Raw genomic sequence first — 54726 nt, 5'->3', positions numbered from 1 at the left:
GCTGAAGGCGCTGCTGCGCGAGCGCGGGGTCGGCGTCCTGACGGTGAAGAAGCGCGGGTCGGCGGTCGAGCCGGAGGAGCTGCGCAAGAAGGTGAAGCCGCAGGGGCCGAACTCGGCGACCGTCTTCCTGACCCGGGTGGCGGGGGCCCCGTCGATGCTGATCGGCTTCCCGGTGTCGCCCCCGGCCTGAGCCGGGTCAGGCTCAGGCCTGCCCGTCCGCCCGGGCCGGGGAGCCGAAGGCGCGCACGGCCCAGCGGTAGTGCGCCCCCGCCTTGCCGAGGCCCAGGAGCCCGGTGATCCACAGGATCATGCCGAGGCCCATGAAGTAGGCGACTTCGCCGTACGTGTCCTGGCCCGGCCGGGCGGAGCCCGCGACGCCGAAGGTCAGCCACAGGCCGGTCATGCCCAGCAGGAACGAGGCCAGCAGCCAGGTCAGGCTCCGTCCTGGCGCGCGCACCCGGCGGTCGGCGACCGGGTCCCGGTCGGCCTCGGCCCAGGCGCAGAGCAGCCTGCGGACCTGGCGGTCGCGGCGGGCGCCCCAGGCGAACCAGAAGGCCGCGGGGATCAGTACGCCTGCGCCGAGGGCGATGAAGACGACGCCGAGGAGGAAGGAGACGGGGTCGCCCGCCTCGAAGGCCATCAGGGCCATGCCGACGAAGGACCAGCCGAGCGCGAAGACCGCGGAGACGGACCAGAGCAGCAGCAACCGGCCGATGCTCAAGCTGCGTTGACCGAGGTCTTGCAGGAAGCGGGCGCGGTCGGCGCGCATGGCGCTCTCGTCGAGCCAGGCGCGCAGGTGCGCGGGGGGCGGCGGGGGCGGCAGGTCACGACGAGGCATGTCCATGACGATAGCCTCACCGGGTCAAGGCGCACTCGAGTCCCCCACGAGGAGGGTGTGCGAGGGCCGGGGCGGTCAGCCCCCGTCCACCCCCACCGACTCGAACCGCCAGCGGTGCACCGCCCGCGTGATCAAGTCGGGTGCGGGCTCCGGGAGTTCGGGCAGCTCCGCCGCCACGCCCTCGGCCGCCTCCCACCAGGTGATCACGAGCACCCGGTCCTGCGGGGCCCGGAACACCTCGCGGCGCACCGGCTCCCGGGCGAGGACCTGGGCGCGGGCCCACTCCAGCAGTTCGTTGCCCCGGCCGTCCGCGGCCCGGGCTTCCCACATCAGCGCGACGGTGCTCACGAGTACAGGTTGTCCTTGCTCAGCTCGTGCACGTGGTCATGGTCGTGACTGTGGCCGTGGCCGTGGCCGTGCGCATGGCCGTGGCCCTCGCCGTGGGAGTGACCGTTGCCCGGTACGTGCGGGTCGGTGACCGGCAGCGAGGAGTCCGCGGACAGGTCCCAGTCGGAGGCCGGCCGGTTCCGCTTGACCATCTCGGCGCCCAGCGCCGCCACCATGGCGCCGTTGTCCGTGCACAGCTTCGGCCGCGGCACCCGCAGGACGATCCCCGCGGCGTCGCAGCGCTCCTGTGCGAGGGAGCGCAGCCGGGAGTTGGCCGCCACGCCGCCGCCGATCATGAGGTGGTCGACGCCCTCGTCCTTGCACGCCCGGATCGCCTTGCGGGTCAGCACGTCGACCACGGCCTCCTGGAAGGACGCGGCCACGTCGCGCACCGGCACCTCCTCGCCCGCCTTCCGCTTGGCCTCGATCCAGCGGGCCACTGCGGTCTTCAGGCCGGAGAAGGAGAAGTCGTACGCCGCGTCGCGCGGTCCCGTCAGCCCGCGCGGGAAGTTGATCGCCTTCGGGTCGCCCTCGCGCGCGAGCCGGTCGATGACCGGGCCGCCGGGGAAGCCCAGCTGGAGCACCCGGGCGATCTTGTCGAAGGCCTCGCCGGCCGCGTCGTCGATGGTCGCGCCGAGCGGCCGTACGTCGGAGGTGATGTCGGGGGCCAGCAGCAGCGAGGAGTGCCCGCCGGACACCAGCAGGGCCATGGTCGGCTCCGGCAGCGGCCCGTGTTCCAGCTGGTCCACGCAGATGTGCGAGGCGAGGTGGTTCACCCCGTAGAGCGGCTTGCCGAGGGCGTACGCGTACGCCTTGGCGGCGGAGACGCCGACCAGCAGGGCGCCGGCGAGTCCGGGCCCGGCCGTGACCGCGATCCCGTCGAGGTCGCGGGCGCTGACCCCGGCCTCCTTCAGGGCGCGCTCGATGGTCGGGACCATCGCCTCCAGGTGGGCGCGGGAGGCGACCTCGGGCACGACGCCGCCGAAGCGGGCGTGCTCGTCGACGCTGGAGGCGATCGCGTCCGCGAGCAGGGTGGTGCCCCGGACGACGCCGACGCCGGTCTCGTCGCAGGACGTCTCGATGCCGAGGACGAGCGGTTCGTCAGCCATTGCTCTCACTGCTCTCAGTTCTTGCTTGTGCGGGGTCGGTCAGTCGCATGACGAGCGCGTCGACGTTGCCGGGCTGGTAGTAGCCCCGCCGGAAGCCGATGGGCTCGAAGCCGAAACGCTCGTAGAGCTTCTGGGCCCGGGTGTTGTCCACCCGTACCTCCAGCAGCACCTCGGCGCATTCGAAGGCGGTGGCGGCGCGCAGCAGGTCGGTCAGCAGGCGGGCGCCGAGCCCGGTCCCCCACTGGTCGCGGGCGGCCGCGATGGTCTGTACGTCGGCGAGGTCACCGGCGGCGGCGAGTCCGGCGTAGCCCACCAGCCGGCCTGCGCCGTCCTCGGCGACCACGTAGCGGCGGGTGGCGTGCGGGCCGCGGGAGCGGGCCAGCTCGGACCAGAACATCCCCGCCGACCAGGCGTCCTCGGGGAAGAGTTCGTGCTCCAGTTCCAGCACCGGCTCGATGTCCCACCAGCGCATCTCGCGCAGCACCGTGCTCACCTGGGTCACTGGGGTCCCTGGAGTCACTTGGGGGTGACCACCTTGTAGTTCTTGGGCACCTGGGCGTCGGGCCTGCGCAGGTACAGCGGGGTGGGGGGCAGGAAGGGGAGCCCGGCGGCGAGCCGCTGCGCGGCCAGGCCCGCGAGGGCGGCGGCCGACTGGTGCTCGGGGTCCCGCGCGTCCGTGAAGACCTCCGGGTACAGGCGGGCGCCCTGGCCCACCGCGGGCACGCCCGCGACCCGGTCGGCGATGTCGGCCGGGCGGTCCACGGCGGGTTCGCCGACGCGGGTGAGCGGGTCCTCGTACCGGGCCCAGTAGACCTCCTTGCGCCGTGCGTCGGTGGCCACGGTGAAGGGGCCCTCGATCCCGGCGGCCCCCGCGGCGTACGCGAGGCCGTCCAGGGTGCACAGGCCGTGCACGGGTACGCCGAGCACGGCGGCGAAGGTGGAGGCGGTGACGAGGCCGACGCGCAGCCCGGTGTAGGGGCCGGGGCCGACTCCTACGACGATGCCGGTGAGGGCGTCGAGCTTCAGCCCGGCCTCGGCGAGCACCTTGTCGACGGAGGGCAGCAGCAGCTCCCCGTGGCGGCGGGCGTCGACCTGGTTCGACTCGGCGAGGACGGACTCGCCGTCGTGCAGGGCGACGGTGACGGCGGGCGTGGCGGTATCTACAGCGAGCAGGAGCACGCGAACAGCCTACGACTCCCGGCAGCGGGGGCCTTGCGGCCGGGCACCGGGCACCCCGGCTGCTACCTTTCGATCGAGGTCGACAAGGCAGCAGCCGGTTCAGCGCGGAGGGTGGAGCAAGGTGGCACGCAGCAGCTCGGGAATCGTGGCCGGGCTCACCGCCGCGGCAATCGCCGCCGTGGCCTTCCTCGGCTACCAGGCCTCGGCGACCGCCCCCACGCCTCCCCCGAAGGCGGCCGCGCAGGATCCGGCGCCCGCGCAGGACCAGGCGCCCGTGAAGCAGGACCCGGCGAAGCCCGCGGCCCTGCCGGCCGAGTCGGGCACCGGGGTGCGCGTCGTGTACTCCGTGAGCCAGAAGCGGGTGTGGCTGGTGGGAGAGGCGGGGCAGGAGCCCAAGTCCTTCACGGTGGTGCCGAGCACGGTGCACCCGAAGGCGGGCAGCTACCTGGTCACCTCGCGCTCGGGTGCGGTCACCGGATCGGACGGGGTGCCGATCGAGCACGTCGTACGGTTCGCCAGCCCGGACGGCGTCGCGGTGGGCTTCAGTGCCCGCGTGGACGGGGCGATGCCGGAGCCGGACCCGTCCAAGAAGACGGGCGGCATCCGGATGTCGCGCGCGGACGGTGACGCGATGTGGGCCTTCGCCACGATCAACGCGAAGGTCGTCGTCGTTCCCTGACGGGCCCGCACTTCACCCGTACGCGGTACCCGGCAAGCAGGCCGGCTCGTACCGCCTCAGGCCGCTTCGGACTCCGGAGCGGCCTGTTCCATGTCCTCGGCGGCCTCGTCGTCGCCGGGCGCGCGATGGTTCGCGGGCGGCGTGGACACCGCGGTGGCGGCGAGGCCGGCGGCGAGCAGCGCCCGCATCGACACGGCGGACGGCCGGGGGTCGCGGTGTGCTCCTGCTGGTGCCGACATGGTGCCTCCTGGGCCCGGGGACGCCGAACTTAGGCATACCTAAGAAACGCTCGGTACCATGTCACCACGGGGGCCGCCACCAGCGCAATATTTTCCCGACCGCTTGTCGGTACGTTTACTCCGAGAGGGCACCGGACAGGGCTTCGAGCCCCGCTCCGCGGGACCAGCGCGCCCCGACGCCGCGCAGCGAGACCGTGCGCACGTCGTCCAGCACCTCCTCGTGGCCGACCGCCCGGGCGATCACCACGTGCAGCCGGTCGTCGGAGAGCTCCTCCACCTTGCCGTCGCCCCATTCCACGACGACCACGGACTCGGGCAGCGAGACGTCGAGGTCCAGGTCCTCCATCTCGTCCAGCCCGCCGCCCAGCCGGTACGCGTCCACGTGCACCAGGGCCGGTCCGGCGCCCAGCGGCGGGTGCACCCGGGCGATCACGAAGGTCGGCGAGGTCACCGCCCCGCGCACGTCCAGGCCTTCGCCGAGGCCGCGGGTCAGGGTGGTCTTGCCCGCGCCCAGCTCCCCGGTCAGCAGCACGAGGTCGCCGGGGCGCAGCAGCCCCGCGATCCTTCGGCCCAACTCCTGCATCGCGTCCGGGGAGTCGATGGTGATCACGGTCTCGGCGGGGGAAGCGGCCTCAGCCGCCGGTGCCGGGCTGCGCTGTGCTTCCAGCGGTACTTCTTCCATGCTCGCCAACGTTAGTCGCTGCCGGTACCGCCCCGGTGCGCGCCAGCAGGTCCGTCAGCAGCCCGGTCACGGTCTCCGGCTGCTCCAGCATCATCAGGTGCCCGGCGGTCTCCAGGACGGCGAGCTCGGCGCCCGGCAGCACCTCCTTGACGGCCTCGCTGTGCGCGAGCGGGGTGATCATGTCCCGGGCCCCGGCGATGACGGTGACGGGGATGTCCGCGAACCGCTGGAGCGCCTCCGTCTTGTCGTGGGTCTGGAAGGCCGGGTAGAACTCGGCGACCACGTCGATCGGGGTGGCCTCGATGAGCCGCTCCGCGAACCGGGCGATGGCCGGGTCCACGTCCCGGGTCCCGAACGAATACATCTTGATCATGCCGGCGAAGAGGTCGGCGGTGGCCCGACGGCCCTTCTCCACCAGCTCCACCTGCGAGCCGAGCGCCTTGAGCACGCCGGGAAGGATCCTGCGCACGGCCCCCACGCCCATGGCCGGCAGCCCGTACGTCACCTCTCCGAGGCCGCCGCTGGACGTGCCGACCAGGGCCACGCCGACGACGCGCTCGCGCACCAGCTCGGGGAACTGCTCGGCACATCCCATGATGGTCATACCGCCCATCGAGTGACCCACGAGGATCAGCGGGCCCTCGGGTGCGGCGGCGTCGATGACGGCCTTCAGGTCGCGGCCGAGCAGCTCGATGGTGACCGGTTCGCCGTCGGCCTGGGCGATGCCGCGCGCGCTGCGGCCGTGGCTGCGCTGGTCCCAGTACACGGCGCGGACCACTCCGCGCAGGGCCGCGCGCTGGAAGTGCCAGGAGTCCTGGCCGAGGCAGTAGCCGTGGCAGAAGACGACGGTGGCCGGGGGCGTGGTCCTGCGCCTGAGGCGCCGCTTGGCCGTGGCGTCGCCCGGCAGCTCGTCGACCTCGTAGTAGAGCTCGGTGGCGTCCTCGGCGCGGCAGATCCCCTCGGCGCCGCGCAGGGACCCGTAGTCCCCGGCGGCGTCGAGTGCCAGACGTGCCTTTCTCCGCATGCCGCGCCCCACGGTGATCCGTTCTACCGCGACACCGGCCGCAGCGCCTGCTGCGAGCACGCCGATGGCGGCGCCCGCCCAGCCGGCCTTGCGCCAGTTCTCGCTCACGCCGCCCTCACTCCGCCTCAGCGGCCCAGGTACACCCGGGGCACGCGCCCTCCGATACGGGTGACGATCTCATACCCGATGGTGCCCGATGCCCCGGCCCAGTCCTCGGCGGTGGGCTCGCCGCGCTCGGCGTCCCCGAAGATCACGACTTCGTCCCCGGCCTCGGCCAGGTCCTCCCCCAGGTCGACCACGAACTGGTCCATGGCGACCCGTCCGGCGACCTGGCGGATCTTCCCGGCGACGAGCACGGGGCCGCTGCCGGAGGCGTGCCGGGGGATGCCGTCGGCGTACCCGGCGGGGACCAGCGCGAGGTGCGTGGCGGTCTCGGTGACGTGGTGGTGCCCGTAGCTCACGCCGTGCCCGGCGGGGACGGCCTTGACCAGGGCGAGCGAGGCCTTGAGGGTCATCGCGGGGCGCAGGCCCAGCTGGGCCGGGGTCCCGAGCTCGGGCGCGGGCGACACCCCGTAGACCGCCAGGCCGCAGCGGACCAGGTCGAAGTGGGACTCGGGCAGGGTGAGCGTGGCGGGCGAATTGGCGATGTGGCGGACCTCGGGCTCCACGCCCTCCTTCTCCGCGTACGCGAGCATGTCGCGGAACGCGGCGAGCTGGAGCTGGATCGAGGGGTGGCCGGGCTCGTCCGCGCAGGCGAAGTGCGACCAGACACCGGTGACCTGGACGGTGCCCTCGGCCTGCGCGGCGACGGCTGCCCCGACCAGCGCCTCCCAGTCGGCGGGCTGGCAGCCGTTGCGGCCGAGGCCGGTGTCGGCCTTGAGCTGGATGCGGGCGGTACGGCCTGCGGCGCGGGCGGCGGCGCGTACCTCGTCGAGGGCCCACAGGCCGCTGACGGCTACGTCCAGATCGGCTTCGACGGCTTCCCGCCAGGGCCCTCCGGGGGTCCACAGCCAGCACATGATCCGGCCCTCGATGCCGGCGGCGCGCAGCGCGAGCGCCTCGTCGGGCGTGGCGGTCCCGAGCCATTCGGCTCCGGCCTCCTGCGCGGCTTTGGCGCAGGCCAGGGCCCCGTGCCCGTAGGCATTCGCCTTGACCACGGCCATCAGGGCGGACCGGGGCGCCCGCTCGCGCAGTGCGCGCACGTTCTCCCGTACGGCGTCAAGATCGATCTCGGCGTACACGCGCGTCGGTGTCTCGTTCATCGCCCACAGTCTCTCAGAACCGGGTCCCTGCGAGGCTCGGCAGTGTGTGCGTGTGCGGCGCCGCTGCCGGGGGCCAGCCCCCGGACCCCCGCTCCTCAAACGCCGGAGGGGCTGATTTCTGCCCGGGCAGGGCGTTGGAGGTGCTGCCTATCCGAGCCGTGGTCGAGGGGAGTGGGGACACTGCGGGGTGTCCCCGCAGGACGAGCGCGCAACCAGGGCCGCCACCTTTCGACGGGGCTCAGTGCGCGAGCCGAGGAGATACCCCGGAGGGGCACCGCTCCCCGACCCCTACCGAACAGGCCCCGCTTCAACGAGGCCAAAATCCAGCCCCTCCGGCGCGAGGAGCGGGGTCCGGGGCGGAGCCCCAGGCGAGGCGGAGGGTGGGCTACCGGCTGTGGACTTCGTGCCAGGCCTTCGGGAGGGCTTCGGCCACCTCGTGGGCCAGGATCGGGGTGCCGGGGGCGGAGCCCGCGGCGTGGCGGGCTGCCAGACCGTGGAGGTACGCCGCCACCGCGCCCGCGTCCGGGCCGGACAGCCCCGCCGCCAGCAGGGAGCCCGCCAGCCCCGACAGCACGTCCCCGCTCCCGGCGGTGGCCAGCCAGGCGGTGCCCGTCGGGTTGACCCGTACCGGCCCCCCGCCGGAGGCGATCAGCGTCGTCGAGCCCTTCAGCAGCACCGTGGCCCCGTACCGGCGTGCCAGCGCGGCCGCCGCGGACAGCCGGCCCGCCTCCACCGATTCCCGCGGCACCTCCAGCAGCGCCGCCGCCTCCCCCGCGTGCGGGGTCAGCAGCGTCGGGGCGGACCGGGTCCGCAGCAGCTCGGGGTCCAGGCCGCGCAGCCCGTCCGCGTCGACCAGCACCGGCACGTCCTGGGCCAGCAGGTCCGCGACCTCCCCGGCGCGGCCCTCCCCCAGTCCCGGCCCGGCCACCCACGCCTGGACCCGGCCCGGCCCGATCAGCGTCTCGGGGTACCGGGCGAGCACGGCTTCGGCCGCGGGGCCCACGTACCGCACGGCGCCCGCACCGCCGCGCAGGGCTCCGGCCACGGCGAGTACCGCCGCGCCCGGGTACTGGCGGGACCCGGCGAGGATCCCGACCACGCCCCGCCGGTACTTGTCGCTGGTCGCGGTGGGCGCCGGCAGCAGCGCCGCCACGTCGGCGTGCTGGAGGGCCTGCGTCTGCGCGGGCGGCAGCTCCAGCCCGATGTCCACCAGGTGCACCGCGCCCGCCAGCGAGGCCCCGGGGTCGACGAGCAGCCCGGGCTTGTACGCGCCGAAGGTCACCGTCACGTCGGCCCTCACGGCGGGCCCCGCGACTTCGCCCGTGTCGGCGTCGACGCCGCTCGGCAGGTCCACGGCGACCACGGGCACGCCCGGCGGGATCTGCCCGGCGAGGGCGGCGGCCGCGGGGCGCAGGCCGCCGCGGCCGCCGATGCCCAGGAGCCCGTCCACGACCAGGTCCGCGCGGCGCGGGACCTCCTGCGCGAGCCGTCCGCCGGCGGCCAGCAGCGCGGCCAGGCCGCCCGGGTGCAGGCGCTGCGGGTCCATCGGCACCGCCGTGACCCCGGCTCCGCGCCGGGCCAGGCGCGCGCCCGCGTACAGCGCGTCGCCGCCGTTGTCGCCGGGCCCGGCGAGCAGGACGACGCGCGCGCCGTAGACGCGGCCCCGGCGCCGGGTGAGCAGCCGGGTGCACACGGCGGCCAGTCCGGCGGCGGCCCGCTGCATCAGGGCGCCTTCGGGCAGCCGGGCCATCAGCTCCCGCTCGGCGGCCCGTACGGTCTCCACGCTGTAAGCAGTCCGCGTCGTCCGGTGCCGTGCCTCGGCGTGCTGCCGGGGCTGCCGTGTACTGGACGTACTCGGTTGCCCCGGCAGTGCGGCGAGGCGCGGTGCCGGGGGGCGCGGACCCGGCAAGATCCGAAAGAGACGCCCTAGCCCTCCGCGATCACCACGGCGGAGGCGATGCCCGCGTCGTGGCTCAGCGAGATGTGCCAGGACTTCACGCCGAGCGCCAGCGCCCTGGCCTCGACCGTGCCGGTCACCCGCAGCCGCGGCTGTCCGGTGGGTTCGACGTAGACCTCGGCATCGGTCCACAGCATTCCGCCGGGTGCGCCGAGCGCCTTGGCGAGGGCCTCCTTGGCGGCGAACCGGGCGGCGAGCGAGGCGGTCCCGCGCCGCTCGCCGCTGGGCAGCGTCAACTCGGAGTCGACGAAGAGCCTTTGTGCCAGGTGCGGTGTGCGCTCCAGCGCCGCCGCGAACCGATCGATCTCGGCTACGTCGATCCCCACGCCGATAATCACAATGAACCAGCCCTACTCACTCCACCGTCACGGACTTCGCGAGATTACGCGGCTGGTCCACCTCGTTGCCCCGCGCCGTCGCCAGTTCGCACGCGAACACCTGCAGCGGCACCGTCGCCACCAGCGGCTGGAGCAGCGTCGGCGTCGCCGGGATGCGGATGAGGTGGTCGGCGTACGGGACGACGGCCTCGTCGCCCTCCTCCGCGATCACGATGGTGCGGGCCCCGCGGGCCCGGATCTCCTGGATGTTCGAGACGATCTTGTCGTGGAGCACCGACCGCCCGCGCGGTGAGGGGACGACCACCACCACCGGCAGGTCCTTCTCGATGAGCGCGATCGGGCCGTGCTTGAGCTCGCCGGCCGCGAAGCCCTCGGCGTGCATGTACGCGAGCTCCTTGAGCTTGAGCGCGCCCTCCAGTGCCACCGGGTAGCCGACGTGGCGCCCCAGGAACAGCACGGTGTTCTTGTCGGCCAGGGAGCGGGCGAGTTCCCGTACCGGCTCCATGGTCTCCAGGACGGTGTCCACGGCCGCGGCGATGTCCGAGAGCTCGCGGATCACGGCCTGGATCTCGTCGCCCCACTTGGTGCCCCGGACCTGCCCGAGGTAGAGGGCGACGAGGTAGCAGGCGACCAGCTGCGTCAGGAAGGCCTTGGTGGAGGCGACGGCCACCTCGGGGCCGGCGTGGGTGTAGAGCACGGCGTCGGACTCGCGGGGGATCGTCGATCCGTTGGTGTTGCAGATGGCCAGCACCTTGGCGCCCTGCTCGCGTGCGTGCCGCAGCGCCATCAGGGTGTCCATGGTCTCGCCGGACTGGGAGATCGCGACGACGAGCGTGCGCTGGTCCAGGATGGGGTCGCGGTAGCGGAACTCGCTCGCCAGCTCCGTCTCGCACGGGATGCGGGTCCAGTGCTCGATGGCCAGCTTCGCGATCATGCCGGCGTGGTAGGCCGTACCGCAGGCCACGATGACGACCTTGTCGACCTCGCGGAGCACGGAGTCGGGGATGCGCACCTCGTCCAGGGTCAGCGAGCCGTTGGCGTCGATCCTGCCGAGGAGGGTGTCGGCGACGGCCTTGGGCTGCTCGGCGATCTCCTTGAGCATGAAGTAGTCGTAGCCGCCCTTCTCGGCGGCCGAGGCGTCCCAGTCCACGTGGTACGCCCGCACGTCCGCGGGGGCGCCGTCGAAGGTGGTGACCGTGACGCCTTCGCGGCGCAGTTCCACGACCTGGTCCTGGCCCAGCTCGATCGCGGACCGGGTGTGGGCGATGAAGGCGGCCACGTCCGAGGCGAGGAAGTTCTCGCCCTCGCCGACGCCCACCACCAGGGGGGAGTTGCGGCGGGCGCCGATGACGACGTCGGGCTGGTCGGCGTGCACGGCGACGAGGGTGAAGGCGCCCTGGAGGCGCCTGCACACCTGGCGCATGGCTTCGGCGAGGTCCCCGGTCGAGGCGAACTGCTCGGCCAGCAGGTGCGCCACGACCTCGGTGTCGGTCTCGGACTCCAGCAGGTGGCCGCGTTCGGCGAGTTCGGTCCGGAGCGCGGCGAAGTTCTCGATGATGCCGTTGTGGACGACGGCCACCCGGCCGGAATTGTCCAGGTGGGGGTGGGCGTTGACGTCGGTGGGGCCACCGTGGGTAGCCCACCGCGTGTGTCCCAGGCCCGTGGAGCCGGCCGGCAGCGGCCGCCCGACGAGTTCCTTCTCCAGGTTGACGAGCTTGCCGGCCTTCTTGACGGAGGCGAGCTCCCCGTCGGCGAGCACGGCGACTCCCGCCGAGTCGTAGCCGCGGTACTCCAGCCGCTTGAGTCCGGCGATGACCACATCGAGCGCCGACTGCGCTCCCACGTAACCCACAATTCCGCACATAGGCGGCAGGGTACGCCGTAGTCGGCCGTCTGCCTGGTACCTGAACAAGACGAAACCCCGCCCCGGCGAATGCGCCGGAGCGGGGTTGACGTTCGGTCCGGGAGAGGTCAGCCGAGCTTCTTGGCCTGCGCCTCGATCACGGTCTTGGGGGACTCCGGCGCGCCCTTGTGGACGATGGACGAGAAGGTCGCCACCGTGTTCGCCTTGCGCACCAGGTCCAGCACGATGTTCGCCTTGTCCCCGTCCTCCAGGTCCATGACGAGGACCAGGCTGACGGCCTCGTCACCGCCGGTGAGGGCCCCGCCGGGCTTGACGCTGTCGAACTTGGTGACGTCCTTGCCCTCGGTCACGGAGAAGCCGGCCGCGCACGCCGTGCCCGCCGTCTTCACGGACGCCAGCAGCTCCTCGGCGCCCTTGCCGTCGTACGAGGTGAGGCCGACCGCCGTCTTGGTGGCGGTGAGGGCGCCCATGATCGCCGCCGCCTTCTCGTCGTCGGTCGCGTTCGCGCCGAGTTCCTTCGGCTTCGCGGAGAAGGTCGTGACCGCGGTTCCGGTCGGCGAGCCGACCTTGCGCTGGGTGTAGGCGTCGACCAGCACCTGGCACTCGGCCTTGTCGACGGTGCCCGCGGCGCCCTGGTTCTTGGACGCCTCCTTCGCCGCGTCCTTCGCCTCGATGTGGTCGGGCACGTCGGCCTGCGTGACCAGCAGCGGGGCCAGGTCGGCGTCCGTCTTGCCCTTCGCGGCGGGCGCGGCGGAGGTCGCCGGGGCGGAGGCGGACGGCTTGGCGTCCGCGTTCTTGTCGTCGGCCTTCTTGTCGGCGCCGCAAGCGGTGCCGAGCAGGGCCAGGGACACCGCGGAAGCGGTCAGGACGGAACGGCGGACAAGAGCGGAACGCACGATGGATCTCCCCCATGAAGCACAAAAACGCAGGCAGAGCAGCCCGAAGAAGATGCTTCGGTGCTGCGGTGATCCACAATGTACGGCTCCGCCCGATCGCTTGATCGAGTTTTTTCGCGCCCGCCGCCGATCGTGACCGTGGCGATATCCGCGCTCCCCCCAATCGAGACCGGCGCCCCCACAACCCCGCCCCGGCAGGCCCCACGGGCCCGCTCCCCCGCCCGCCGGGCGCCGCACACGTGACCGACCACACCACCCACAACCGGCCCCGAGACCCGACAATGGCGGTGTGATCACTTCGCCGCCACGAAGCAGCACGCCGGAGGGCGCAATGGAGCGCACCGCCGCGGACGGGCCCTCCGGGCGCCCGGCCCACCGCCGGGCTCCCGACGCCTCCCCCTACGTCGACCTCACCCGCGCCGAGTGGAGCGCCCTGCGCGAGCGCACGCCGCTGCCGCTGACCGCGGACGAGGTCGAGCGGCTGCGCGGTCTCGGTGACGTCATCGACCTCGACGAGGTCCGCGACGTCTACCTCCCGCTCTCCCGCCTGCTGAACCTGTACGTCGGCGCCACCAGCAACCTCCGCGGGACCCTGAACACCTTCCTCGGTGACGCGGGCAACGGCCACGGCGCGCAGCAGGGCACCCCCTTCGTCATAGGGGTCGCCGGTTCGGTCGCCGTCGGCAAGTCCACGGTGGCCCGTCTGCTCCAGGCGCTGCTCGCGCGCTGGCCCGAGCACCCGCGGGTGGAGCTGGTCACCACCGACGGGTTCCTCTACCCGATGAAGGAGCTCCAGCGGCGCGGGCTCACCTCGCGCAAGGGCTTCCCGGAGTCGTACGACCGCCGGGCGCTCACCCGTTTCGTCGCCGACATCAAGGCGGGCAAGGACGAGGTGCGGGCCCCGGTCTACTCGCACCTGATCTACGACATCGTCCCCGGCGAGGAGCTCGTCGTCCGCCGCCCGGACATCCTCATCGTCGAGGGCCTGAACGTGCTCCAGCCGGCCCTTCCCGGCAAGGACGGCCGGACCAGGGTCGGTCTCGCGGACTACTTCGACTTCAGCGTGTACGTGGACGCGCGCCCCGAGGACATCGAGCGCTGGTACCTCAACCGGTTCCGGAAGCTGCGCGAGACCGCGTTCCAGAACCCGTTCTCCTACTTCCGCAAGTACACCCAGGTCTCCGAGGAGGAGGCGCTGGAGTACGCGCAGACGATGTGGCGGACGATCAACAAGCCCAACCTGCTGGAGAACGTGGCGCCCACCCGGGGCCGGGCCACGCTCGTCGTCCGCAAGGGCCCTGACCACAAGGTGCAGAAGCTGAGCCTGCGCAAGCTCTGAGCGCCGCCCGCTAGGGTGCGGGCATGCTGCATCTGCGGATGATCGTCCCGCCGGACCGGACGGAGGCGGTGCTGGAGATCGTCGGCCGGACGGTCGGGACCACCCATCTGGTCGTACTGGAGGGCGCGGGCCGGGTCCCCCCGGGCGACCTCGTCATGTGCGACGTGGCCCGCGAGGCCGGGGACGAGCTGATCCAGGAGCTCCAGGCGCTGGGCCTCGACGAGGACGGCTCGATCGCCGTCGAGAACATCGACCTGTCGCTGTCGAAGCGGGCCGACGAGGCCGAGGAGGAGGCCCCTGGCGAGGCCGCCGACGCCGTGCTGTGGCAGCAGCTGACCGAGGCCACCCACGAGGAGTCCACGCTCACCATCACCTACTGCTCGTTCATGGTCCTCGCGACCATGATCGCGGCCTGTGGCGTGGTGCTCGACAACGCGATCCTGATCGTGGGCGCGATGGCCGTGGGCCCGGAGTTCGGTCCGCTCGCCGGGGTCTGCATCGGGATCGTGCAGCGCGAGCGGCGGCTCGCCCTGCGGTCGCTGGGCGCGCTGCTCATCGGTTTCGCCGCGGCGATGGCCGCCACCACCGTCTTCAGCCTCGGCATGGACGCGATCGGGCAGTTCGAGCCCGGCGTGCTGGACCGGCCGCGGCCGAACACCGGCTTCATCTGGCAGCCGGACTCGTTCTCCTTCGTGGTCTCGCTGCTGGCCGGCACGGCGGGGGTGCTCTCCCTGACCTCCGCGAAGTCCGGGGCGCTGGTCGGCGTGGCGATCTCGGTGACCACCGTCCCGGCCGCCGCGAACGCGGCCGTGGCCCTCAGCTACGGGGAGTTCGCGCAGATGTGGGGCTCCGTGGAGCAGCTCCTGCTGAACCTGGGCGGGATCATGCTGGCGGGCACCGTGACCATGTACGCGCAGAAAGCACTGTGGCGGACCCAGCGTGGCCGCTGGATCCGCCGGGCCGGGGGCGGTGCCCCCGGCCACTGAACAGTGCCGGTGCCGCCTAGCCGAGCGCCGACTTCACGACGTCGGCGAGGCGCCCGGCGACCGCGCGGGCCTGCTCGATGTCGGCGGCCTCCACCATCACCCGTACGAGGGGCTCGGTGCCGGAGGGACGCAGCAGCACCCGTCCGGTGGTGCCCAGCTCGCGCTCGGCGTCGGCGACGGCCGCCGCGAGCTCGCCGGAGGTCGTGACACGGGACTTGTCCACGTCGGGCACGTTGATCAGCACCTGCGGCAGCCGCTGCATGACGGCTGCCAGCTCGGCGAGGGAGCGGCCGGTGGCCGCGACGCGCGCCGCGAGGAGCAGGCCGGTCAGGGTGCCGTCACCGGTGGTCGCGTGGTCGAGGATGATCACGTGGCCGGACTGCTCGCCGCCCAGCGCGTAGCCGTTCTCCTTCATCGACTCCAGCACGTAGCGGTCACCGACGCCGGTCTGCACGACCTGGATGCCCTCGCCCTCCATGGCCAGCTTGAAGCCCAGGTTGGACATCACGGTGCCGACGACGGTGTTCTCGCGCAGCTGCCCGGCCTCGCGCATGGCGAGGGCCAGCACGGCGAGGATCTGGTCGCCGTCGACCTCCGCGCCGGTGCCGTCCACGGCCAGGCAGCGGTCGGCGTCCCCGTCGTGCGCGATGCCGAAGTCGGCGCCGTGCTCGACGACGGCCGCCTTGAGCAGGCCGAGGTGCGTGGAGCCGCAGCCGTCGTTGATGTTGAGGCCGTCCGGCTCGGCGCCGATCGTGACGATCTCGGCTCCGGCCCGGGTGAAGGCCTCCGGCGAGACGTACGCGGCCGCGCCGTGCGCCTCGTCCAGGACGACCTTCAGGCCGTCGAGGCGGTTGGGGAGGACCCCGATGAGGTGGGCGACGTACTTGTCGAAGCCCTCGGTGTAGTCGGAGACGCGGCCGACGCCGGAGCCGGTGGGCCGGTCCCAGGGAGCGCCGGTGCGGTGCTGCTCGTAGGTCGACTCGATGCGGTCCTCCAGCTCGTCGGCGAGCTTGTGGCCGCCGCGCGCGAAGAACTTGATGCCGTTGTCGGGCATCGCGTTGTGACTGGCGGAGAGCATCACGCCGAGGTCGGCGCCCAGCGCACCGGTGAGATACGCCACCGCCGGGGTGGGCAGCACACCGACGCGCAGGACGTCCACGCCCGCGCTCGCGAGGCCCGCGACGACCGCGGCCTCAAGGAACTCACCGGAGGCCCTGGGGTCGCGGCCCACCACGGCGGTAGCCCGGTGACCTGCGAAGGTGCCCGCTTCGGCCAGTACATGGGCTGCCGCCACGGAGAGGCCGAGCGCGAGCTCCGCCGTCAGATCCGCGTTGGCAACGCCGCGTACACCGTCCGTCCCGAAGAGTCGTCCCACTGTTGTCCTCCCGAGTTTCCGCTTGGCTTGTGACAGCTTGTAACCGCTTGTGACAGGTATTTGCCGCTTGTGGCGGTAAACGAACCGCCCCGGCAGCACGGAGAGTGCTGCCGGGGCGGTTTCGTTGCAGAACAGCAGGCGCAGATTAACGCTTGCTGTACTGCGGAGCCTTACGGGCCTTCTTGAGACCGGCCTTCTTGCGCTCGACCGCACGGTCGTCGCGGGAAAGGAAGCCGGCCTTCTTCAGCGCCGGGCGGTTGTTCTCGACGTCCGCCTCGTTCAGCGCACGGGCCACGCCGAGGCGCAGGGCGCCGGCCTGGCCGGAGACGCCGCCACCCGAGATGCGGGCGATGATGTCGTAGCGGTTGTCCAGCTCAAGGAGCTTGAACGGCTCGTTGACTTCCTGCTGGTGCACCTTGTTGGGGAAGTAGTCCTCAAGGGTGCGGCCGTTGATCTTCCACTTGCCGGTGCCCGGAACGATCCGGACGCGGGCGATGGCGTTCTTGCGACGGCCCAGGCCGGCGGCCGGCTGGGGGTCGCCGAAGCGGCCGGCAAGGGACTCGGAGGTGTAGTCGCCCTCGACTACGGCCTCGGACTCGCTGGTGTACTCCTCGACGTTGCCCTCGAACTCTTCGACGGTCGTCTCGGCGGTGGTCTCGGCCACGATGCTCCTCAGAATTTTCTACGTCTTAGGGGGTGGCCGGAACTACTGCGCGACCTGGGTGATCTCGAACGGCACCGGCTGCTGGGCAGCGTGGGGGTGCTGGTCGCCCGAGTAGACCTTCAGCTTCGAGAGCATCTGACGGCCCAGGGTGTTCTTGGGGAGCATGCCCTTGATGGCCTTCTCGACGGCCTTCTCCGGGTTGTTCGCCAGGAGGTCGTCGTAGCGCACCGAGCGGAGACCACCCGGGTAGCCGGAGTGGCGGTAGGCCATCTTCTGCGACGCCTTGTTGCCGGACAGGTGAACCTTGTCGGCGTTGACGATGATGACGAAGTCGCCCATGTCCATGTGGGGGGCGTAGGTCGGCTTGTGCTTACCCCGCAGGAGGGCAGCGGCCTGGGTCGCCAGACGGCCGAGGACAACGTCCTGGGCGTCGATGACGAGCCACTGGCGCGAGATGTCGCCGGGCTTGGGGCTGAACGTACGCACGCGTATGCCTTCGCTTCTTCAGTGGTGGTATCCCAAGGGCGCAAGCCCCACGGGAAGGTCCTGACAGGGTCACCACGGACGATCACGACAGCCCTCGTTCACAACGGGGACGCAACCCGGTGAACGGTGTGAACTGCTGGTCATCGGTCCGGTGGACCGGCGCAAGGCCCTTTCACGTGAGAATGAGAAAGCCAATACGCATAACAAACCAGCAGGATACCCAAGCAGACCCGTACGGGTCAAAACGCGGTCCGCGATGCCGATTCTGCTGGCGTCGCGGCGCACTCCGGTTCGGTCCTGGGTGGGGACCCCGCAGTTGTTACGGTCCCAAGAGTAACCCCACCGGAGCGCAGCGCACGACGCGCCAGCAGGACCGCCAGTGCGCACAGGGTGGCGCAGTCCTTGAAGGCACGCCGCTTCGCCTCCAGCTCGGACGGCCACGGGATGCCCGCCACCTGGGGCCCGAGGGCCGCCCAGAACCAGGGCGAGCGCGGCATCGAGCCCGGCCGCACCGCGGACGCCAGCAGCATCGGAACCACCACCAGCAGGTAGTGGTCGAAGGACGGCCGCGACACCAGGAATGCGGCGAGCATCACCATGCAGGCCGTCTCCACCAGCCTCAGGCTCCCCCCGTCACGGTCCTCGGCACTGCCGGTGCGCCGCCAGCGCGTCCAGGCCGCCCACAGCCCGGCCGCCGCCCCCGCGAACGCCACCGGCACGGCCACCGCCGCCGGTATCCCCAGCCGCGGCAGCACCGCTATCGGCGACGCGTCCCACGGCAGGGCGTAGGAGTCCTGCCCCTGGAGCAGGAACGGCAGCGTCTTGGTGAAGAACAGCGACGGGCTCGGCATCAGCAGCGCCCCGGCCAGCGACATCCCCAGCGGCACCAGTACGGCCACCGCCAGCCCCCGCCACTGCCGGGCGAACAGGAACAGCACCCCGATCGGCACCAGCATCGGCTTGCAGGCGATCGCCAGCCCGATCACCAGCCCCGCGGCCCCCCACGACCTGCGGTGGGCGAGCAGCAGCGCCACCGGCAGGGCCGCGGCCGAGATCGCCGTCCAGTTGCCGATCAGCACGAGGTTCGCGTACGGCTTGTAGCCGAGCGCCAGCAGGGCGAGGCCGCCCACCGCGAACCGCGAGCGCAGCGGTACCGAGAACAGCTTCAGCGCCGCCCACCAGCCGGTCGCCAGCAGCCCCGTCATCCCGAGCGGCAGCGCCCAGCGCAGCACCGCGCGCGGCAGCAGCGCCTCCGGCACCGCCATCAGCACGGCGCTGGGCAGGTACAGGAAGCGCTTGTCCTCGTACGGGGACCCGCCCTCCAGCAGCGTTTCGGCCGCCTTGACCACGAAGGCGTTGTCCGAGCCCCAGTTCGCGCGCAGGCTCGTGGAGACGCAGATGCCCAGGAGCGCCGCGAGGGAAAGGATCCGCCACGACCGTGGGGCGGGCCGCAGCAGCCAGTCGATCAGCCGGCCGCCCGTGTCCGGACCGTCCCACTTCATGAGCCAGATGCTAGGCCGCAGCCCCACGACGCCTCTCCCTCGCCTCAGCAGGGGAAGCGGGCTCCCCCTATCGCTCGCGCTCGACCCGACGTTCGTCCCAGACGGGCTCCTGAGTCTCCCTCACAACACCGTCCGAACCGAAGACCAGGTAACGGTCAAATGTGCGGGCGAACCAGCGGTCGTGGGTGACGCACAGCACCGTGCCCTCGTACGCCTCCAGGCCGTCCTGCAGGGCCTCCGCCGACTCCAGGTCCAGGTTGTCCGTCGGCTCGTCCAGGAGCAGGGCCGTGGTCCCGGCCAGTTCCAGCAGCAGGATCTGGAAACGCGCCTGCTGGCCGCCCGAGAGCTTCTCGAAGGGCTGGTCGCCCTGGCGCTCCAGCTCGTACCGGCGCAGTGCGCCCATCGCCTGGCCGAGCGGCTTGGCCGCCTCCGTCCACAGGATGTCGACGAGGGTGCGGCCGAAGAGCTCCGGGTGGGCGTGGGTCTGCGCGAAATGGCCGGGAACCACCCGTGCGCCGAGCTTCCACGTGCCGGTGTGCTTGACGTCCTCGCCCGCCATCAGACGCAGGAAGTGCGATTTGCCGGAACCGTTCGACCCGAGGACCGCGACCCGCTCCCCGTAGAAGACCTCCAGGGAGAACGGCTTCATCAGCCCGGTCAGTTCGAGGTTCTCCACGGTCAGGGCGCGCACGCCGGTGCGCCCGCCCTTGAGCCGCATCCGGATGTCCTGCTCGCGCGGCGGCTCCGGGGGCGGTCCGGCTTCCTCGAACTTCTGGAAGCGGGTCTGCATCGCCTTGTAGCGCGAGGCCATGTCGGGGCTGGAGGCGGCCTGGTTGCGCAGGCGCAGCACCAGCGCCTTCAGCCGGGCGTGCTCCTCGTCCCAGCGCCGCTTGAGCTCCTCGAAGCGGGCGAAGCGCTCCTTGCGGGCGTCGTGGAAGGTGGCGAAGCCCTCGCCGTGCACCCACACGTCCGAACCCGTCGGGCTCGCCTCCAGGCTGATGATCTTCTCCGCGGCCTGGGTCAGCAGCTCCCGGTCGTGCGAGACGAAGAGCACCGTCTTGCGGGTGGCCTCCAGCTGCCCCTCCAGCCACCGCTTGCCCGGGACGTCCAGGTAGTTGTCCGGCTCGTCGAGCAGCAGCACCTCGTCCGGCCCGCGCAGCAGCGCCTCCAGCACGAGCCGCTTCTGCTCACCACCGGACAGCGTGCGGACCTCGCGGAACTGCGCGGTGTCGTACGGCATGCCCAGCGCGGCCATGGTGCAGACGTCCCACAGGGTCTCCGCCTCGTAGCCCTGGACGTCCGCCCAGTCGCTCAGCGCCTGCGCGTACGCCATCTGCGCGGCCTCGTCGTCGACCGTGAGGATCAGCTGCTCGGCGCGGTCCACGGCCTTGGCGGCCTCCCGGAGCCGCGGCTGGGCCACCGAGACCAGCAGGTCCCGCACGGTCGTCTCGTCCCGGACCGAGCCCACGAACTGCGACATCACGCCCAGCCCGCCGCTGACGGTCACGCCGCCGCCGTGCGGCTGCAGCTCACCGGAGATCATCTTCAGCAGTGTGGTCTTGCCGGCGCCGTTCGCCCCCACCAGCGCGACGACCGCCCCCTCCCCCACCCGGAAGGAGACGTCGGGGAGCAGTACCCGCCCGTCGGGAAGGTAGTACTCCAGGTGGCTGGCTTCGAGATGTCCCATGCGGGGCATTGTCCAGGCCCGGCGCCGATCCGCCCAAACGGATTAGCTCCCGGTCAGCAGCAGCCGGCCCCGGGCAGGGTCCGCAGGTTGCGCGCTTCCTTGCTGCGCGCGGCCAGCAGCTCGTCGGCGGGGTAGCCGACCTCCTCCAGGGTCAGCCCGTGCGGCTTGACCACGTGCACCGAGGAGTCCCGTACGGCCGCGGCGAGCACCTTGCCGGGCCAGTCGGTGGGCCGGTGGCCGTCGCCCACGTGCAGCAGGGCTCCGACCAGCGAGCGGACCATGTTGTGGCAGAAGGCGTCGGCCCGGACGGTGGCGGTGACGATGCCGTCCTCGGCGCGTTCCCAGCTGAGCTGCTGGAGCGTACGGATGGTCGTGGCTCCCTCGCGCTTCTTGCAGTACGCGGCGAAGTCGTGCTCGCCGAGCAGCGGCGCGCTGGCCTCGTTCATGGCGTCGACGTCGAGGGGCCACTGGTGCCACAGGACGTGGCCGCGGCGCAGCGGGTCGACTCCGGCCTGGTGGTCGCCCACGCGGTACGCGTAGCGGCGCCAGATGGCCGAGAAGCGCGCGTTGAAGCCCTGGGGTGCCTCGGCGGCCTTCCACACCCGGACGTCGTGCGGCAGCCGGCCCGCGAGGCGGCGCAGCAGCTTGTCGTGGTGCTCGGCCCACACCTCCTCGGCCAGGTCGAACTGTGCGACCTGCCCGCGGGCGTGCACCCCGGCGTCGGTACGCCCGGCCACGGTCAGTTCCACCGGCTCGGACAGCCGCATCACGGTCTGCAGGGCCGACTCCAGCTCGCCCTGGACGGTCCGCAGCACGCGCTGCTTCGCCCAGCCGGAGAAGTCCTTGCCGTCGTAGCTCAGGTCCAGCCGCACCCGGACGTGTCCGGGCTCCACCTCGTCACTCACGTGAGCGATCCTCTCAGACATGCGAAACGGGCCCGCCCCGGAAGGGGGCGGGCCCGTTCAGAGCCGATCAAGCAAGCTCGATCCCGAAGCGGGATCAGGCCTCCTTGGTCTCCTCGACAGCCTCGGTCTCGGTGGCGTCGGCCTTGGCCTCCGCCTCCTTGACCGCGCGCTTGGTGGCGGCCTCGGCCTCACCGGTGGCCTGCTGGGCGACCGTCAGGGCCTCGACCAGCTCGATGACGGCCATCGGGGCGTTGTCGCCACGACGGTTGCCGATCTTGGTGATGCGCGTGTAACCACCGGGGCGGTTCTCGTAGCGCGGGGCGATCTCGGTGAACAGCGTGTGCACGATGCTCTTGTCCGTGATCGTCTGCAGCACCAGGCGACGGTTGTGGATGTCGCCCTTCTTGGCCTTGGTGACCAGACGCTCGGCGTAGGGACGCAGGCGGCGGGCCTTGGCCTCGGTGGTGGTGATGCGGCCGTGCTCGAAGAGCGACTTCGCGAGGTTCGCGAGGAGGTGCTTCTCGTGCGCAGCGCTGCCGCCCAGACGGGCACCCTTTGCGGGACGCGGCATGGTGTTACTCCTTCACATCTGCACCGGCCGTGTCAGGTACCGGTGTCAGTTCCCCCGGGGCGGATGCCGCGGGAAAGTCTTCGTTGGTGCGGGGTGGGACTAGTACTGCTCGGTCTCGACGAAACCGGCGTCCGCGTCGTCGTCGGCGCCGAAGGCGTCGGCGGCGGCGGTCGGGTCGAATCCGGGCGGGCTGTCCTTGAGGGCCAGGCCCATGCCGGCGAGCTTCGCCTTGACCTCGTCGATCGACTTCGCACCGAAGTTGCGGATGTCGAGCAGGTCGGCCTCGGAGCGGGCGACGAGCTCACCCACGGAGTGGATGCCCTCGCGCTTGAGGCAGTTGTACGAGCGGACCGTGAGCTCGAGCTCCTCGATCGGCAGCGCCAGGTCGGCGGCCAGGGCCGCGTCCGTCGGCGAGGGGCCCATGTCGATGCCCTCGGCGTCGATGTTGAGCTCGCGGGCCAGACCGAACAGCTCGACCAGGGTCTTGCCGGCGGACGCCATGGCGTCGCGCGGGCGCATGGCCTGCTTGGTCTCGACGTCGACGATGAGCTTGTCGAAGTCGGTGCGCTGCTCGACTCGGGTCGCCTCGACCTTGTAGGTGACCTTGAGGACCGGGCTGTAGATGGAGTCGATCGGGATGCGACCGATCTCCTGGCCCAGCTGCTTGTTCTGGACGGCGGAGACGTAGCCGCGACCGCGCTCGACGGTCAGCTCCATCTCCAGCTTGCCCTTGCCGTTGAGCGTGGCGAGGACCAGGTCCGGGTTGTGCACCTCGACACCGGCCGGGGGCGCGATGTCAGCAGCGGTGACCAGGCCGGGACCCTGCTTGCGCAGGTACATCACGACCGGCTCGTCGTGCTCCGAGGAGACGACCAGCTGCTTGATGTTGAGGATGATGTCGGTGACGTCTTCCTTGACGCCCGGCACGGTGGTGAACTCGTGCAGGACGCCGTCCACGCGGATGCTGGTGACAGCGGCACCGGGGATGGAGGACAGCAGGGTGCGGCGCAGGGAGTTGCCGAGGGTGTAACCGAAGCCCGGCTCGAGCGGCTCGATCACGAACCGCGAGCGGTACTCGTCGACGACCTCTTCGGTCAGCGAAGGACGCTGAGCGATAAGCATGTCTGTGTTCCTTCTTTCGTGGACGCCCACTATTTGACGTCCGACGGGCACTACGTACAGCAAGGGTACGGGCGGTACGTCCCCCCAGAGGGGTGCGTACCGCCCGGACACTCAAAGACGCACAGGTGCGTCCGCTGCGTCAGACGCGGCGGCGCTTCGGCGGACGGCAGCCGTTGTGCGGGGTGGGGGTGACGTCCTGGATCGAACCGACCTCGAGGCCAGTGGCCTGGAGGGAGCGGATCGCGGTCTCGCGGCCGGAGCCCGGACCCTTGACGAAGACGTCGACCTTGCGCATGCCGTGCTCCTGCGCGCGGCGGGCGGCCGACTCAGCGGCCATCTGCGCGGCGAAGGGGGTGGACTTGCGCGAGCCCTTGAAGCCGACGTGGCCGGCGGAGGCCCAGGAGATCACGTTGCCCGAGGGGTCCGTGATCGAAACGATGGTGTTGTTGAACGTGCTCTTGATGTGGGCGTGCCCGTGAGCGACGTTCTTCTTTTCCTTGCGGCGCACCTTCTTGGCAGCGCCCTGACGACCCTTGGGGGGCATCTAAATCTCCTACGGGAGGTGGTCGGTCCTACAGCGCAAGACCGCTGAACAGGACTACTTCTTGCCCGGCTTCTTCTTACCGGCGATCGCGCGACGCGGGCCCTTGCGGGTACGCGCGTTCGTGCTGGTGCGCTGACCGTGCACCGGCAGGCCACGACGGTGGCGGATGCCCTGGTAGCACTGGATCTCGACCTTGCGACGGATGTCGGCCTGGATCTCGCGGCGGAGGTCACCCTCGGTACGGAGGTTGGCGTCCACGTACTCGCGGATCTTGACCAGGTCCTCTTCGGCCAGGTCACGAACGCGGGTGTCGGGGTTCACGCCGGTGGAGGCGAGGATCTCCTTGGACCGGGTGCGCCCGATACCGAAGACGTAGGTGAGTGCGATCTCCACGCGCTTTTCGCGCGGGATGTCAACACCGGAAACGCGTGCCATTCAATGGCTCCTGTGTGTTCGGGGGTCTTCAGCAGAACCGACCCCGACCGCCGACCACCCTGAGTGGGTGAGTGGTACGTCCGGGTCCCCGGCCCCCGCCGGAGGTACCGCCGGCCCCTTGCAGGGCTGGGCGGGTTCTGCGTATGTACGTTTTCTTACGTCGCGCGAAGAACTGCGGAAGGCAGGTCGGTCGGCGTGCGTCAGCCCTGGCGCTGCTTGTGGCGCAGGTTGTCGCAGATGACCATGACCCGACCGTGACGGCGGATCACCTTGCACTTGTCGCAGATCTTCTTGACGCTCGGCTTGACCTTCATGTTGGTGAGGTTCTCCGGGTCAGTGCCACCACCCGCGCAGGGACAAGACGCCCAAGCGGGAGTGAGGACAAGATCTACTTGTATCGGTAGACGATCCGGCCACGCGTCAGGTCGTACGGAGACAGCTCCACGACGACCCGGTCATCCGGGAGGATGCGGATGTAGTGCATGCGCATCTTGCCGCTGATGTGCGCGAGGACCTTGTGACCGTTCTGCAGTTCCACCTTGAACATCGCGTTCGGGAGGGACTCGATCACGGTGCCCTCGATTTCGATGGCACCTTGCTTCTTGGCCACGCTTCGCCCTTCGAATCGGCTACCTTGATCAGCTCCGTGCGCCATGCAGGCATGGGGGTGCAACAGAGCCGACGAGTCAGTCTACGTCAGGGCATCCCGAAAGACGAATCCGGAAAGTTTGCCCCAGAGTCTAGATCATTAACCGAGGGGGTCCGGAGCCGTGGTGACCCCGTACTCCGCCAGCTTCGCCTTGCCGCAGTCCGGGCTGGTCAGCACGATCGGCCCGGCCTCCGTCAGCGCGATGGAGTGCTCCCAGTGCGAGGACCAGGTGCCGTCCGTGGTGATGACCGTCCAGTCGTCCGCCAGGACCTCCGTCTGGGCGGTGCCCAGGGAGACCATCGGCTCGATGGCCAGGCAGACGCCCGGGACCAGCTTGATCCCCTTGCCCCGCTTGCGCGAGACGTAGTTCAGCAGGTGCGGGTCCATGTGCATCTCGGACCCGATGCCGTGGCCGCCGTAGTCCTCGATGATCCCGTACTTGCCCGTCGCCGGACGCGGCTGGCGGCGGATGTAGCCCTCGATCGCCTTGGAGATGTCCACGAGGCGGTTGCCGAGCTTCATGGCGGCGATGCCGGCCCACATGGACTCCTCGGTCACCCGGGAGAGCTCCAGGAGCTCAGGGGAGTGCCCAGAGCCCACGAAGGCGGTGTAGGCGGCGTCGCCGTGCCAGCCGTCGACGATGGCACCGGCGTCGATCGAGATCACGTCGCCGTCCTTGAGGACCGTCTTGTCGTCCGGGATGCCGTGGACGACGACCTCGTTCACCGAGGTGCAGATGGTCGCGGGGAAGCCGCCGTAGCCGAGGAAGTTCGACTTGGCCCCGGCGTCCGCGATCACCTTGCGGGCCACCATGTCCAGATCCCGCGTCGTGGCACCGGGGACGGCCGCCTCACGGGTCGCCGCGTGGATCGCGGCGACGACCAGCCCTGCCTCGCGCATCTTCGCGATCTGCTCGGGGGTCTTGATCTGCACCATGTGGCCGTGCCTTCCAGCTTCGAAACGGGTCTTCTCAACAGTACGGCCGCGATGCCCTGGGGACACCGCGGCCGTACCTGCACAGCAAAGGGCTGACTACTTCTTGAGGGCGTCCATCGCGCGCTTGGTGACGTCCGCGACCTCACCGAGGGCCGGGATGGTCACCAGCAGGCCCTGGGCCTTGTAGTAGTCGATGATCGGCTCGGTCTGCGTGTGGTAGACCTCGAGGCGGTTGCGGACCGTCGCCTCGGAGTCGTCACCGCGCTGGTAGAGCTCGCCACCGCAGTGGTCGCAGACGCCCTCGGCCTTCGGGGCGGCGTACACGACGTGGAAGACGTGCGCGGACTCGTTGCGGCAGACGCGGCGGCCGGCGATGCGCTTGACGACCTCGTCCTCCTCGACCTCCAGGTCGAGGACGGCGTCGAGCTTCATGCCTGACTCCTGGAGCATCACGTCGAGGGCCTCGGCCTGGGACACGTTGCGCGGGAAGCCGTCGAGCAGGAAGCCGTTCGCGGCGTCCGGCTGCTCCATGCGGTCCTTGGCCATGCCGATGGTGATCTCGTCGGGGACGAGGTCGCCGGCATCCATGAAGGCCTTGGCGCGACGGCCCAGCTCGGTGTTCTGGCTGATGTTGGCCCGGAACAGGTCGCCCGTGGAGATGTGCGGGATCGACAGGTTCTTGGCAAGGAACGCGGCCTGCGTTCCCTTGCCCGCACCGGGCGGTCCGACGAGGACGATACGCATCAGCGGAGGAACCCTTCGTAATTACGCTGCTGGAGCTGGCTCTCGATCTGCTTCACGGTTTCCAGACCCACACCCACGATGATCAGGATGCTCGTCCCGCCGAACGGGAAGTTCTGGTTCGCCCCGAAGCCCGCCAACGCCATCGTCGGCACAAGAGCGATGAGACCCAGGTACAGCGACCCCGGCCAGGTGATCCGGTTGAGTACGTAGCTCAGGTACTCGGCGGTAGGCCGACCGGCGCGGATGCCCGGGATGAACCCACCATACTTCTTCATGTTGTCTGCAACTTCCTCGGGGTTGAAGGAAATCGCCACGTAGAAGAACGCGAAGAAGACAATCAGGAGGAAGTACACCGCGATGTAGTACGGGTGGTCGCCCTTGACGAAGTACCTGTTGATCCAGGTCGCCCAGCCCGCGGTGGAACCGCTGAACTGCACGACCAGGGCCGGGATGTAGAGCAGCGACGAGGCGAAGATGACGGGGATGATGCCCGCCTGGTTCACCTTGAGCGGGATGTAGGTCGAGGTGCCGCCGTACGCACGTCGGCCGATCATGCGCTTCGCGTACTGGACCGGAATCCGGCGCTGCGCCTGCTCGACGAAGACCACCAGACCGACCATCGCAAGGCCCACGAGCATCACGACGCCGAACTCGACCCAGCCGTCGGCGATCTTGCCCTGCTCCTTGATGGCCCACAGGGCACCGATGAAGCCGGCGGCGATCGAGATGAACATCAGGATCGACATGCCGTTGCCGATGCCGCGGTCGGTGATGAGCTCACCGAGCCACATGACGACACAGGTACCGGCGGTCATGGTGATGACCATGACGACGGTGGTGAAGATCGACCGGTTCGGGACGATCTGGCTGGCGACCGTGCAGGACCCGAACAGGGCACCGGTCCGCGCGGTGGCGACCAGGCCCGTTCCCTGCAGGATCGCAAGGGCGACCGTCAGATAGCGCGTGTACTGGGTGATCTTCGCCGTGCCGGACTGGCCCTCTTTCTTGAGGGTCTCCAGCTTCGGGATGACCACGGTCAGCAGCTGCAGGATGATGCTCGCCGTGATGTACGGCATGATGCCGAGCGCGAAGATCGTGATCTGCAGCAGCGCACCGCCGCTGAACATGTTGACGAGACCGAAGAGGCTGTTGCTGCCGCTCCCCATCTGGTCGACACAGATCTGAACGTTCTTGTAGCTCACGCCGGGTACCGGGATGTGGGACCCGAGCCGGAACAGCACGATGATGCCGAGTGTGAAGAGCAGCTTCTTGCGCAGGTCGGGCGTCTTGAACGCCCGGGCGAACGCGGTGAGCACGGTGCCTCCTGCGACCCCCGCGCTACTGCGTCAGAGGTGACGGTCTGAATGGATCGACGATTAGAGAATGGTCTGGGGTTGGTGCCCCGTGCCCCTGCTAGTCAGGGGTGACAACCCCAACTGGACAACGACACTGCAGGCCACCTTACCGGCGAGTGCACCCTTCAAGGAACGACCAGCCACTGATGCCCCTTATGAGGGAGCTTGCCCGGTGCCAGTGGTGGGTGAGACCTGCCCCACGTAGTCCACAGGCCCGGACGCCCTCCGGCGGACGACCACGAGTTCTGCGCAGCCCTGGCCTTCGCCACACCCCCGTGCGGATGTCTGCCGGCAAGGACTCAAGGGCATCCAGCCGGACGATCCCCCCGTGGGCCTCGCCCAGTCCTCTGGGTGCCGCGTCCTGCCGTTGTGTGCGCCTGCAGCCAAATCCTGCACGCTCTGCCGGGAAAAGACAATGAATTCAGGATGGGGGCCGAAATCCGGCGGAGTCTTACCCTCCGGCATCGGATTCCCGGTGAAAGAGAGTCGTTTCAAGCCGGAATTCACCCGACGCGCATCGCCACGCTGCAAGGCCTCCGCGGCTTCTCCTACACCACAGGTGCAGGCTCGGCGCCCTCGCCCCGCAGCACGCCGCCACCCCCGTCCCAGCGGCTTCCGGCGCCACCAAGGGACCCAGAACCTTCCGGTCCGCATCTCCATTCACCGAACCCGGAAAACAAAAGGGTGGTCACCGACTCCGGAAACGACAAAACCGGGGATGCCTCACATGTGAGGCATCCCCGGTCTTCAGTCAGCCCGAAGGCTCGTCTTAGACGAGCTCGGTGACAGTGCCGCCGGCAGCAGCGATCTTCTCCTTGGCGGAGGCGGAAACGGCGTCAACCGAAACCTGCAGCGCCACGGAGAGCTCGCCCTGGCCCAGGACCTTGACGAGGCTGTTCTTGCGAACCGCGCCCTTGGCGACCAGGTCGGCCACCGTGACCTCTCCACCCTCGGGGTAGAGAGCGCCGAGCTTGTCCAGGTTGACAACCTGGAACTCGGTGCGGAACGGGTTCTTGAAGCCCTTGAGCTTCGGCAGGCGCATGTGGAGGGGCATCTGCCCGCCCTCGAAGCGCTGCGGGATCTGGTAACGGGCCTTCTGGCCCTTCGTACCACGACCGGCCGTCTTACCCTTCGACGCCTCACCACGACCGACACGGGTCTTCGCGGTCTTGGCACCGGGGGCGGGACGGAGGTTGTGGGCCTTCAGCGGGCTGTTCTCAGCCATGTTAGTCAACCTCCTCAACCGTCACGAGGTGGCGGACGGTGTGAACCATTCCGCGGAACTCGGGGCGGTCCTCCTTGACGACCACGTCGTTCAGGCGCTTGAGCCCGAGCGAACGCAGCGTGTCGCGGTGGTTCTGCTTGCTACCGATGTACGACTTCGTCTGCGTGATCTTGAGGCGGGCCATTACGCAGCACCCGCCCCGGCGCGCGCACGGAGCAGAGCCGCGGGAGCGACGTCCTCGAGGGGCAGACCACGGCGAGCCGCGATCTCCTCGGGACGCTGCAGGCCCTTGAGCGCTGCCACGGTCGCGTGCACGATGTTGATCGCGTTCGACGAGCCGAGCGACTTCGACAGGATGTCGTGAACGCCGGCGCACTCCAGAACGGCGCGCACCGGGCCACCGGCGATAACACCGGTACCGGGGGAAGCCGGCTTCAGGAGCACGACGCCCGCGGCACGCTCGCCCGTGATCGGGTGAGGGATCGTGCCCTGGATGCGCGGAACCTTGAAGAAGTTCTTCTTGGCTTCCTCGACACCCTTGGCGATGGCCGCGGGAACTTCCTTGGCCTTGCCGTAACCGACACCTACAGTGCCGTCACCGTCGCCCACCACGACCAGCGCGGTGAAGCTGAAGCGGCGACCACCCTTGACAACCTTGGCGACGCGGTTGATCGCGACAACGCGCTCAACGTAAGCGGTCTTCTCGGCGGCAGGGCCACCGTCGCGACCCTTCCGGTCCCGCCGCTCGCCGCCACCGGCACCGCTTCCGCGGCGCTGGGGTCCAGCCATTGGATTACCTCTCTCTGTTACGTCCGTGAGTCCCGGAACCGGGGCTTAGAACTTCAGCCCGGCTTCGCGGGCGGCGTCAGCCAGAGCGGCAATGCGCCCGGCGTATCGGTTGCCACCGCGGTCGAACACGACGGTCTCGACACCCGCAGCCTTGGCACGCTCGGCGACGAGCGCGCCGACGGCCTGGGCCTGGGCGCTCTTGTCGCCTTCGCCACCGCGGATCGAGGTGTCCAGGGTCGACGCGGACGCCAGGGTGTGACCCTGGAGGTCGTCGATGACCTGAGCAACGATGTTGCGGTTCGAACGCGTCACGACGAGGCGCGGACGCTCCGCCGTACCCGACACGTTCTTGCGAATGCGGATGTGGCGGCGAGCCTTGGCAGCGCGCTTGTACGCGTCGCCCTTGGCGATCTTCACACCGTATGCCATGGCTACTTACCAGCCTTTCCGACCTTGCGGCGGATGACTTCGCCGGCGTACTTGACACCCTTGGCCTTGTACGGGTCGGGCTTCCGCAGCTTGCGGATGTTGGCGGCGACCTCGCCGACCTTCTGCTTGTCGATGCCCTCGACCGAGAACTTGGTCGGCGACTCGACCTTGAAGGAGATGCCCTCGGGCGCCTCCACCAGGATCGGGTGGCTGTAGCCGAGCTGGAACTCCAGGTTGGAGCCCTTCGCGGCCACGCGGTAACCGACACCGCTGATCTCGAGAGCCTTGACGTATCCCGTGGTCACACCGGTGATCATGTTCGCCACCAGCGTGCGGGACAGGCCGTGCAGGGCCTTGTTCTGACGCTCGTCGTTGGGGCGGGTGACGTTCAGAACGCCGTCCTCACCCTTCTCGACTGCGATGGGCGCCTTGACGGTGTGCGAGAGGGAACCCTTGGGGCCCTTCACGGCGACCGTGGTGCCATCGATGGTGACGTCCACACCGGCGGGAACCTGGATGGGGAGCTTGCCGATTCGCGACATTGCTTTTCCTCCGTTCCCGACTACCAGACGTAGGCGAGGACTTCCCCACCTACGCCCTTCTTGCCTGCCTGCTGGCCGGTGAGGAGACCGTGGGACGTGGAGATGATCGCCACGCCCAGGCCGCCGAGCACCTTCGGCAGGTTGGTGGACTTCGCGTACACGCGCAGACCGGGCTTCGAGATCCGCTTGATGCCCGCAATGGAGCGCTCGCGGTTCGGCCCGAACTTCAGCTCGAGGACGAGGTTCTTGCCGACCTCGGCGTCCTCGACCTTCCAGCCGGTGATGAAACCCTCCTGCTTGAGGATCTCTGCGATGTGCGACTTGATCTTGCTGTGCGGCATCACGACGGTGTCGTGGTACGCCGAGTTAGCGTTACGCAGACGCGTGAGCATGTCTGCGATCGGGTCAGTCATGGTCATGAAGTGGCCTTCGGCCTCTCTCGCCGGGGTTTCCTGTATGCGCCATCCCTCTCCCCACTCAGTGGCGGGACGGGTGCGGTGCGGGGACCTACGGCGTAGTAAGTCGTTATGGGCGGCGGACGCCCAACCACACAAGCCTAAGGCATGCGCGGCCGGGCACCCACCGTCCAGATGCTTACCGAGAGTGCCTGGTACTCCCCAAGTCCTTGCGGACGAGGGAGATTTACCAGGAGCTCTTGGTCACGCCCGGCAGCTCGCCACGGTGAGCCATCTCACGAAGGCACACGCGGCACAGGCCGAACTTGCGGTACACGGAGTGGGGACGACCGCAGCGCTGGCAGCGGGTGTACGCACGCACACCGAACTTGGGCTTGCGGGCAGCCTTCGCGATGAGAGCCTTCTTCGCCATCTCGCTTACGCCTCCTTGAAGGGGAAGCCGAGGTGACGAAGGAGCGCGCGGCCCTCAGCGTCGTTGGTCGCCGTGGTGACCACGGTGATGTCCATACCCCGGGTACGGTCGATCTTGTCCTGGTCGATCTCGTGGAACATGACCTGCTCCGTGAGACCGAAGGTGTAGTTGCCACGGCCGTCGAACTGCTTCGGCGACAGACCACGGAAGTCACGGATACGCGGAAGCGCGAGCGACAGCGTACGGTCCAGGAACTCCCACATGCGGTCACCACGGAGGGTGACGTGGCAGCCGATCGGCTGACCCTCGCGCAGCTTGAACTGCGCGATGGACTTGCGGGCCTTCGTGACGGCCGGCTTCTGACCGGTGATCGTCGTCAGGTCCTTGATGGCGCCGTCGATCAGCTTGGAGTCGCGGGCGGCGTCGCCCACACCCATGTTGACCACGATCTTCACGAGGCCGGGGATCTGCATGACGTTCTCGTAGGAGAACTCCTCACGCAGCTTGCCCGCGATGTCCTCGCGGTACTTCGTCTTGAGACGCGGAGTGGTAGCCATCAGATGTCCTCACCCGTCCGCTTGGCAACGCGGATCTTGTTGCCCTCGTCGTCGAAGCGGAAACCGACGCGGGTAACGACCTTCTGGCCGTCCTTCTCCACAACCAGCTGAACGTTGCTGACGTGGATCGGCGCCTCGGTGATCACGATGCCACCGGTCTGCGAGCCACCAGCGGTCTGGCCGGCCTTGGTGTGCTTCTTGACCCGGTTGACACCCTCGACGAGGACGCGGTTGTCAGCGGGGAAGGCGACGATGACCTTGCCCTGCTTGCCCTTGTCCTTACCGGTGATGACCTGAACCAGGTCGCCCTTCTTGATCTTCATGCTTACAGCACCTCCGGCGCGAGCGAGATGATCTTCATGAACTTCTTCTCGCGCAGCTCACGGCCCACCGGGCCGAAGATACGGGTGCCGCGAGGGTCGCCGTCGTTCTTCAGAATGACGGCGGCGTTCTCGTCAAAGCGGATGTACGAGCCGTCCTGGCGGCGACGCTCCTTGACGGTGCGAACGATGACCGCCTTGACGACGTCACCCTTCTTCACGTTGCCACCGGGGATCGCGTCCTTGACGGTGGCGACGATGACGTCACCGATGCCCGCGTAGCGGCGACCGGAACCACCGAGAACACGGATGCAAAGGATTTCCTTGGCACCAGTGTTGTCGGCGATACGCAGTCGCGACTCCTGCTGGATCACGTGTATCTCCTGTTTGTCTGCCGGTTCCCGGCGGGGGCTTCACTCCGAGGAGCTGGGCCCCCACCGAGCCTGGCGGAACGAACCTAAGGGAAACCCCTCAGGTGCTTACTTGGCCTTCTCGAGGATCTCGACGATGCGCCAGCGCTTGCTCGCCGACAGCGGACGCGTCTCCATGATGAGGACGCGGTCGCCGACGCCGGCAGCGTTCTGCTCGTCGTGAGCCTTGAGCTTGTTCGTACGGCGGATGACCTTGCCGTACAGGGCGTGCTTCACGCGGTCCTCGACGGCGACGACGACGGTCTTGTCCATCTTGTCGCTGACGACGAGACCCTCACGGGTCTTGCGGAAACCGCGCTCGGTCTTCTCAGTCACGTTGTTCTCGCTCATCAGGCGCTCTCCACCGTCTCGATACCGAGCTCACGCTCGTGCATCAGGGTGTAGATGCGAGCGATGTCCTTACGGACGGACTTGAGCCGGCCGTTGTTCTCCAGCTGACCCGTGGCCGCCTGGAAGCGGAGCTTGAACAGCTCCTCCTTGGCCTCGCGCAGCTTGCCAACGAGCTCCTCGTTGCCGAGCTCACGCAGCTCGGACGCCTTGGTTCCCGTCGCCATCACGACTCACCTGCCTCGCGCCGAACAATCCGGCACTTCATCGGAAGCTTGTGAGCAGCGCGGGTGAGCGCCTCACGAGCAATCTTCTCGTTCGGGTAGGACAGCTCGAACATGACCCGACCCGGGTGCACGTTGGCGATCCACCACTCGGGAGAACCCTTACCGGAACCCATGCGGGTTTCGGCCGGCTTCTTCGTCAGCGGGCGGTCCGGGTAGATGTTGATCCAGACCTTGCCGCCACGCTTGATGTGGCGGGTCATCGCAATACGAGCCGCCTCGATCTGGCGGTTCGTCACGTAAGCCGGGGTCAGCGCCTGGATGCCGTACTCGCCGAACGTGACCTCAGTACCGCCCTTCGCCATACCACTGCGCTTGGGGTGGTGCTGCTTGCGGTGCTTGACCCTACGAGGGATCAGCATGTCGGTCAGGCCTCCGTTCCGGTGCTCTCGGCCGGAGCGGCGGCGGGAGCGTCGGCCTTGGGGGCCTCGGCACCAGCAGCCTGCTGCGGCTTGCGGCCACCACGGCCGCCGCGCTCGCCACCACGGCCACCACGGCCTGCGGGACGGTCGCCAGCGCCCTGCGCGCCACGGGCCGGGCGGTTACCCGCACGGGCCGCAGCGTTCTCGGCGCGAACCTCGGCGATGTTCTTGACGTCGCCCTTGTAGATCCAGACCTTCACACCGATACGGCCGAAGGTGGTCTTGGCCTCGAAGAAGCCGTAGTCCACGTTCGCGCGCAGCGTGTGCAGCGGCACACGACCCTCGCGGTAGAACTCGGAGCGGGACATCTCGGCGCCGCCGAGACGGCCGCCACACTGGATCTTGATGCCCTTGGCGCCGGCCTTCATCGTGCCCTGCATGCTCTTACGCATGGCGCGACGGAAGGAGACGCGGGAGGAGAGCTGCTCGGCAACGGCCTGGGCAACCAGCTGAGCGTCGAGCTCGGGGTTCTTGACCTCGAGGATGTTCAGCTGGACCTGCTTGCCCGTGAGCTTCTCGAGGTCACCGCGGATGCGGTCGGCCTCGGCGCCACGGCGGCCGATGACGATGCCCGGACGAGCGGTGTGGATGTCCACACGCACGCGGTCACGGGTGCGCTCGATCTCAACCTTCGAGATGCCGGCGCGCTCCATGCCGGACGTCATCATCCTGCGGATGGCGACGTCTTCCTTGACGTAGTCCTTGTACAGCTTGTCGGCGTACCAACGCGACTTGAAGTCGGTGGTGATGCCGAGCCGGAACCCGTGCGGGTTTACCTTCTGGCCCATTACCGGGAACCTTCCTTGCTGCTGACGACCACGGTGATGTGGCTGGTCCGCTTGCGGATCCGGTAGGCACGGCCCTGCGCACGCGGACGGAACCGCTTCAGGGTCGGGCCCTCGTCCACGTACGCCTCGCTGATGACCAGCGTGGAGGCGTCCGGGTGGTTGTAGTTGTGTGCGGCGTTGGCAATGGCGCTGTCAAGCACCTTGCCGACCGGCACGCTCGCGGCCTGCGGGGCGAAACGCAGGACCGCCTGAGCCTCCGTGGCATCCATGCCACGGATAAGGTCCACCACTCGGCGGGCCTTCATGGGCGTGACGCGGATGTACCGCGCCTGGGCCCTGGCTTCCATGGTTGTCCCTTCGGTGTAAGTCATAGTCGTAACCACCCCGCCTTTAGCGGCGCTTCGACTTCCGGTCGTCCTTGACGTGGCCGCGGAAGGTGCGAGTCGGCGAGAACTCGCCGAGCTTGTGGCCGACCATCGACTCGGTGACGAACACCGGGACGTGGGTCTTGCCGTTGTGCACCGCGATGGTGTGACCCAGCATGCTGGGGATGATCATCGAGCGACGGGACCAGGTCTTGATGACGTTCTTGGTGCCGGCTTCGTTCTGGACGTCCACCTTCTTTACGAGGTGGTCGTCGACGAAGGGCCCCTTCTTGAGACTGCGCGGCATCTAAACCCGCTCCTAGCGCTTCTTGTTCGTCTTGCGGCGGCGGACGATGTACTTGCTCGAAGCCTTCTTCGGCGAGCGAGTACGACCCTCCTTCTGACCCCACGGGGAGACCGGGTGGCGACCACCACTGGTCTTGCCCTCACCACCACCGTGCGGGTGGTCAACCGGGTTCATCGCGACACCGCGGACGGACGGGCGAACGCCCTTCCAGCGCATGCGGCCGGCCTTGCCCCAGTTGATGTTCGACTGCTCGGCGTTGCCGACCTCGCCGACCGTGGCGCGGCAGCGCGCGTCGACGAGACGGATCTCGCCGGACGGCATGCGGAGGTGGGCCATGACGCCCTCCTTCGCGAGCAGCTGCACGGAGGCACCAGCGGAGCGGGCGAACTTCGCGCCGCCACCGGGACGGAGCTCGATCGCGTGGATCGTGGTACCGACCGGGATGTTGCGGAGCGCGAGGTTGTTACCGGGCTTGATGTCGGCCGTGGGGCCGTTCTCAATCCGGTCGCCCTGCTTCAGGCTCTTCGGCGCGATGATGTAGCGCTTCTCGCCGTCGGCGTAGTGCAGGAGCGCGATGCGCGCGGTGCGGTTGGGGTCGTACTCGATGTGCGCGACCTTGGCCGGCACGCCGTCCTTGTCGTGACGACGGAAGTCGATCACGCGGTAGGCGCGCTTGTGTCCACCACCCTGGTGGCGAACGGTGATCCGACCGGTGTTGTTACGGCCGCCCTTGCTGTGCAGCGGGCGAACCAGCGACTTCTCCGGCGTGGACCGCGTGATCTCGACAAAGTCGGCGACGCTGGAGCCACGACGGCCCGGGGTCGTCGGCTTGTACTTGCGGATACCCATTTCTCAGTCCTCGTCCGATTCCGGACGACTAGACCTCCGTTAGGAGGCCTGGCCGCCGAAGATGTCGATTCGGTCGCCCTCAGCGAGGGTCACGATGGCGCGCTTGGTGTCAGCGCGCTTGCCGAAACCGGTCTTGGTGCGCTTGCGCTTACCCTGACGGTTGATCGTGTTGACCCCGGTGACCTTGACCCCGAAGACCGCTTCCACGGCCTGCTTGATCTGAGTCTTGTTGGAGCCGGGCGCGACGATGAACGTGTACTTGTTCTCGTCCAGCAGCGCGTAGCTCTTCTCCGAGACAACCGGCTTGATCAGCAGGTCGCGCGGGTCAGTGAAGGTCTTGCTGGTAACGGTCGCCTCAGACATCAGGCGTCGCTCCCTTCGGTCTCATCGGCCTTGGGGCCAGACACGAAGGACTCGAAAGCGGCCTGAGTGAAGACCACGTCGTCAGAGACGATCACGTCGTACGTGTTCAGCTGGCCCGGCTCCAGGATGTGAACCTGGGGCAGGTTGCGGGCGGACAGCCACGCGGCCTCGTCGGCGCGGTCGACGACCAGGAGCAGGTTCTTGCGCTCCGAGATCTTGCCGAACAGCGTCTTGGCGGCCTTCGTGGAGGCGGCACCCTCGACCACGCCGGTGACGACGTGGATGCGGGAGTGACGCGCACGGTCCGAGAGGGCACCGCGGAGGGCGGCAGCCTTCATCTTCTTGGGGGTCCGCTGCGAGTAGTCACGCGGCTGCGGGCCGTGGACGACGCCACCGCCGACGAACTGCGGCGCACGGGTCGAACCCTGGCGCGCGCGGCCGGTGCCCTTCTGGCGGTACGGCTTGCGGCCACCACCACGGACTTCGCCACGACGCTTGGTCTTGTGCGTGCCCTGACGGGCAGCAGCCAGCTGAGCGACAACGACCTGGTGGATCAGCGGAACGCTGGTCTTCGCGTCGAAGATCTCCGCGGGGAGCTCGACGGTACCGGCCTTGTCGCCTGCCGGCGAAAGGATGTCAATGGTGCTCATTACCTCAAGCCCCCTTGGCCGCGGTACGGACCAGGACGAGGCCGCCGTTCGGACCGGGGACTGCGCCCTTGATGAGGAGCAGACCCTTCTCCGCGTCAACCGCGTGGATGGTCAGGTTCTGGGTGGTGACGCGCTCGTTGCCCATGCGACCGGCCATGCGCATGCCCTTGAAGACACGCCCAGGGGTGGCGCAGCCACCGATCGAACCGGGGGAGCGGTGCTTGCGCTGCACACCGTGACCGGCGCCGAGGCCCCGGAAGTTGTGCCGCTTCATGACACCGGCGAAGCCCTTGCCCTTGCTGTTGCCCGTGACGTCAACCTTGACGCCGGACTCGAACACCTCAGCAGTGATCTCCTGGCCGAGCGTGTACTCGCTGGCGTCGGAGGTGCGGAGCTCCACCAGGTGGCGGCGGGGGGTGACGTCGGCCTTGGCGAAGTGACCCTTGAGGGGCTTGTTCACCTTGCGCGGGTCGATCTCGCCGAAGGCGATCTGGACCGACTCGTAGCCGTCGATGTCGTTCGTACGGACCTGGGTAACGACGCAGGGTCCGGCCTTGACCACGGTGACCGGGACGACACGGTTGTTCTCGTCCCAGACCTGGGTCATGCCGAGCTTCTCGCCCAGGACGCCCTTGATCTGCTTTGCCATCTTCTCGACGCCTCTCAGAGCTTGATCTCGATGTCAACGCCGGCCGGAAGGTCCAGGCGCATCAGCGAGTCAACGGTCTTGGGCGTCGGGTCGAGGATGTCGATCAGGCGCTTGTGCGTGCGCATCTCGAAGTGCTCGCGCGAGTCCTTGTACTTGTGCGGCGACTTGATGACGCAGTACACGTTCTTCTCAGTGGGCAGCGGCACCGGGCCTGCGACCGACGCACCAGTGCGGGTCACCGTCTCGACGATCTTCTTCGCCGAGGAGTCGATGACCTCGTGGTCGTAGGCCTTGAGCCGGATGCGGATCTTCTGTCCCGCCATGGCTACTTCGTAGTCCTTTGTCTCGTGTGGAAACGCTCTGGCTCTCGATCGGCTGCGAAGTGATCTCCGCGGCCTCTCCTCCGACCCACGCGGTCGGGCGTGTCGCACTCCCTCCAAAGAAATCTCCATACGGAAATTCCCTGCCAAGGGGGTGCGGTCCCAAGACCGCGGTTCGGGGGAGAAACACCCACCGAGCGCCTGGCCGGCACCTTGCTGACACTTCCCGGAAGATTCCCGTACGTCCGCCCCATTGCTGCCCCGAGGGACAGATAAAGGCGACGAGTACTGTGGGACTCGCTTCCGGTCCTCCCGGCGGGAGGCGCGCAGCATCGGCACTCAACCGAGCAACTTGAGTAGTCTGCCATACAAGACACGTACTGCGCCAATCGGGCCGAAGAGAATACCCGGCGCAGCGATCACGTCAAACCTCGCCGTCCCCGTGGCGGGCCCCTCGGGGCCCGGCCACCGGTGGAGCGCTCAGCCCCGGCGCCAGATCACGTACTGCTGGTCGCGGACGTCCCGGTCGACGTGCCAGCCCGCCGGGGCGTTGCGCCAGCTGTCGGTGGCCGGGGCCTCGCGGTCCGGAAGGGCCAGCAGGGCGACGGTGGCCCCGGCCGGCGGGGTCTGGCCCCCGACCAGCTCGCGGCTCCAGACGCGGCCGTCGAGCACCGCGTAGGACATCGCCGCCCGGATCTTCCAGCTGAAGTCGGCGTCCATCACCAGCCGGTCCCCGGGGCGGATGCCCGCGGCCTCGATGAAGCCGGTCGCTTCGCCGTGGCGCGCCTGGGCGAAGGGCTTGGTGACGTGGTCCGTGATGACCACGGTCCCCCAGGCGCCGAAGAGCGCCAGCGCGACCCCGACGGCGCCCGTGGCCAGCGCGGCCCGGCGGCCGACCCCGAGCAGCCGCACCACCAGCACGGCTGCGAGCACGATCAGCGCCACGGCCGTGGTGCGCGCCGCGTGGAAGCTGCCCCAGTCCTCGGCCCAGAGGCTGGAGAGGAAGGTCGCGTCCGGCAGGCCCCAGATGATGAACCAGGAGACGCCGAACTGCTCGGCGGCCATGTGCAGCAGCACCGCCGTGAGGGCCAGCGTCACTCCCGCGGCCGCCGCACCGAGCGCGACGAGCTTCCCGAGGCTGCGCACGCGGTACAGCGTCGCCGCGGCGACCAGCAGGTACGCCGGGACCAGCAGCGACAGGTAGCGGGCGTAGACGATGGTGTCGATCCGGTGGTCGTTGGGCAGGCCCGCGGCCGCCGCGAGGGCGATGCCGCCCAGCAGCGCGACCATCACGAAGGCCACCACGCGGTCGGCCCGGCGCATGCGCGCGCTGAACACGGCGTACACGCAGACCACCAGGGCCAGCGCGCCGAGGCCCCACGTGCTGGTCATGAAGTACCAGAGGTGGCCGGTGACCCGCATGAGGGTGCGGCGCATCAGGCCGGTGTCCAGCAGCGTCTGGAAGACGGCGTTGCCGACGTCGCTCGGCCTGGCACCGTCGATCCGCGAGATCAGCCAGGCGGTCATCAGCTGCTTGACGGCGAACATCAGCGCGAGCGTGCCCAGCGCCAGCAGGGACGCGATCCGGGGCGCCCAGTTCAGGGCCAGCGTCACCAGCAGGACCAGGCCGGTCAGCGCGATGATGACGCCCCCGCGGTCGTGCGTGAGCAGGCAGTAGCCGGCCGCGAAGGCCGCCAGCACGCCGAACCTGATCCGGCTCCGCCGGGTGCCCTCGGAGAGGAGGCCGTGCAGGCCGATCAGCCACAGCAGCACCAGGACCGGCAGCGGGGTGTCGGCCATAGCGAACTGCGAGTAGAAGACCACAGGGGGCGCCAGCACCGCGGCGGTGGCGACGACGTACGAGACGGGCCGCGAGACGTCCAGGCGGCGCATCGCCCAGTACGCCACCAGCAGCAGCGAGCAGCTGATCAGGGCGTTGATGCCCATGATCAGGTGGTAGGCGTGCACGGGGTCCTGCGTGAGGCGCAGGGCGGGCGAGATCAGCAGCGAGTAGCCGCCGGGGATGACCTGGTTGCGGGGGATCTCGGTGGTCGGCAGGCCGGCCATGATCCTGGCCATCACCAGGTACATCTGCTCGTCCGGGCTGACCGTCGGATAGTCCTGCTTGGTGACCAGCGAGAGCCGCAGCAGCACGTTGAGCACGTAGCCCACGGCCAGCGCCGACGGCACGGCCCACGCGGCCCGCCACCACCGCGCCGGGGTACGGCCGTCCGCGGGGGTGTCCCCCGCGCTGCGGCCGGTCTCCGTGTCCGTGGCGGACGCGTCGGGAACGGCGGACATCCTCGTCACTGCAGGTCACACTCCCGGGAGGGGTCCGTCGGGTCCGTCGGACAGCGGAGCACCGGTGCAGGACCTCCGCGCGGGGACTAGGCCTTGCTCAGCTCCTGGCCCTGGCCCTGGCCCTGGCCCTGGGCGATCAGCGCGGCGGTGCGCTGCTGGTGCGCGACGTACGCGGGCGAGCCGGGCGTGAACGCCTTGAGCTCCTTGGGCATGCGGCGGATCATCGCGAGCAGCAGCACCAGGCCGGCGCGGGTGAGGTAGACCATCGCCCGGAACGGCGAGGCGCTCGGACGGCCGGTGGTGCGCTCCCGCATGGCGACGGGGATCTGGCGCACGGTGTAGCCGGAGCGGGCCGCGCCCACCATGGACTCGATGGTGTCGCCCAGGTACTCCACCGGGTACCAGCGGGCGAAGAACTCTATGAGCGGACGGTTGCAGGCCCGGAAGCCCGAGGTGGTGTCGGTGAGCTTGGTGCGGGTGATCCGCGAGAGCACCACGGACAGCAGCTTCATGGCCCACTTGCGCGGGCCGCCCACCTGGTAGTCGCCGTCGCCGGCGAACCGGGCGCCTATGACGAGGTCGGCGTCGCCGACGGCGAGCCGCTCCAGCAGTGCCGGGACGTACGCCGGGTCGTGCTGACCGTCGGCGTCCACCTGGATCGCGACGTCGTAGCCGTGCTGCTGCGCGTAGCGGTAGCCGAGGCGCATCGCGCCGCCGACCCCGAGGTTGAACGGCAGCTGGGCGACGGCGGAGCCGGCCGCGCGGGCCACTTCGGCGGTGTTGTCCGCCGAGCCGTCGTCGACCACGAGGGTGTCGACGTAGGGCAGTTGCTTCTGGATCTCGCCCAGGACGGAGGGCAGGCCCTCCTCCTCGTTCCAGGCGGGAAGAATGATCAGAACGCGACGACCGTCGTTCACGAGTTCACCTGTGCCTCGGTGGCGCCGGAGTCCTCCGTGCGCGGCGACGTGCTGGGGTAACCGCCCTGCTGGACGAGATGCGCGCGGATCAGCGCGACGTCCTCCGCGAGGGTGCGGGTCTCCGCCTCCAGGCGGCTGGTCTCCCAGCTCAGGTGCAGGCTGACCAGCAGGACCAGGACGAAGCCGCTGAACAGCACGAGGCTCGCACCGGAGGCCACGCCGAGGGCCTTGGCGACCGGGTCCAGCAGGTCGGGGACGAACCCGATCGGTGCGACCAGCAGCCCGATGCCGAGCCATATCGCGGCGTACTTCTCCCGCAATTGCTGACGGCGCAGCAGCTCGAGGATGTACCCCAGCACCAGAAGACCGGAGATGGAGGTCATGACGGAGAGTCGCACAGCGGGCGGCGCCTTTCGCGCGAAGGGGCCAAAGTCTTTGTGGGACAAGCATATGGCACCGGATGACGGCGACGGTCCGGTGGAGGATGCGGCCCGGGCACCGTCCGATGACGTTCCCGTCAAGGCGGCCGGGCCGGTCGTCCCGGGTTCCCGGAAGGCGTCTCAGCAGGTCGGCGGAGTCCGGCCGTTGACCCTCCGTACGGACCGGGTCCGTCGTCGGCCCGCGGCGCCGGTGCGCCCTACGCCGTCGGCCGTGAGCAAGGACACGGGACGCCGAAGGGCCCCGTCCCTCCGCCGGAGCGGTGGGACGGGGCCCTTCAGTTCAACTTGGTGCTCGCTGACGAGCTACCAGGTCAGAACTCGAATTACTTCGAGATCTTGGTGACCTGGCCGGCGCCCACGGTACGACCACCCTCACGGATGGCGAACTTCAGGCCCTCCTCCATGGCGACCGGCTGGATCAGCGCGACCGTCATCTCGGTGTTGTCGCCCGGCATGACCATCTCCGTGCCGGCCGGCAGGGTGACGACACCCGTGACGTCCGTGGTACGGAAGTAGAACTGCGGACGGTAGTTGTTGAAGAAGGGGGTGTGACGGCCACCCTCGTCCTTCGACAGGATGTAGGCCTGGGCCTCGAACTCGGTGTGCGGCGTGACCGAACCGGGCTTGATGATGACCTGGCCGCGCTCGACGTCCTCGCGCTTGATGCCACGGAGGAGCAGACCGACGTTCTCGCCCGCCTGGCCCTCGTCGAGCAGCTTGCGGAACATCTCGATACCGGTGACCGTGGTGGTGGTCTTCTCTTCCTTGATACCGATGATGTCGACGGTCTCGTTGACCTTCAGGACACCACGCTCGATACGGCCGGTGACGACCGTACCGCGACCGGTGATCGTGAAGACGTCCTCGACGGGCATGAGGAACGGCTTCTCGGTGTCACGCGGCGGGGTCGGGATGGCCTCGTCGACGGCAGCCATGAGGCCGAGAAGCTTCTCGCCCCACTCCTTGTCGCCCTCGAGCGCCTTCAGCGCGGAGACGCGGACGACCGGCAGGTCGTCGCCCGGGAACTCGTACTCGGAGAGCAGCTCACGGACCTCGAGCTCGACGAGCTCCAGGATCTCCTCGTCGTCCACCATGTCGGCCTTGTTCAGGGCGACAACGATGTAGGGGACGCCGACCTGGCGGGCCAGGAGCACGTGCTCCTTGGTCTGCGGCATCGGGCCGTCGGTGGCGGCGACCACGAGGATCGCGCCGTCCATCTGCGCGGCACCGGTGATCATGTTCTTGATGTAGTCAGCGTGACCCGGGCAGTCGACGTGGGCGTAGTGACGCGCCTCGGTCTGGTACTCGACGTGCGCGATCGAGATGGTGATACCGCGCTGGCGCTCCTCAGGAGCCTTGTCGATCTGGTCGAAGGCCGAGGCCTCGTTCAGGTCCGGGTACGCGTCGTGCAGCACCTTGGTAATGGCGGCCGTGAGGGTCGTCTTACCGTGGTCAATGTGACCGATGGTGCCGATGTTGACGTGCGGCTTAGTCCGCTCGAACTTCGCCTTCGCCACGGGGTCCTCCTGGAGAGTGGTTCTGTACGCCTTACTCATCGGCGCCAGGTGATCTTTGCTGGAAAGCCGGTTCCCCCGGGGCAACGGAAGTGTTACTCCTGCTGCCCCAGAGGCTCCGGTGACAAGCCTAAAGCGTGTACTCGGAAGAGTTACTCGCCCTTGGCCTTCGCGATGATCTCCTCAGCGACGTTCCGGGGAACCTCGGCGTAGGAGTCGAACTGCATCGAGTAGCTGGCGCGACCCGAGGTCTTGCTGCGGAGGTCTCCGACGTAGCCGAACATCTCCGAAAGGGGCACGAGGCCCTTCACGACGCGAGCACCGTGACGCTCCTCCATGGCCTGGATCTGGCCACGGCGGGAGTTGATGTCACCGATGACGTCACCCATGTAGTCCTCGGGCGTGGTGACCTCTACGGCCATCATCGGCTCCATGAGCACGGGGGACGCCTTGCGCGCGGCCTCCTTGAAGGCCTGCGAGCCGGCGATCTTGAACGCGAGCTCGGAGGAGTCGACCTCGTGGTAGCCACCGTCGAGAAGCGTGACGCGGACGCCAGTCATCTCGTAGCCCGCCAGGATGCCGAACTGCATGGCCTCCTGCGCACCGGCGTCGACCGAAGGGATGTACTCCTTCGGGACGCGGCCACCGGTGACCTTGTTCACGAACTCGTACGCCGGACCGTCGGTCTCGGTGATGGGCTCGATCGCGATCTGCACCTTGGCGAACTGACCGGTACCACCGGTCTGCTTCTTGTGGGTGTAGTCAAGACGCTCGACGGTCCCACGGATCGTCTCGCGGTACGCGACCTGCGGCTTGCCGACGTTGGCCTCGACCTTGAACTCGCGCTTCATACGGTCGACCAGCACCTCAAGGTGCAGCTCGCCCATACCGCCGAGGATGGTCTGGCCCGTCTCCTCGTCCGAGTGAACGTGGAAGGAGGGGTCCTCCTCCGCGAGACGCTGGATGGCGACACCCAGCTTCTCCTGGTCACCCTTGGACTTGGGCTCGATGGCGACCTGGATGACCGGAGCCGGGAAGTCCATGGACTCCAGGATCACGGGTGCCTTGTCGTCACACAGCGTCTCACCGGTGGTGGTCTGCTTCAGGCCCATGACGGCGACGATGTCACCGGCGCCCACCGACGCGATCTCCTCACGCTTGTTCGCGTGCATGCGGTAGATCTTGCCGATGCGCTCCTTCTTGCCCTTGACGGAGTTCAGCACCGCAGTGCCGGCCTCCAGGCGGCCCGAGTAAACCCGGACGAAGGTGAGCTTGCCCAGGTGCGGGTCGCTCATGATCTTGAACGCCAGAGCCGCGAGCGGCTCCTCGTCGGAAGGCTTGCGCTTCACGACGACCTCGGCGTCGCGGACGTCGTGGCCTTCGATGGCCTCGATGTCCAGCGGCGACGGCAGGTAGCGGACGACGGCGTCGAGCAGGGGCTGGACGCCCTTGTTCTTGAACGCCGTGCCACAGAACACCGCAGTGATCGTGGGCTCGCCCTTGCCCTTGCCGGAGCCAAGGATGATGCGACGGACGGCGGCGTGCAGCTGCTCCACGGACGGCTCGTCGCCGTTCAGGAAGAGCTCCATGATCTCGTCGTCGTTCTCGGCGACGGTCTCGACCAGCTTGCCGCGCCACTCCTCAGCAGCCTCGGTGTGCGTGGCCGGGATGTCGACGATGTCGTACATCTCGCCCTTGGTCGCCTCGGCGGACCAGACGAACGCCTTCATGGTGACCAGGTCGACAACGCCCTGGAAGTCCATCTCGGCACCGATGGGGAGCTGCATGACGATCGGAACCGCACCGAGGCGGTCCTTGATCATGTCGACACAGCGGTGGAACTCGGCGCCGGTGCGGTCCAGCTTGTTGACGAAGCAGATGCGCGGGACGCCGTAGCGGTCCGCCTGACGCCAAACGGTCTCGGACTGCGGCTCCACACCGGCGACACCGTCGAACACGGTGACGGCACCGTCGAGGACGCGGAGCGAACGCTCCACCTCGACGGTGAAGTCCACGTGACCCGGGGTGTCGATGATGTTGATGGTGTGGTCGACGTCCTCGAGCGGCCAGTGGCAGGTCGTCGCGGCGGACGTGATCGTGATGCCGCGCTCCTGCTCCTGCTCCATCCAGTCCATCGTGGCAGCGCCGTCGTGGACTTCACCGATCTTGTAAGACACACCGGTGTAGAACAGGATGCGCTCGGTGGTGGTCGTCTTGCCCGCGTCGATGTGGGCCATGATCCCGATGTTGCGGACCTTGGCCAGGTCAAGCGAAGTGGTAGCCATATCGGCTCAGTCTTCTCTCGGTCTCGATGTGGGTTTGAACTACCAGCGGTAGTGCGCGAAGGCCTTGTTGGACTCGGCCATCTTGTGGGTGTCCTCGCGCTTCTTGACGGCAGCGCCAAGACCGTTGGAGGCGTCGAGCAGCTCGTTCATCAGGCGCTCGGTCATGGTCTTCTCACGACGGGCGCGGGAGTAACCCACGAGCCAGCGGAGGGCCAGGGTCGACTGACGACCCGGCTTGACCTCGACGGGAACCTGGTAGGTCGCGCCACCGACACGGCGGGACTTGACCTCGAGGGACGGCTTGACGTTCTCGAGCGCGCGCTTCAGCGTGATGACCGGGTCGTTGCCGGTCTTCTCGCGGAGGCCTTCCATGGCGCCGTAAACGATGCGCTCGGCGGTGGAGCGCTTGCCGTTCAGGAGGATCTTGTTGATGAGCGACGTCACCAGAGGAGATGCGTAGACCGGGTCGATGATGACCGGGCGCTTCGGGGCGGGGCCCTTACGAGGCATTCTTACTTCTCCTTCTTGGCGCCGTAGCGGCTGCGGGCCTGCTTGCGGTTCTTGACAGCCTGGGTGTCAAGCGCACCGCGGATGATCTTGTAACGAACACCCGGCAGGTCCTTCACACGGCCACCACGCACGAGCACGATCGAGTGCTCCTGCAGGTTGTGTCCCTCACCCGGAATGTAGGCCGTGACCTCGATGCCGGAGGTCAGACGCACACGCGCGACCTTACGGAGCGCCGAGTTCGGCTTCTTCGGGGTGGTCGTGAACACTCGCGTGCAGACGCCACGACGCTGGGGCGAAGCCTCAAGCGCGGGGGTCTTTGTCTTCTCGACCTTGTCCTGCCGGCCCTTCCGGACCAGCTGCTGGATCGTAGGCACTACTTCTCCGGTTTCTGTGTGCCGTGTAGTGAAGCTAACCTGGAACATTTGCCGACCCACGCGGTCGGGTGTGTCGGATCCGGCGGACCTCCGCGCAAGCACGGAGACGCATGGATCGCGGTGGCTGACTCGGCTCGCATGCGGTTGATGGACACGCACGGGAGCCCAGGCACACCCCAGGCACAAGGTCTGAGCGTACCTATCGCATCCACTCCGGTCAAAACAAAAGCCTGGCCGCGCAGGCGTGAAGATCCCTCCGGCCCGTGCGCCGCACGGGCGACACCGGGGTGCGGCCCCTCCGACGCGCGCAAGCTGCACGGACGTGCTATGGAGCTGCGGCGATGCTCCCGCACGGGACCTCGTACGGGGCGGTCGAACACCCCCGTACGCGCCGCCTCGCGGGTCATCCGGGTGGCCCCGGGGCCCTACACTGCCGAGCGCTTCAGCCCAAACGGTACGACCATGAGGGAGCGGGACATTGGGGACGGCCACTTCGGACCCGACGACGACCGCCGGTCCGCCCCGCGCGAGCCGCCGCGGCCTCCTGCCGCGCCCCCGGCGCCCGCGCCCGGCCGCCCTGTACGCACCCCTGCTGGCCTTCTTCCTCACCTCGGCAGCCTTCTGCGCGGCCTGGGCCGCCCGCGGCTCCGCCCCCTTCGGCCCCGCCGGCCGGGCCGTCAACGACCAGGCCAACCAGTACGTGCCCTTCCACCGGGGGCTGTGGGACCTGGTGCACGGGCAGGCCGCCGGTGACCTGCTGTTCACCTGGCGCGGCGGCTTCGGCCAGCAGTTCCTGTCCGACTACTCCACCTACCTCGGCAACCCGTTCTCCTGGCTGGCCGTGCTCGTCCCGCGCGACCGCGTCGACCTCGCCGTCTTCGCCGTCAGCCCGGTCACGATGGGCACCGCCGCCGCCCTGATGGCGGTGTACCTCGGCAAGCTGCACCCCGGGCCCTGGTGGCAGCGCGGCACCCTCGGCGCCTGTTACGGCCTGTGCGGCTGGGCGCTCAGCGACGCCTCGTACATCCCCATGTGGCTCTGGGGCCTGGCCGCGCTCCCGATGCTGGGCATCGCCGTCGAGTGGTGCCTGGAGGAGCGCCGCTGGCCGGGTGCGGCCCTGCTCGTCGCGCTCGCCTGGTACGGCAACTTCTACACCGCGATGATGGCCACGATGGCCGCCTGCGTCCTGCTGGCCGTCCGCCTCGCCACCCGCGGCACCACACCCCGTCAGCGGCTGGGCGCGGTGTGGCGGGCCGCGACGGCCGCCGTCACCGGCATCCTGCTCACGCTGCCGCTGCTGCTGCCGTCGTTCCTGTCCAGCGGCTCCGCGCAGCCCACCGGGGCCGCCGCCTTCGACCCGGTGCGGATCGACGTCTTCCTCACCGGTCTCCTCCCGGCCACCCACCTGTGGGGCGGCCGGCCCCGGCTGTACGTGGCCTCACTGGGGCTGATCCTGGCCGGCAGCTTCCTCCTGAACACCGCCGTCGCGCGGCGGACCCGTCTGGTGTGGGGCGGCGCGACCGTGCTCGTGGCGGCCTCGTTCCAGTTCCCGCCCACCCAGCTCGTGTGGCACGGCCTCGCGGTCCCGAACGGCAATCCGTACCGCGAGACCTTCGTCCTCAGCGGCATGCTGGTGGTGCTCGCCTGGCTGGCCCTGGCCCACCGGCCGCGCCCCCTGCACCTGGTCCTGTCCGCCGCCCTGCTGGTCACGGCCGCCTTCGCGCTGCGCCGCACCGACGACTTCGGCGGCTGGACCTGGCCGGCCGTCCTCGGCGGGGGCGGCCTGTCGCTGCTGGCGCTGGTCCTGCTGGCGCTCGGCGACAAGCGCCGCCACCTGGTCCCCCTCGCGGCCGCACTGATGGCAGCCGTCGTCCTCGTCGAGTCCGCGGCCGCCGCGGCCAATGCGGACGCCCGCCGCTCCCGCGAGCGCTGGGCCAGGCCCGCCGTCACCTCCGGCCCGTCGGTCGACCGGCACTTCGCCGCCGTCCAGGACGTGGACGGCTGGCCCGCCTACCGGACCGACCCGGGCGCGCCGCAGTCCTCGTACAACGACGCGCTCGCCCTGCGCGCGGAGGGACCGCAGTACTACAGCAGCTACCTCCCGAAGGCCACGTTCGAGGCGCTGGCACCGCTCGGCTACGGCTACAAGAACGGCGGCCGCACCTTCTTCGGCGCCGACAACCCCGTGCTCGACGCGGTCTTCTCGATCGGCGCGCGCGTGCGCCCGGGTGACGCCGGCCCCGGCACCTGGACGGCCTCGCGGTTCCCCGCGCCCCCGCTGGTCACGGTCCGCTCCGCGGCCTACACCTCGCCCCATCCGCCCGGCAGCGTCTGGGCCCGCCAGGAGAACGTCCTGGGCGCCACCGTCTACCAGGTCCCGCGGATCACCCGCGGGGGCAGCCCCACCGCGCAGACCTACGCCGCCCGGTGCACCCCCGGCTCCGCGGCCTACTGGTACTCCCCCGCGCTGTACGGCACCCTGCGCCACGGCGCCGCGGCGCGGCGGCTGGAGGACGTGCGGACGGGCGTGGTCCCGCTGGGCCCGGTCCCCGCCTCGGGCGCGGTGGCCGTCACCGTGCAGACCCGCACCCGGGGCGCGGGCGCCGGCAGCCACCCGCTCGGCTGCCTGGACCGCGCCGCGCTCGACGCGACCGTGCGGCAGCTGACCGTCACCGGGGCCACCGCGGTCGAGACGGGCGGCCACCGCATCGCGGCCACCCTGCCCCGCGGCGCCCGCGGCACGGCCGTCCTGGCGATGACGGACGTGCCCGGCTGGCAGTGCTCGGCCCCGGTCAGGAGCTTCCACGGGCTGGTCGCGGTGGAGCTGCCCGCGGGCACGGAGGAGGTGTCCTGCGCCTTCACCCCCAGGGGCCTCGCCCCGGGGCTCGCGGGCGCGGCCCTGGCCCTCCTCGCCCTGGCCTCGGTCACGGTGGCGGGCCTGCGCCGGGGCCGCGCAGCCGCTCCCCGATATCCGTAGAGGTCCGGCAAATCCCCCCACACCGTGACGGAGTCGGGGGGTTTTGCGTACGCTCCGTGAGCATCCGGCGCGAATCCCGTTGTTCCGGATCTGCGCGCACCCCACGGTCAGTACATTGACCGCCCTGACGGATCGGGGGGCCCGCATGGCTTTGGAAGACCTCCCGGGCGACGGGGGGCTGGACGACCGCGTCCCCTTCCTGGCCCGGCTGGAGAGCGAGGACGGTACGGCGTTACGCGCGCTCGGCCGCGAACTGGACTTCGCGCCGCGCGACCGCCTGATCCACCAGAACGAGCCCTCGTCCCACATCCTGCTGATCCTGCACGGCTGGACGAAGGTCACCGTCTCCGCCGCCAGCGGCTACCACGCGCTGCTCGCCCTGCGCGGCCCGGGCGACATCCTCGGGGAGTCCGCCGCACTGACCGGACGCCCGCGCTCCGCCACCGTGACCGCGCTGGAGCGGGTCCGGGCCGTGGCCGTGGACCACGAGAGCTTCCGCGCGTTCCTCGCCTCCTCCCCCACCGTCGCCCTGCGGCTGCTCGGCCTCACCTGCGACCGCACCCGCGCGGCCGACCAGCGGCGCCTGGAATTCGCGTCGATGAGCGTCCGCGAGCGGCTCGCCGTCCTGCTCCTGGACCTGTCCAGGACGCACGGGCGCCCCTCCGACGCGGGCGTGGAACTGGCCGTACCGCTCACCAAGGAAGAGCTCGCCGGAGCCGTCGGGGCCTCCCGCGAGATGGTCCAGCGCGAGCTCAAGGAGCTCCGCGAGCGCGGGGTCGTGCTCACCGGACACCGCAGCGTGGTGATCGTGCGGCCGGACGTGCTGCGCCGGATCGCCCGCCCCGCCCCCTGACCGGCGGCCGCCCCCCCTGCGCCACCTCGTCCCGGCCCCGCCGCACAACTGTGCACACGGTCACAGTCCGAGTGCGTCATCCGCCCTCACGGCCGGGGCCGCCGCGACGCCACCCTCAGCTCAGTACGGAATCCAGCGAGAGGCGATCATGATCCACCCCGTGAACCGCAACCTGCTCCTGCTCGACATCGAGCGGTACAGCGACCGCGACGACGTGGCCCAGGCCTGGCTGCGCCGGATGCTCTACCGCGTGATCGACGAGGTGCTGCTGGCCGCCGACGTCGACGCGACCCTGCGGCGGCGGTCCGACCGCGGCGACGGGCTCATCGAGGTCATCGACGCCAACGCCCCGCTGGACAAGCTGCTTCGGGTGCTGCTGACCGAGCTGCCGGCCCAGCTGCGCGCCGTGAACCGGCTGGCGTCCAGCTCCGCCCAGATCAGGCTCCGCGGGGTGCTGGCCACCGGGTACGTGGACCTCGACGAGCTCGGCGGCGAGGTCGGCTCCGACCTCAACCTCGCCTGCCGGCTGCTGGACGCGGACGCCCTGCGCGGTGCGCTGCGCGCGAGCACGGAGGACTTCGCGCTGTGCGTCTCGGAGCGCGTGCACGAGGCGATCGTGCACCACCAGCACCCCGGCATCCCGGCGGAGCGGTTCACCGGGATCACCGTGCCGAGCAAGAACGGCCCGCTCCGCGCGTGGCTGTACGGACCACTGCCGCAAGGGGGCCCGGCGCCGGAGACCGAGGGGGACTCCGGCGCCGGGACGGGGCAGCCCGCGGCCCCTGCCGCCCCGGCGCAGGCACCGGCCGCACCCGCCCCGGCCGCCCCGGCGCAGCCCTCGGTCGTGATCAACGGCGGCACCTTCGGCGGCGGGGCCTTCGGCACCGGCCACCACGGCATCAGCGGCGGCACCTTCAGCGGTGAGGTCCGCCTCGACGGCGGTGGCCCCCGGTGAACGCGGCCAAGGCGGCGGAGGCCGCAGCACCACCCGAGAGCCCGGACCGGGCCGAGGCCCCGGCCGAACCGGGCGCCGGAGCCGGAGCCGGGGCCGCCGCTGCCCCCGCCGCCCAGGCCCAGGCCCCGGCCGCCGAGGAAGAGGCCCCGCAGAGCGCGTACGACGCCCGCCGGGACCTGTTGCGCGGCATCCCCGACACGATGCGCGTCAACGGCGGAGCCTTCGGCGGCGGGGCCTTCGGCACCGGCCACCACGGCATCAGCGGCGGCACCTTCACCGGCAACGTGACCGTCAACCACCTGTCGGCCGGCAGCCCCGCACCCACCTCCGGCGAGGTTCCGCTCTCCACCCTCCTCCACCTCGACCAGGTCTTCGTCGCAAACGGCAGCAACTTCCAGGACCTCCTGGACCGCCTCCGCGAGGACCGCGTCCTGGTCCTCACCGGCCCCCGTTTCACCGGCCGCCGCACCGCCGCGTTCATGCTGCTGCGCCACCTCGGCGTGGCCTCGGTCCACGCGCTGGACCGCAGCGCACCGCCCGCGGAGATCGCCGACCGGCTCGGCCCGGAGCCGGCCCGCGGATACGTGCTCTGCGACCCGATCACCGCACAGGACGGCCCGCTGCGCGACACCCATCTGCTCGCCGCCCGGGGCAAGCTCGACGAGCGCAGCTTCCTCGTCATCACCGCAGGCCCGCACACCCACCTGGAGGGCATCGGCGGCCGCGCCTGGCAGCCCCCGGGCACCGCGGCCGTCCTGCGCTCCTCCCTGCGGGCCCTCGTGGACGGCGGGGAGGAGTTACGGCGGCTGCTGGACCTCCCCGCCGTCGCCAACTTCCTGAACCATCCCCACCAGCTCCGCGAGGCGGCGCAGTTCGCGGTCCTGCTCGGCCGGCACTCCCGCCACGGCACGGATCCCACGGAGATCGAGACCTTCTCCCAGGGCACCCTGGAACAGCAGGTCCAGGAATGGTTCGAGGACCCGGACGGCATGCCCCACCTGCGGGAGAAGGCCTTCCTCGTCGCCCTCGCCGCCTTCCACAAAGGCCCGTACGCCCTCACCGCCGAGCTCAGCGACCTCCTGTTCGGCCTCCTCCAGCAGACCGAGGACCCCGACCGGCCGGCCGCCGTCCCCGTCTTCGGCACCAACCCCGCCAAACGCCTCCGGCTGGCCCGCGCCCACCGCTACCCGAAGGAGGAGGAGACCGAGTGGGGGCCGGTGACCCAGTGGATGGCCGCCTTCGAGGACGGCCGCGTCGCCGCCGTCCTGCTGCGCGAGGTCTGGACCGGGCACCCGTCCGCCCGCCCCGCCCTCGTCGGCTGGCTGCGGCTGCTCGCCGCCGACGGCCGGGCCTTCGTCCGCACCCGGGCCGCGTCCACCGCGGCGGTCCTCGCCCTCCACGACCTGCCCTCCGCGATGGCCCTCGTCATCGAGGACTGGGCCCGCTCCGACCGGCCCCGGCTGCGCGTCGGCGCGGTCAACGCCCTCGCGCTCGCCCACATCATCGGCACCCCGAACATCCCGCGGATCATCGACCGCTGGTGCTCCGACCCGGACGCCCACCCGCGCCTGCGCTGGGCCGCGGTCCGCGTGCACGGGCTGATCGGCGACGAACGGCCCGTGCAGACCCTCGAAGCCCTGCGCGCGGCCGTACGCCGCCTCACCGACGAGGACACGGCGATGCGCGTCGAACTCGCCCAGGCCGTAGAACTGCTCCTCCTGTCCGACGCGCGCGACACGGTCCTCGCCGAACTGCTGCGCACCCCCGACGACGACCCGGCCGCCGCGGACCTCGCCCTCGACGGTTTCCTGCGCGCCTGCCGCCACACCGAGGACGACGAACCGTACGGCCGCCCGCTGGTCCTGGACTGGTACGCGAAGGACGCCGACGGGCCCCAGGGCTCCGCCGAGGGCATCGCCGTCCTGTGGCGGGCGCTCCTCGACGGCCCCGGCAACCAGCCCGCCCTGGACGTGCTGCACGACTGGGTGCTGGCCGCGGACCGCGACCCCTCCACCGAATGGGCCCTCGCCGCCCTGCTCGCGGCCCTGGCCACCGGCCCCAACGAGTGCGCCCGGCTGCTGTACCTCCTGCGCTCCGGGAGCGCCGGGGTGGTTCCGGCCGTCGCCGGGCGCCTGCTGACCGTACTGCCGACCCACTGAACCGAGGAGAAGCCGCACCATGCCCGACCCCCGCCACCACACCGAGTGGCAGCAGTCCGCCGACCGGCACGCCCAGCTGGTCGACCCGGTGCTCGCCGTACAGCAGCTCGCACGGTTCGAGGTGTTCCGCAGGCTCCAGTCCCGCATCGACCACGCCCTCGTCTTCTCGACCGCCAAGGGCGGCTACGTCGCCTTCCTGCCGCCGCACCGGCCGGGCTCGACGCGCGGCTACACGGCGGTCTACGAGGTCGACACCGGCGTCCACCACGTCGCGGCGGAGATCCAGCTGCCCAGTGACAACGACGCCCACCAGTTCGTGGTCGTCGTGGAGCTCAGCTGGCGGGTCTCGGACCCCGCCCGCTTCGTGGAAAGCGGCCACCGCCATGTGCCGCGGCTGCTGCTCGGCGAGCTGGAGCGGGCCGCGCGGCCGGTCGCACGGCGCTTCGCCATCGCCGACAGCGCCCTGGCCGAGGCCGAGCTCTTACGGGCACTGCCCGAGGCCGGTCCCCTGGGCCAGGACTGCGGACTCCACACCACGTGGACGGTCCGGCTGCGCCGCGACCAGGAGAACATCGACCACCAGCTGCGGATGCAGGCCATCACCCACAGCACCGACGAGCAGCTGCTCGGCGAACGCCTGGGCATGCGGGTCGACGTCCAGCTCGACCAGCGGGCCCGGCAACAGGACGAGCTCACCACGGACCGGGCGCTGGCCTACGGCGGGCAGCAGCACCAGCTCACCCTCCAGCAGCAGCAGTGGGAGCACCAGCGGCGCGTGGAGCTCAGCCGCCAGCAGGCGGAGCTCCAGCGGGTCGAGGCCGAGAAGATCGCCTTCTACCAGTGGCACCTCCAGCAGGGCGGGGTGCACGGCTGGGCCCTGCACCTGGCGCAGCACCCGGAGGACTCCGCCCTCGTCATGCGCACCATGCGCGAGGACCAGCTCCAGATGATCCGGGACCAGATGGCCCTGGTCAGCCAGGTCCTGGGCGGCGGCGGGGCCGAGCGGCACGAGTTGCAGGGGCCCAAGCAGCTGGCGCTGCGGGCCATGAACGACATCCTGAACCAGCGCCTCCCGGGCGTGGCCCACGACCCGCCCCCGCCGCCCTACCCGGGCCAGCTCCCGCCCCAGCCCCCGGCGGGCCCCCACGACGCTCCCCCGCCTCCCACGGCGGCGCAGCCGTACGCCACCCCACCGCTGGCCCCGGCTCCGAGCCCGGCGCAGCCGTACGCCACCCCACCACA

General features: G+C 69.9%; 65 protein-coding genes (1 of these 65 only partly in view). 9 read left to right on the top strand and 56 right to left on the bottom strand.

Annotated features, from left to right (window positions below):
- Positions 1 to 190 carry the final stretch of a class I SAM-dependent methyltransferase gene (locus IO30_RS0125875; RefSeq protein ID WP_031146633.1) on the top strand. It extends 992 nt beyond the left edge of the window, so 190 of the gene's 1182 nt are visible here — the last part of the coding sequence; its start codon lies off the left edge, out of view; it ends in the stop codon at positions 188 to 190.
- A gap of 12 nt (positions 191 to 202) precedes the next feature.
- On the opposite strand, the gene IO30_RS0125870 is transcribed toward IO30_RS0125875, so the two are convergent.
- From IO30_RS0125870 to tsaB, 5 genes are all read right to left on the bottom strand, one after another.
- On the bottom strand, positions 203 to 838 hold the full coding sequence (locus IO30_RS0125870; protein WP_037895156.1) for a hypothetical protein: 636 nt from the start codon (positions 836 to 838) through the stop codon (positions 203 to 205).
- A gap of 75 nt (positions 839 to 913) precedes the next feature.
- Complete coding sequence (locus IO30_RS0125865; RefSeq protein WP_031146630.1) at positions 914 to 1186, bottom strand: hypothetical protein; 273 nt, start codon at positions 1184 to 1186, stop codon at positions 914 to 916.
- Complete coding sequence (gene tsaD, locus IO30_RS0125860; RefSeq protein ID WP_031146628.1) at positions 1183 to 2334, bottom strand: tRNA (adenosine(37)-N6)-threonylcarbamoyltransferase complex transferase subunit TsaD; 1152 nt, start codon at positions 2332 to 2334, stop codon at positions 1183 to 1185. Before tsaD ends, IO30_RS0125865 begins: the two co-directional genes overlap by 4 nt.
- A complete protein-coding gene (gene rimI / locus IO30_RS0125855; protein ID WP_202205155.1) occupies positions 2327 to 2806 on the bottom strand; it encodes a ribosomal protein S18-alanine N-acetyltransferase in 480 nt (159 codons plus the stop codon). The genes tsaD and rimI overlap by 8 nt, the downstream gene beginning before the upstream one ends.
- A 44-nt stretch (positions 2807 to 2850) precedes the next feature.
- A complete protein-coding gene (tsaB, locus tag IO30_RS0125850) occupies positions 2851 to 3513 on the bottom strand; it encodes a tRNA (adenosine(37)-N6)-threonylcarbamoyltransferase complex dimerization subunit type 1 TsaB (RefSeq protein WP_031146625.1) in 663 nt (220 codons plus the stop codon).
- Between the two features lie 121 nt (positions 3514 to 3634).
- On the opposite strand from tsaB, the gene IO30_RS0125845 reads away from it, so the two are divergent.
- A complete protein-coding gene (locus IO30_RS0125845) occupies positions 3635 to 4192 on the top strand; it encodes a hypothetical protein (RefSeq protein WP_031146623.1) in 558 nt (185 codons plus the stop codon).
- A 56-nt stretch (positions 4193 to 4248) separates the two neighbouring features.
- On the opposite strand, the gene IO30_RS44835 is transcribed toward IO30_RS0125845, so the two are convergent.
- From IO30_RS44835 to IO30_RS0125805, 8 genes are all read right to left on the bottom strand, one after another.
- Complete coding sequence (locus IO30_RS44835; RefSeq protein ID WP_107065182.1) at positions 4249 to 4431, bottom strand: hypothetical protein; 183 nt, start codon at positions 4429 to 4431, stop codon at positions 4249 to 4251.
- A gap of 115 nt (positions 4432 to 4546) precedes the next feature.
- Positions 4547 to 5113: a tRNA (adenosine(37)-N6)-threonylcarbamoyltransferase complex ATPase subunit type 1 TsaE gene (tsaE, locus tag IO30_RS0125835; protein WP_373316471.1), complete on the bottom strand. Its 567-nt coding sequence runs from the start codon at positions 5111 to 5113 to the stop codon at positions 4547 to 4549.
- The gene (locus IO30_RS0125830) at positions 5064 to 6245 is read right to left on the bottom strand and encodes an alpha/beta fold hydrolase (RefSeq protein ID WP_078904213.1); all 1182 of its coding nucleotides are present in this window, start codon (positions 6243 to 6245) and stop codon (positions 5064 to 5066) included. The genes tsaE and IO30_RS0125830 overlap by 50 nt, the downstream gene beginning before the upstream one ends.
- A 17-nt stretch (positions 6246 to 6262) precedes the next feature.
- Complete coding sequence (gene alr / locus IO30_RS0125825) at positions 6263 to 7399, bottom strand: alanine racemase (protein WP_031146618.1); 1137 nt, start codon at positions 7397 to 7399, stop codon at positions 6263 to 6265.
- Between the two features lie 385 nt (positions 7400 to 7784).
- Positions 7785 to 9149: a bifunctional ADP-dependent NAD(P)H-hydrate dehydratase/NAD(P)H-hydrate epimerase gene (locus tag IO30_RS0125820; protein ID WP_051902592.1), complete on the bottom strand. Its 1365-nt coding sequence runs from the start codon at positions 9147 to 9149 to the stop codon at positions 7785 to 7787.
- A gap of 176 nt (positions 9150 to 9325) precedes the next feature.
- Entirely contained in the window at positions 9326 to 9697 is a 372-nt protein-coding gene (locus IO30_RS0125815; protein ID WP_031146614.1) for a holo-ACP synthase, read from the bottom strand.
- 13 nt (positions 9698 to 9710) lie between these two features.
- Positions 9711 to 11558, bottom strand: coding sequence for a glutamine--fructose-6-phosphate transaminase (isomerizing) (gene glmS, locus IO30_RS0125810; RefSeq protein WP_031146612.1), 1848 nt, complete (start codon positions 11556 to 11558; stop codon positions 9711 to 9713).
- Between the two features lie 107 nt (positions 11559 to 11665).
- A complete protein-coding gene (locus IO30_RS0125805; RefSeq protein ID WP_031146611.1) occupies positions 11666 to 12454 on the bottom strand; it encodes a hypothetical protein in 789 nt (262 codons plus the stop codon).
- A 331-nt stretch (positions 12455 to 12785) separates the two neighbouring features.
- On the opposite strand from IO30_RS0125805, the gene coaA reads away from it, so the two are divergent.
- The gene (coaA, locus tag IO30_RS0125800) at positions 12786 to 13793 is read left to right on the top strand and encodes a type I pantothenate kinase (RefSeq protein WP_031146609.1); all 1008 of its coding nucleotides are present in this window, start codon (positions 12786 to 12788) and stop codon (positions 13791 to 13793) included.
- Positions 13794 to 13816: 23 nt separating this feature from the next.
- Positions 13817 to 14779 (top strand): DUF389 domain-containing protein, encoded by a 963-nt coding sequence (locus IO30_RS0125795; RefSeq protein WP_031146608.1) that lies wholly within the window; start codon positions 13817 to 13819, stop codon positions 14777 to 14779.
- A 16-nt stretch (positions 14780 to 14795) separates the two neighbouring features.
- Here the strand turns inward: IO30_RS0125795 and glmM are convergent, their stop codons facing one another.
- From glmM to rpsL, 43 genes are all read right to left on the bottom strand, one after another.
- Positions 14796 to 16154: a phosphoglucosamine mutase gene (gene glmM, locus IO30_RS0125790; protein WP_031146606.1), complete on the bottom strand. Its 1359-nt coding sequence runs from the start codon at positions 16152 to 16154 to the stop codon at positions 14796 to 14798.
- A gap of 145 nt (positions 16155 to 16299) precedes the next feature.
- Positions 16300 to 16818, bottom strand: coding sequence for a 30S ribosomal protein S9 (gene rpsI, locus IO30_RS40815; RefSeq protein ID WP_031146604.1), 519 nt, complete (start codon positions 16816 to 16818; stop codon positions 16300 to 16302).
- A gap of 42 nt (positions 16819 to 16860) precedes the next feature.
- A complete protein-coding gene (gene rplM / locus IO30_RS0125780; RefSeq protein WP_008739660.1) occupies positions 16861 to 17304 on the bottom strand; it encodes a 50S ribosomal protein L13 in 444 nt (147 codons plus the stop codon).
- A 239-nt stretch (positions 17305 to 17543) separates the two neighbouring features.
- Positions 17544 to 18806 carry a glycosyltransferase family 87 protein gene (locus tag IO30_RS0125775; RefSeq protein ID WP_031146602.1) on the bottom strand — a complete coding sequence of 421 codons (1263 nt, stop codon included), beginning with the start codon at positions 18804 to 18806 and terminating at the stop codon, positions 17544 to 17546.
- Positions 18807 to 18873: 67 nt separating this feature from the next.
- A complete protein-coding gene (locus IO30_RS0125770) occupies positions 18874 to 20493 on the bottom strand; it encodes an ABC-F family ATP-binding cassette domain-containing protein (RefSeq protein WP_031146600.1) in 1620 nt (539 codons plus the stop codon).
- Between the two features lie 53 nt (positions 20494 to 20546).
- Positions 20547 to 21398, bottom strand: a complete 852-nt coding sequence (gene truA, locus IO30_RS0125765; protein ID WP_031146598.1) for a tRNA pseudouridine(38-40) synthase TruA — start codon at positions 21396 to 21398, stop codon at positions 20547 to 20549.
- A gap of 94 nt (positions 21399 to 21492) precedes the next feature.
- Complete coding sequence (rplQ, locus tag IO30_RS0125760; RefSeq protein WP_031146596.1) at positions 21493 to 21969, bottom strand: 50S ribosomal protein L17; 477 nt, start codon at positions 21967 to 21969, stop codon at positions 21493 to 21495.
- Positions 21970 to 22068: 99 nt separating this feature from the next.
- The gene (locus IO30_RS0125755) at positions 22069 to 23091 is read right to left on the bottom strand and encodes a DNA-directed RNA polymerase subunit alpha (protein WP_008739666.1); all 1023 of its coding nucleotides are present in this window, start codon (positions 23089 to 23091) and stop codon (positions 22069 to 22071) included.
- A gap of 139 nt (positions 23092 to 23230) precedes the next feature.
- Complete coding sequence (gene rpsK, locus IO30_RS0125750) at positions 23231 to 23635, bottom strand: 30S ribosomal protein S11 (RefSeq protein ID WP_003956432.1); 405 nt, start codon at positions 23633 to 23635, stop codon at positions 23231 to 23233.
- A gap of 54 nt (positions 23636 to 23689) precedes the next feature.
- Positions 23690 to 24070, bottom strand: coding sequence for a 30S ribosomal protein S13 (rpsM, locus tag IO30_RS0125745; RefSeq protein WP_031146594.1), 381 nt, complete (start codon positions 24068 to 24070; stop codon positions 23690 to 23692).
- Positions 24071 to 24270: 200 nt separating this feature from the next.
- Complete coding sequence (rpmJ, locus tag IO30_RS0125740; RefSeq protein WP_003956441.1) at positions 24271 to 24384, bottom strand: 50S ribosomal protein L36; 114 nt, start codon at positions 24382 to 24384, stop codon at positions 24271 to 24273.
- A gap of 74 nt (positions 24385 to 24458) precedes the next feature.
- A complete protein-coding gene (gene infA / locus IO30_RS0125735; protein ID WP_003956442.1) occupies positions 24459 to 24680 on the bottom strand; it encodes a translation initiation factor IF-1 in 222 nt (73 codons plus the stop codon).
- Positions 24681 to 24818: 138 nt separating this feature from the next.
- Complete coding sequence (gene map, locus IO30_RS0125730; RefSeq protein WP_031146592.1) at positions 24819 to 25655, bottom strand: type I methionyl aminopeptidase; 837 nt, start codon at positions 25653 to 25655, stop codon at positions 24819 to 24821.
- Positions 25656 to 25751: 96 nt separating this feature from the next.
- Positions 25752 to 26399, bottom strand: a complete 648-nt coding sequence (locus IO30_RS0125725) for an adenylate kinase (protein WP_031146590.1) — start codon at positions 26397 to 26399, stop codon at positions 25752 to 25754.
- Positions 26399 to 27715, bottom strand: coding sequence for a preprotein translocase subunit SecY (gene secY / locus IO30_RS0125720; RefSeq protein ID WP_031146587.1), 1317 nt, complete (start codon positions 27713 to 27715; stop codon positions 26399 to 26401). Before secY ends, IO30_RS0125725 begins: the two co-directional genes overlap by 1 nt.
- Before the next feature lie 808 nt (positions 27716 to 28523).
- Positions 28524 to 28979 carry a 50S ribosomal protein L15 gene (gene rplO, locus IO30_RS0125715; protein WP_008739693.1) on the bottom strand — a complete coding sequence of 152 codons (456 nt, stop codon included), beginning with the start codon at positions 28977 to 28979 and terminating at the stop codon, positions 28524 to 28526.
- 1 nt (position 28980) lies between these two features.
- Entirely contained in the window at positions 28981 to 29163 is a 183-nt protein-coding gene (rpmD, locus tag IO30_RS0125710; protein WP_005313525.1) for a 50S ribosomal protein L30, read from the bottom strand.
- Complete coding sequence (rpsE, locus tag IO30_RS0125705) at positions 29163 to 29768, bottom strand: 30S ribosomal protein S5 (protein WP_030298218.1); 606 nt, start codon at positions 29766 to 29768, stop codon at positions 29163 to 29165. The genes rpmD and rpsE overlap by 1 nt, the downstream gene beginning before the upstream one ends.
- Before the next feature lie 45 nt (positions 29769 to 29813).
- Positions 29814 to 30197, bottom strand: a complete 384-nt coding sequence (rplR, locus tag IO30_RS0125700; RefSeq protein WP_008739696.1) for a 50S ribosomal protein L18 — start codon at positions 30195 to 30197, stop codon at positions 29814 to 29816.
- A 2-nt stretch (positions 30198 to 30199) separates the two neighbouring features.
- Positions 30200 to 30739 carry a 50S ribosomal protein L6 gene (gene rplF, locus IO30_RS0125695; RefSeq protein WP_031146584.1) on the bottom strand — a complete coding sequence of 180 codons (540 nt, stop codon included), beginning with the start codon at positions 30737 to 30739 and terminating at the stop codon, positions 30200 to 30202.
- Positions 30740 to 30759: 20 nt separating this feature from the next.
- Positions 30760 to 31158 carry a 30S ribosomal protein S8 gene (gene rpsH, locus IO30_RS0125690; protein WP_007265911.1) on the bottom strand — a complete coding sequence of 133 codons (399 nt, stop codon included), beginning with the start codon at positions 31156 to 31158 and terminating at the stop codon, positions 30760 to 30762.
- A gap of 223 nt (positions 31159 to 31381) precedes the next feature.
- Complete coding sequence (locus tag IO30_RS0125685) at positions 31382 to 31567, bottom strand: type Z 30S ribosomal protein S14 (RefSeq protein ID WP_003956452.1); 186 nt, start codon at positions 31565 to 31567, stop codon at positions 31382 to 31384.
- A gap of 5 nt (positions 31568 to 31572) precedes the next feature.
- On the bottom strand, positions 31573 to 32124 hold the full coding sequence (gene rplE / locus IO30_RS0125680; RefSeq protein ID WP_030008469.1) for a 50S ribosomal protein L5: 552 nt from the start codon (positions 32122 to 32124) through the stop codon (positions 31573 to 31575).
- On the bottom strand, positions 32124 to 32447 hold the full coding sequence (gene rplX, locus IO30_RS0125675; RefSeq protein ID WP_031146581.1) for a 50S ribosomal protein L24: 324 nt from the start codon (positions 32445 to 32447) through the stop codon (positions 32124 to 32126). Before rplX ends, rplE begins: the two co-directional genes overlap by 1 nt.
- A gap of 2 nt (positions 32448 to 32449) precedes the next feature.
- Positions 32450 to 32818: a 50S ribosomal protein L14 gene (gene rplN, locus IO30_RS0125670; protein WP_008739701.1), complete on the bottom strand. Its 369-nt coding sequence runs from the start codon at positions 32816 to 32818 to the stop codon at positions 32450 to 32452.
- Between the two features lie 105 nt (positions 32819 to 32923).
- Positions 32924 to 33205 (bottom strand): 30S ribosomal protein S17, encoded by a 282-nt coding sequence (gene rpsQ, locus IO30_RS0125665; protein ID WP_030008467.1) that lies wholly within the window; start codon positions 33203 to 33205, stop codon positions 32924 to 32926.
- A complete protein-coding gene (gene rpmC, locus IO30_RS0125660) occupies positions 33205 to 33429 on the bottom strand; it encodes a 50S ribosomal protein L29 (RefSeq protein ID WP_008739703.1) in 225 nt (74 codons plus the stop codon). The genes rpsQ and rpmC overlap by 1 nt, the downstream gene beginning before the upstream one ends.
- The gene (gene rplP / locus IO30_RS0125655) at positions 33429 to 33848 is read right to left on the bottom strand and encodes a 50S ribosomal protein L16 (protein WP_008739704.1); all 420 of its coding nucleotides are present in this window, start codon (positions 33846 to 33848) and stop codon (positions 33429 to 33431) included. Before rplP ends, rpmC begins: the two co-directional genes overlap by 1 nt.
- Positions 33849 to 33853: 5 nt before the next feature.
- Positions 33854 to 34696 carry a 30S ribosomal protein S3 gene (gene rpsC, locus IO30_RS0125650; RefSeq protein WP_008739710.1) on the bottom strand — a complete coding sequence of 281 codons (843 nt, stop codon included), beginning with the start codon at positions 34694 to 34696 and terminating at the stop codon, positions 33854 to 33856.
- The gene (rplV, locus tag IO30_RS0125645; RefSeq protein ID WP_007265904.1) at positions 34696 to 35043 is read right to left on the bottom strand and encodes a 50S ribosomal protein L22; all 348 of its coding nucleotides are present in this window, start codon (positions 35041 to 35043) and stop codon (positions 34696 to 34698) included. The genes rpsC and rplV overlap by 1 nt, the downstream gene beginning before the upstream one ends.
- Positions 35044 to 35086: 43 nt before the next feature.
- Positions 35087 to 35368: a 30S ribosomal protein S19 gene (rpsS, locus tag IO30_RS0125640; protein WP_008739713.1), complete on the bottom strand. Its 282-nt coding sequence runs from the start codon at positions 35366 to 35368 to the stop codon at positions 35087 to 35089.
- Positions 35369 to 35380: 12 nt separating this feature from the next.
- Positions 35381 to 36217 carry a 50S ribosomal protein L2 gene (gene rplB / locus IO30_RS0125635; RefSeq protein ID WP_031146577.1) on the bottom strand — a complete coding sequence of 279 codons (837 nt, stop codon included), beginning with the start codon at positions 36215 to 36217 and terminating at the stop codon, positions 35381 to 35383.
- A gap of 39 nt (positions 36218 to 36256) precedes the next feature.
- Entirely contained in the window at positions 36257 to 36580 is a 324-nt protein-coding gene (gene rplW / locus IO30_RS0125630) for a 50S ribosomal protein L23 (RefSeq protein WP_030154694.1), read from the bottom strand.
- Positions 36580 to 37230 (bottom strand): 50S ribosomal protein L4, encoded by a 651-nt coding sequence (gene rplD, locus IO30_RS0125625; RefSeq protein ID WP_031146574.1) that lies wholly within the window; start codon positions 37228 to 37230, stop codon positions 36580 to 36582. Before rplD ends, rplW begins: the two co-directional genes overlap by 1 nt.
- Before the next feature lie 4 nt (positions 37231 to 37234).
- Complete coding sequence (gene rplC / locus IO30_RS0125620) at positions 37235 to 37879, bottom strand: 50S ribosomal protein L3 (RefSeq protein WP_007265899.1); 645 nt, start codon at positions 37877 to 37879, stop codon at positions 37235 to 37237.
- A 14-nt stretch (positions 37880 to 37893) separates the two neighbouring features.
- Positions 37894 to 38202 (bottom strand): 30S ribosomal protein S10, encoded by a 309-nt coding sequence (gene rpsJ / locus IO30_RS0125615; protein WP_003948644.1) that lies wholly within the window; start codon positions 38200 to 38202, stop codon positions 37894 to 37896.
- A 477-nt stretch (positions 38203 to 38679) separates the two neighbouring features.
- Positions 38680 to 40500 (bottom strand): hypothetical protein, encoded by a 1821-nt coding sequence (locus IO30_RS0125610; protein WP_031146572.1) that lies wholly within the window; start codon positions 40498 to 40500, stop codon positions 38680 to 38682.
- Positions 40501 to 40586: 86 nt separating this feature from the next.
- Positions 40587 to 41417, bottom strand: a complete 831-nt coding sequence (locus IO30_RS0125605; RefSeq protein ID WP_063768466.1) for a glycosyltransferase family 2 protein — start codon at positions 41415 to 41417, stop codon at positions 40587 to 40589.
- A complete protein-coding gene (locus tag IO30_RS0125600) occupies positions 41414 to 41800 on the bottom strand; it encodes a DUF2304 domain-containing protein (RefSeq protein WP_063768223.1) in 387 nt (128 codons plus the stop codon). The genes IO30_RS0125605 and IO30_RS0125600 overlap by 4 nt, the downstream gene beginning before the upstream one ends.
- A 380-nt stretch (positions 41801 to 42180) precedes the next feature.
- Positions 42181 to 43374: an elongation factor Tu gene (tuf, locus tag IO30_RS0125595; RefSeq protein WP_031146566.1), complete on the bottom strand. Its 1194-nt coding sequence runs from the start codon at positions 43372 to 43374 to the stop codon at positions 42181 to 42183.
- A gap of 149 nt (positions 43375 to 43523) precedes the next feature.
- Complete coding sequence (gene fusA / locus IO30_RS0125590; RefSeq protein WP_031146564.1) at positions 43524 to 45656, bottom strand: elongation factor G; 2133 nt, start codon at positions 45654 to 45656, stop codon at positions 43524 to 43526.
- 39 nt (positions 45657 to 45695) lie between these two features.
- A complete protein-coding gene (gene rpsG, locus IO30_RS0125585; RefSeq protein ID WP_007265894.1) occupies positions 45696 to 46166 on the bottom strand; it encodes a 30S ribosomal protein S7 in 471 nt (156 codons plus the stop codon).
- A 2-nt stretch (positions 46167 to 46168) separates the two neighbouring features.
- Positions 46169 to 46540, bottom strand: a complete 372-nt coding sequence (rpsL, locus tag IO30_RS0125580) for a 30S ribosomal protein S12 (RefSeq protein ID WP_007265893.1) — start codon at positions 46538 to 46540, stop codon at positions 46169 to 46171.
- A gap of 478 nt (positions 46541 to 47018) precedes the next feature.
- Between rpsL and IO30_RS0125575 the strand changes: the two genes are divergently transcribed.
- The 5 genes from IO30_RS0125575 to IO30_RS0125555 all read left to right on the top strand — a co-directional run.
- Positions 47019 to 49517, top strand: a complete 2499-nt coding sequence (locus tag IO30_RS0125575) for a YfhO family protein (RefSeq protein ID WP_051902590.1) — start codon at positions 47019 to 47021, stop codon at positions 49515 to 49517.
- 145 nt (positions 49518 to 49662) lie between these two features.
- Entirely contained in the window at positions 49663 to 50370 is a 708-nt protein-coding gene (locus tag IO30_RS0125570; protein ID WP_031146559.1) for a Crp/Fnr family transcriptional regulator, read from the top strand.
- Positions 50371 to 50530: 160 nt separating this feature from the next.
- Positions 50531 to 51325, top strand: a complete 795-nt coding sequence (locus tag IO30_RS0125565; protein ID WP_308443098.1) for a hypothetical protein — start codon at positions 50531 to 50533, stop codon at positions 51323 to 51325.
- Positions 51322 to 53484, top strand: coding sequence for a HEAT repeat domain-containing protein (locus tag IO30_RS0125560; protein ID WP_031146555.1), 2163 nt, complete (start codon positions 51322 to 51324; stop codon positions 53482 to 53484). Before IO30_RS0125565 ends, IO30_RS0125560 begins: the two co-directional genes overlap by 4 nt.
- Before the next feature lie 19 nt (positions 53485 to 53503).
- On the top strand, positions 53504 to 54726 hold a 1223-nt coding region (locus IO30_RS0125555; protein WP_031146553.1), incomplete at its 3' end, for a hypothetical protein.

Source organism: Streptomyces xanthophaeus, from assembly GCF_000725805.1.
Lineage (GTDB): Bacteria > Actinomycetota > Actinomycetes > Streptomycetales > Streptomycetaceae > Streptomyces > Streptomyces xanthophaeus.
Note: the sequence above shows the minus strand (reverse complement) of the source record. Positions and strands in the feature narration are given on the sequence as shown.

Excerpts from the sequence above, each read along its gene's own strand:
- IO30_RS0125870 (WP_037895156.1), bottom strand. The coding sequence starts at position 838 with ATGCCTCGTCGTGACCTGCCGCCCCCGCCGCCCCCCGCGCACCTGCGC.
- tsaD (WP_031146628.1), bottom strand. The coding sequence starts at position 2,334 with ATGGCTGACGAACCGCTCGTCCTCGGCATCGAGACGTCCTGCGACGAG.
- rimI (WP_202205155.1), bottom strand. The coding sequence starts at position 2,806 with ATGCGCTGGTGGGACATCGAGCCGGTGCTGGAACTGGAGCACGAACTC.
- IO30_RS44835 (WP_107065182.1), bottom strand. The coding sequence starts at position 4,431 with ATGTCGGCACCAGCAGGAGCACACCGCGACCCCCGGCCGTCCGCCGTG.
- tsaE (WP_373316471.1), bottom strand. The coding sequence starts at position 5,113 with ATGGAAGAAGTACCGCTGGAAGCACAGCGCAGCCCGGCACCGGCGGCT.
- alr (WP_031146618.1), bottom strand. The coding sequence starts at position 7,399 with ATGAACGAGACACCGACGCGCGTGTACGCCGAGATCGATCTTGACGCC.
- IO30_RS0125820 (WP_051902592.1), bottom strand. The coding sequence starts at position 9,149 with ATGGCCCGGCTGCCCGAAGGCGCCCTGATGCAGCGGGCCGCCGCCGGA.
- glmS (WP_031146612.1), bottom strand. The coding sequence starts at position 11,558 with ATGTGCGGAATTGTGGGTTACGTGGGAGCGCAGTCGGCGCTCGATGTG.
- coaA (WP_031146609.1), top strand. The coding sequence starts at position 12,786 with ATGGAGCGCACCGCCGCGGACGGGCCCTCCGGGCGCCCGGCCCACCGC.
- IO30_RS0125795 (WP_031146608.1), top strand. The coding sequence starts at position 13,817 with ATGCTGCATCTGCGGATGATCGTCCCGCCGGACCGGACGGAGGCGGTG.
- IO30_RS0125775 (WP_031146602.1), bottom strand. The coding sequence starts at position 18,806 with ATGAAGTGGGACGGTCCGGACACGGGCGGCCGGCTGATCGACTGGCTG.
- IO30_RS0125770 (WP_031146600.1), bottom strand. The coding sequence starts at position 20,493 with ATGGGACATCTCGAAGCCAGCCACCTGGAGTACTACCTTCCCGACGGG.
- rplQ (WP_031146596.1), bottom strand. The coding sequence starts at position 21,969 with ATGCCGCGTCCCGCAAAGGGTGCCCGTCTGGGCGGCAGCGCTGCGCAC.
- IO30_RS0125755 (WP_008739666.1), bottom strand. The coding sequence starts at position 23,091 with ATGCTTATCGCTCAGCGTCCTTCGCTGACCGAAGAGGTCGTCGACGAG.
- rpsK (WP_003956432.1), bottom strand. The coding sequence starts at position 23,635 with ATGCCCCCCAAGGGTCGTCAGGGCGCTGCCAAGAAGGTGCGCCGCAAG.
- rpsM (WP_031146594.1), bottom strand. The coding sequence starts at position 24,070 with ATGGCACGCGTTTCCGGTGTTGACATCCCGCGCGAAAAGCGCGTGGAG.
- rpmJ (WP_003956441.1), bottom strand. The coding sequence starts at position 24,384 with ATGAAGGTCAAGCCGAGCGTCAAGAAGATCTGCGACAAGTGCAAGGTG.
- map (WP_031146592.1), bottom strand. The coding sequence starts at position 25,655 with ATGGTGCAGATCAAGACCCCCGAGCAGATCGCGAAGATGCGCGAGGCA.
- IO30_RS0125725 (WP_031146590.1), bottom strand. The coding sequence starts at position 26,399 with ATGCGTATCGTCCTCGTCGGACCGCCCGGTGCGGGCAAGGGAACGCAG.
- rplO (WP_008739693.1), bottom strand. The coding sequence starts at position 28,979 with ATGGCTGAGAACAGCCCGCTGAAGGCCCACAACCTCCGTCCCGCCCCC.
- rpmD (WP_005313525.1), bottom strand. The coding sequence starts at position 29,163 with ATGGCCCGCCTCAAGATCACGCAGACGAAGTCGTACATCGGTAGCAAG.
- rpsE (WP_030298218.1), bottom strand. The coding sequence starts at position 29,768 with ATGGCTGGACCCCAGCGCCGCGGAAGCGGTGCCGGTGGCGGCGAGCGG.
- rplR (WP_008739696.1), bottom strand. The coding sequence starts at position 30,197 with ATGGCATACGGTGTGAAGATCGCCAAGGGCGACGCGTACAAGCGCGCT.
- rplF (WP_031146584.1), bottom strand. The coding sequence starts at position 30,739 with ATGTCGCGAATCGGCAAGCTCCCCATCCAGGTTCCCGCCGGTGTGGAC.
- rpsH (WP_007265911.1), bottom strand. The coding sequence starts at position 31,158 with ATGACCATGACTGACCCGATCGCAGACATGCTCACGCGTCTGCGTAAC.
- IO30_RS0125685 (WP_003956452.1), bottom strand. The coding sequence starts at position 31,567 with ATGGCGAAGAAGGCTCTCATCGCGAAGGCTGCCCGCAAGCCCAAGTTC.
- rplE (WP_030008469.1), bottom strand. The coding sequence starts at position 32,124 with ATGGCTACCACTCCGCGTCTCAAGACGAAGTACCGCGAGGACATCGCG.
- rplX (WP_031146581.1), bottom strand. The coding sequence starts at position 32,447 with ATGAAGATCAAGAAGGGCGACCTGGTTCAGGTCATCACCGGTAAGGAC.
- rpsQ (WP_030008467.1), bottom strand. The coding sequence starts at position 33,205 with ATGAGCGAGAACAACGTGACTGAGAAGACCGAGCGCGGTTTCCGCAAG.
- rpmC (WP_008739703.1), bottom strand. The coding sequence starts at position 33,429 with ATGGCGACGGGAACCAAGGCGTCCGAGCTGCGTGAGCTCGGCAACGAG.
- rplP (WP_008739704.1), bottom strand. The coding sequence starts at position 33,848 with ATGCTGATCCCTCGTAGGGTCAAGCACCGCAAGCAGCACCACCCCAAG.
- rpsC (WP_008739710.1), bottom strand. The coding sequence starts at position 34,696 with ATGGGCCAGAAGGTAAACCCGCACGGGTTCCGGCTCGGCATCACCACC.
- rplV (WP_007265904.1), bottom strand. The coding sequence starts at position 35,043 with ATGGAAGCCAGGGCCCAGGCGCGGTACATCCGCGTCACGCCCATGAAG.
- rpsS (WP_008739713.1), bottom strand. The coding sequence starts at position 35,368 with ATGCCGCGCAGTCTCAAGAAGGGGCCCTTCGTCGACGACCACCTCGTA.
- rplB (WP_031146577.1), bottom strand. The coding sequence starts at position 36,217 with ATGGGTATCCGCAAGTACAAGCCGACGACCCCGGGCCGTCGTGGCTCC.
- rplW (WP_030154694.1), bottom strand. The coding sequence starts at position 36,580 with ATGTCTGAGGCGACCGTTACCAGCAAGACCTTCACTGACCCGCGCGAC.
- rplD (WP_031146574.1), bottom strand. The coding sequence starts at position 37,230 with ATGAGCACCATTGACATCCTTTCGCCGGCAGGCGACAAGGCCGGTACC.
- rplC (WP_007265899.1), bottom strand. The coding sequence starts at position 37,879 with ATGGCAAAGCAGATCAAGGGCGTCCTGGGCGAGAAGCTCGGCATGACC.
- rpsJ (WP_003948644.1), bottom strand. The coding sequence starts at position 38,202 with ATGGCGGGACAGAAGATCCGCATCCGGCTCAAGGCCTACGACCACGAG.
- IO30_RS0125610 (WP_031146572.1), bottom strand. The coding sequence starts at position 40,500 with ATGTCCGCCGTTCCCGACGCGTCCGCCACGGACACGGAGACCGGCCGC.
- IO30_RS0125600 (WP_063768223.1), bottom strand. The coding sequence starts at position 41,800 with ATGACCTCCATCTCCGGTCTTCTGGTGCTGGGGTACATCCTCGAGCTG.
- fusA (WP_031146564.1), bottom strand. The coding sequence starts at position 45,656 with ATGGCTACCACTTCGCTTGACCTGGCCAAGGTCCGCAACATCGGGATC.
- rpsG (WP_007265894.1), bottom strand. The coding sequence starts at position 46,166 with ATGCCTCGTAAGGGCCCCGCCCCGAAGCGCCCGGTCATCATCGACCCG.
- IO30_RS0125570 (WP_031146559.1), top strand. The coding sequence starts at position 49,663 with ATGGCTTTGGAAGACCTCCCGGGCGACGGGGGGCTGGACGACCGCGTC.